This window comes from Cognatiluteimonas profundi (genome assembly GCF_009792795.1).
In the GTDB taxonomy this organism is placed as follows: Bacteria; Pseudomonadota; Gammaproteobacteria; order Xanthomonadales; family Xanthomonadaceae; genus Cognatiluteimonas; species Cognatiluteimonas profundi.
This window is the reverse complement of the sequence record NZ_VKHQ01000005.1, coordinates 1-55,202: the sequence shown is the minus strand read 5'-3', so window position 1 is coordinate 55,202 and position 55,202 is coordinate 1. Positions and strand designations below refer to the sequence as shown.

The window sequence follows — 55,202 nt, the reverse complement described above, 5'->3', positions numbered from 1 at the left end:
AGTCCGCCGCTGGCCGTCATTCAGTACACCGGGCCTTGCTGCGCTGCGTAGGCCTCGAGCACGGCGCAGGCCGCCTCGCGTTGCAGGTCGCGGACCACGGCAATACCGCGGCGCTCGAGTTCGCCGATCCAGTCCTGGGGCAACGGACCTTCGTCGAAGTCGGTCAGCGTCATCACGTCCTCGCTGCGTGCCCCGATCAGCAGGCGGTCGATGCCGGCCCAGAAAGTCGCGCCATAGCACTGGCAACACGGCTGCGCGGATGTCGCCAGCGTGATCCGGCCGCCGTCCTCGTTGAGGCGCGAGCGCTGCAGGCGCTGCTGCGCAAGCATGCAGGCCATGGTCTCGGCGTGCGCCAGCGAGCAGTTCTGCTGCAGCACGCGGTTGACGCCCACCGCGATCAGGCGCCCGTTGTCGTCGAACACGGCCGCGCCGAACGGCCCGCCGCTGCCCGCCTCGATGTTGTTGCGCGCCAGCAGGATCGCCAGCGCCATCTTGTCGTCGTCGCTGGCGTAGATGGCGCGATCGGCGATCTCGTGCACCCACACCGGCAGCGTCAGGTGCAGTTGTCCCAGCAGCATCAGCGCAGGCACCGGATGGACGAACGCCGCATTGCCGCTTATCCCGTCCAGGTGTCGCGCAGGGTCACGCTGCGATTGAACACCGGCGCATCGGCGCGATGGTCGTAGCGATCGGCGACGAAATAACCAGTCCGTTCGAACTGGTAGGACTGCTCGGGCGCGGCGCCGGCCGCCGCTGGTTCGACATAACCGCGTGCCGTGCGTCGCGATGCCGGATTGAGGTGGTCCTGGTAGGTCTTGCCATCTTCATCGTTGTCCGGATCGGGCACGAGGAAGAGACGGTCGTACAGGCGGATCTCGGCGGGCACCGCGTGCCGCGCACTGACCCAATGGATCGTGCCCTTGATCTTGCGATTGGCGCCTTCCATGCCCGGGCGCGATTCCGGATCGAGCGTGCAATGCAATGCGACCACCTCGCCATCGGCATCCTTCACGACCGTGTCGCAACGGATGATGCCGGCGCCACGCAGGCGGACTTCGCCGCCCGGGATCAGGCGCTTGAAACCCTTGGGCGGCACTTCGGCGAAATCCTCGCGATCGATCCACAACTCGCGTGAAAACGGGATCTGCCGCTTGCCGAGGCTCTCGTCCTTGGGATGGTTGGAGAACGCCAGCGATTCCTCGAAATCCGCCGGCAGGTTGTCCAGCACGACCTTCAACGGCTCGATCACCGCCATGCGTCGCGGTGCGGTGGCGTCGAGGTCATCGCGCAGGCAGCCTTCGAGCACCGAATAGTCGATCAGCGAATTCTGCTTGCTGATGCCGATGCGTTCGGCGAACAGGCGCAGCGATGCCGGCGTGTAGCCGCGGCGACGGATGCCCTGCAGCGTCGGCATGCGCGGATCGTTCCAGCCATCGACGAGGCCGGCCTGCACCAGCGCCATCAGCTTGCGCTTGCTCATCACGGTGTAGTTGAGGTTCGCGCGGGAGAACTCGATCTGTCGCGGCTTGCCGGCTTCGTTGGGGAACCCGCGGGCCAGCAGCGGCGCCAGCAGTTCCGGCGAGCCGGCGAGGTCGACCTTGTCCACGCACCAGTCGTACAGCGGGCGATGGTCCTCGAACTCCAGCGTGCACAGCGAATGGGTGATGCCTTCGACCGCATCGCTGAGCGAGTGGGCGAAGTCGTACATCGGATAGATCGGCCACGCGGCGCCGGTGTTCTGGTGCTCGACGTGCTTGATCCGGTATAGCGCCGGATCGCGCAGGTTGATGTTGCCGCTGGACATGTCGATCTTCGCGCGCACGGTGCGCTCGCCATCGGCGAACTCGCCCGCGCGCATGCGCCGGAAGAGTTCGAGGTTCTCGGCGGGCGTGCGGTCGCGGAACGGCGAGTTGCGACCGGGCTGGGTCAGGTTGCCGCGGTACTCGCGCACCTGCTCGGCGCTGAGGTCGCAGACGAACGCGTCGCCATTGCGGATGAGCTTCTCGGCCGCCAGGTAGAAGACGTCGAAGTAGTCCGACGCATGCCGCAACGCGTGCCACTCGAAGCCGAGCCAGCGCACGTCGTCCTGGATCGCGGTGACGTATTCGGGATCTTCCCTGGCCGGGTTGGTGTCGTCGAAACGCAGGTTGCAGCTGCCGCCGAATTCGCTGGCGATGCCGAAATCCAGGCAGATCGCCTTGGCGTGCCCGATGTGCAGGTAACCGTTGGGTTCCGGCGGGAACCGGGTGCGCGGCGCTTGGATCCGGCCACTCGCCAGGTCCTCGCGCACGATCTGCCGGATGAAATCCTGGCGATGTGGCGCCTCGGGCGTGCCGGCGGCGGCAGGGGTGGCGGGGGAGGGCGCGGAAGGATTGGACACAGGTCTGGATCACGCTGAAAACGGCCGCCAGTGTAGCGGAGCGCCTGCCGCCATCATCGCGTTGGCCCGCTGGTGCGGATGTCCGCGCGCACGATCCCCGCTAGCACGGGCCACTTGACGGGCGCGCCGCGAACCCCCATCCATCGGTATCGAACGGGGCAGGAGAGACAGGATGGCTGGATTCCCACGCTTGGGCATCGGTGCGCACAAGCAACGCATGCCGCGCCCGGAGGATGCGTTGCCGGGCCGCCACACGGCGATGCCCCTGCGCAACGCGCACCACGTCCATGGGCGGCCGCTGCGCGATGCCTTCGACGGCATGCAGCGGGTGCACTTCGGAATGGGCTGCTTCTGGGGCGCCGAGCGCAAGTTCTGGTCGATGCCCGGAGTGGTGACCACCGCGGTGGGCTATGCCGGTGGACATACGCCGAACCCGACCTATGGCGAAGTCTGCAGCGGGTTGACCGGACATTCTGAAGTCGTGCTCGTGGTGTACGACCCGGACGTCGTGTCATTCGAGCAGCTGCTGCGCGTGTTCTGGGAAAGCCACGACCCGACCCAGGGCATGCGCCAGGGCAACGACACCGGCACCCAATACCGCTCGGTGATCCATTGCCAGACGCCGGCGCAATACGCGATGGCGAGCGCCAGTCGCGATGCCTACCAGCAACGATTGCGCGCGGCAGGCCTTGGCGACATCACCACGGAGATCGTGTTTCCGGCTCCTGCGTTCTACTACGCCGAAGACGAGCACCAGCAATACCTGGCGAAGAACCCGATGGGGTATTGCGGGATCGGAGGGGCGGGGGTGAGTTGTGCTGTTGGGGTGGAGGCATAAGGTGCTGGTGACTGTTCTGCCTGCGGCGCTTTAAACGCTTTCGCCGTTGGCGAGTTACTTTTCTTTGTGGGGCCAAAGAAAAGTAACCAAAAGAAAGGCCCTTCCGCTCAAGAGCACAGCTGGTATTGGTGTGGGCAGTCGCGGATTTGCGGACTCGCCATCCATGGCTCGGCCGAAAACGGCGCGCGTCCTGCGCGCCGCCCTCCGGGTCTGCGGAATGCAGCAGTTTCCGCACATTTTTAGCGGCAGCGGCGGCAGCGGCGGCAACGGCGACAGCGACAGCGACAGCGACAGCGACAGCGACAGCAGACGCGACGTCGACCGTGTACCCGCTCTTCGTAGGAGCTGCGTGAGCTGCGACCGGGCGCTTCAATGTTGATGACGACCGCACCCGGGCGGGTCGCGGTCGCGAGTGCTTTGTCGATGCCAGCGACAAGGTGCGCCGCAGCATCGTTCCGTCTCTCGCTGCTAAAAATACCCGTCGCACCGTGCACTGCGCCCACCCGAAGGGCGGCGCCCATGGATGGGCGCCGTTTTCAGTCGAGCCATGGATGGCGAGTCTGAAAATGGTCGAGTGACTCGCTAACCAAAATTAGCTTTGATCGGGAAAGCGCCCTTTCTTTTGGTTACTTTTCTTTGGGCGCCTGCAAAGAAAAGTAACTCGCCAACGGCGAAAGCGTTTAAAGCGCCGCAGGCAAGCAGTTTGCAGTGCCGGCAACGGCGAAAGCGTTGGGAATATCTACAGCTGCGTGATCGCACACACATACACCACCTCGCACGCCCCCGCGCCCGTATCCTCCCGTGTTGTCGAGCTGCGCCAGTGATAGCCGTCCGGCGAGGTCGCTTCCACCAGCCAGCCATCGATGCGGATGTGCGATCCGTCGCGGACGCGGTGCAGCTCCGCTGCGCTTTCGGCGTCGGATGGGATCAGGTGCATGTTGGCGCTGGAACGAGCGATTTCTTCCGGCGGCAAGGGCGGGTCGCCGCTCCAGCCATAGCGGTACCAGCGCGATGACTGGCTGATCTGCAGCTGCGACAGCACGGCGTCGTCGCGCATCCGGCCCCAGCCCAGGGCCAGATCGGTTGGCGACAGCTGGGCTTCGCGGCCCAGGCTGTAGTCGCGCCGCGACAGGACGCGTGCGTCGACGCTGAATCCGGCCAGCGGCTGCAACTGCGCGGCAGCCAGTTGGAATGACGCCACGTTCGACGGAACGGCGGATTGCAGTGGTGGATCGCCGGCGGCCACGCGGGGCGGCATCGGGCACTGCGGTTGCGAGCCGTGCGCCGCCACGGCGAATGCCGGGACACGCGGCGATGCCGGCGAATACCACCAACCGACGATCGCCACGAGCAATGCCAGCGCTCCCCAGTTGCGGGGCCTCATGTCGCGGCTCCGCGCGACACCCGGCGTGCCTGGGGTGTCGCCGTCGCGGGCGCACTGCGCAGCAACTCCGGCGGCAACGCCTTGAACTCCCCGGCCAGCTGCTGCAAAAAACCACCCATGGCGGAACTGCGTCGCCAGGCCATCGCGATCTCGCGGCTCGGCGGCTTGCCCGCAAACGACAGCAACTGGATGTCGGCCGAAGGCGGCACGGGCGGCTGCACCGACAGCATCGGCAGCAGGGTCATGCCGATGCCGGCGGCGACCATCTGCCGCAGCGTCTCCAGGCTGGTCGCGCGGAAGTCGCGCTCCTCCGCGCCGGCGAGTCGGCAGACGTCAAGTGCCTGGTCGCGCAGGCAGTGGCCTTCCTCCAGCAGCAGCAGGCGCTCGTGGTCGAGGTCGTGCAGCGCGAGCGGCTGGCTGCGACGCGCGAAGTCGTGCGAGCGCGGCACCGCCAGCAGGAATGGCTCGGTGAACAGTGGCTCCACGTGCAACTGGTCGTCATGCAGCGGCAGCGCGAGGATCGCCGCATCCAGGCGGCCCTCGTGCAGGCGCGCCAGCAGCGCATCGGTCTTTTCCTCGACCAGCAGCAGTTCCAGTCGCGGGAATCGCGCGCGGATGCCGGGCAGGACATGTGGCAACAGGTAGGGCGCCAGCGTCGGGAAGAGGCCCAGCCGCACCGTGCCCGCTTCGGGATCCTGGCTGCGACGGGCCAGCTCACCCATCTGGGCCACCTCGGCGATCACCCTGCGCGCGCGTTCGGCGATCTCCCGCCCGATCGGGGTCAGCATCACCCGTCGCGGCGCCCGCTCCACCAGCGACACGCCCAGCTCCTCCTCCAGCTTGCGGATCTGGGTCGACAGCGTCGGCTGGCTGACGAAGCTGGCGCTCGCCGCGCGGCCGAAATGCTTGTGATCGGCCAGCGCGACCAGATATCGAAGGTCCCGGAGGTTCATCGGATGCTCGATTCGTCATAAGGACAGGCTATCGACATCATAGGAACAATTCATTTCACGAATCAATTCGCCGCAGGCAAGATTGGCGGCGTTCCAGGGCTGCCACGCGCCGTCCACCCACTTCCCCATCCTGACAAGGAGTTCCGCAGATGCTGACCGTCGGCCAGAAGTTTCCCGCCTTCAATCTCAAGGCCACCGTTTCCAACGACCTGAACACCGCGTTCGTCGACATCGACAACAACACCTACAAGAACAAGTGGCTCGTGGTGTTCTTCTACCCGAAGGACTTCACCTTCGTCTGCCCGACCGAGATCACCGGTTTCGCCAAGCTCAACCAGGCGTTCGCCGACCGCGACGCGCAGCTGCTGACCGGGTCGACCGACAGCGAGTTCGTCCACCACGCGTGGCGCACGCACCACAAGGACCTCAACAGCCTGCCGTTCCCGATGCTGGCCGACATCAAGCGTGAGCTGACGTCCGCGCTGGGCATCCTCGGCGACGACGGCGTTGCGCAGCGCGCGACGTTCATCGTCGATCCCGATGGCGTGATCCAGTTCGTGTACGTCACCGCCGGCAGCGTCGGTCGCAATCCGGATGAAGTCCTGCGCGTGCTCGACGCGTTGCAGACCGACGAGCTGTGCCCGTGCAACTGGCACAAGGGCGAGCAGACGCTGAAAGTCGCGTAACCAACCGTCCCCTCTCGTCGCGACATGCCGCTCCCCCGGCGGCAATCCCTCCCCCTGTCGCGCGGGTGCAAAGGCGGCTTCGGCCGCCTTTGTTTTAACTGGAGAAAGCAATGAACCTGTCCGAACTGCGCAATGCGCTTCCCGATTACGCCCGCGACCTCAAGCTCAACCTCGACTCGGTGCTGAGCCCGACCGGCGCCGTCGGCCTGGAGGAACACCAGGTGCACGCGATCGCTTTGGCATCGGCGATTGCCGCCCGCCATGCGCCGCTGGTCGCCGCCATCGAGGCAATCGCATCGGAGCAGCTGACGCCCGAGCAACTGCACGGCGCGAAGGCGGCCTCGGCCATGATGGCCATGAACAACATCTACTACCGCGCCACGCACCTGATCCACAACGACGAGTACGGCCAGCTGCGGACCGGCCTGCGCATGAACGTGATCGCCAACTCCGGCCTGGACAAGGTGGCGTTCGAGCTGGCGTGCCTGGCGGTGTCGGCGATCAACGGCTGCGGCTCCTGCCTGGACTCGCACGAACGCGCCGTCCGCCAACACGACGTCTCCGCGCAGGGCGTACAGAGCACCCTGAAGATCGCCGCCGTGGTGCATGCGGTCGCGGTGGTGCTCGAACAGGGTGTCGCGGCCGCCTGAGGGCGCGATGCCAGCCGCGCCGGTCTATTGCGCCGGCGTGGCCATGGAGTCGATCGGTGCTCGTTGCGGAAGCGGGTTCTGCACGACCAGGGTGCCGGCCTGGTTGGCGACGATCCGCATGGGCAGCTGCTGGGCCGACAAGGTCGTGAAGGTGCCCATGCGCATGAAGGCCAGCGCGCCCGGATGGCTGTTCCAGTCGCTGGTGAAGGACGCCAGGTCCGGCAGCGACAGGTCCGGATCCCACGCCATGCCGGCCCGCAGGTCGTAGGGGCGCTCGTCGACCAGGGTGATGCGTCGCTGCAGGTAGAACGGCATCCCGCGCTGGAACCTCTGCACCGCGTAGACCGGCGCGTCGTCTCGAAGATAGGGCCGCGCGAGCGCGGAGATCGACTGCGCCGACACCACCGGGGCCAGGCGCTGGTACGCAAACAACATCCCCTGCACGAACAACAGCCCTCCGAGCGCCGCGGCTGCGATGGCGGCGTCGACCTTCGCACGCCGGGCCAGGACGACCCCGGCACCGGTTCCGGCGCCCAGCAACAGCATCGACAGGGCGACGGGATTGCACATCGGCACATACGTCGCGTTCTTGCCGCCCAGCAGGTGCGTATGCGGCAACCAGGCGACGAAGGCAGCGCCGATGATGGCCAGGGCCGCGACCGGCAGCAGGCGCCGTGCGATCGCCCGTGGCGACAGTTGCGTGATGGCGCCGGCGATCAGCATCGCCAGCGCCGGGAGCACGGGCAGCACGTACAGCGGCAGCTTCGCGCCCGCCGCGGAAAAGAACAGCAGCACGATCGCGGCCCACAAGAGCAGCAATCGCGTCGGGGCGTCGCGTTCGCTCGTGGAGCGGCGCCACGCGCTGCGCAGCGACGTCACCAGGAATCCGGTCCATGGCAGCGTCCCGACGACAAGCACCGGCAGGTAATACCACCACGCGTGGTTGCGATCGGCCACCTGCGACAGGAAGCGGCCAAAGTGCTCGTGGATGAAGAAGAACGAGAGGAAATTCCCGTCGCGGCGCGCCAGCAGCACGAACCACGGCGAAGCGACCAGCAGCAGGATGAGCAGTCCCGGCAGGATGTGCAGGCGTCGCAGCAGGCTGCCGTCGCGCTGCCAGAGCATGTAGCCGACGAGCGTCGCGCCTGGCAGCACGATGCCGATCAAACCCTTGGACAGGATGGCCAGCGCCATGGCCGCCCAGGTGGCGAGAATCCAGCGGCGTCGTGCGACGGCATCGGTGCAGCCGTGCTCGGCGATCATGAACGTGGCGAGCGCGACGGTCAGGAAGGCCGTCACCCCCATGTCCAGCGTATTGAGGTGCCCTCCGGCGGCGACCAGCAACAGGCTGATGCAGACCAGTGCCGCCAGGCGTCCACGGCGCGCATCCCAGACGCGGCGGGTGGCATACCAGGCCGCTGCGACACAGATCAGTCCAGCCAGCGCGCTCCACAACCGCGCAGTCAATTGCGTGATGCCGAACGCGTGGTAGGACGCCGTCGTGATCCAGTAGTGCAGCGGCGGTTTGTCGTAGAAGCGCAGGCCGTTGAATCGCGGCATCACCCAGTCGCCGGAGACGAACATCTCGCGGGCGATCTCGGCGTAGCGACCTTCATCGGGTTCGTTCAGCGGGCGGCTGCCGATGCCGGCGAACCAGGCGAGCGCGACCAGGGCAATGAACGCGATGCCGATCCAGCTCCCCGCCGGTGGGAACCACCAGGCGCGCTGCGATGAGTCCTGCCGGGGCATTGCGGGCATGGTGGCAACCGGTCGATGGGCCGCGCCATTGGGCCCGGGTTGCCGCCGAATGGCAATGAAGCCGCGCCCCGAGCCGGTTTCAGCTGCTGTGGACCAAAGCGGATGCCCGCTGACGAACAGCCCCCCCTTGCAAAGGCAATGAGAACCATTATCATTGCCGCATCGGAAATGGAGACAACCATGCTGGCCATCTGGATCCTGGTGTTCCGGGAGGTACTCGAGGCAGCGATGATCGTCAGCATCGTCGCGGCCGCCACCCGTGGCGTGGAGAGCCGTTGGCGCTGGATCGGCACCGGCCTGGCGCTCGGCTGCGCTGGCGCGGCCCTGGTCGCGGCAGGCGCGGGACGGCTTGCCGATGCGATGAGCGGCATGGGCCAGGAGTGGTTCAACGCCGGCGTGCTGCTTGCCGCCACCGCCATGATCGGCTGGCACGTCGTCTGGATGGCACGCCACGGTCGCGTGCTCGCCGCGGATGCGGGGCGCTTCGGCAATGACGTCTCCGAAGGCCGCCGGCCGCTGACCGCATTGATGATCGTCGTCGCGCTGGCGGTGCTGCGCGAGGGATCGGAAGTCGTGCTGTTCGGTTACGGCCTGGTCTCCAGTGGCTCCGGCACGGGCGACCTGGTCACGGGCGGCATGCTCGGGCTGCTGAGCGGCGTGGCCGCCGGCGTCGCGATGTACGTCGGCCTGGTGCGCATCCCGATGCGGCATTTCTTCCGCGCCACCAATGGCCTGCTGATCCTGCTGGCGGCCGGCCTTGCCGCGGCGGCGGCTGGTTTCCTGGCGCAGGCGGATGTGTTGCCGACGCTGGCCAACCCGCTGTGGGACAGCAGCTGGTTGTTGTCGGACGAGTCATGGCTCGGCCGCACCCTGCATGCGCTGGTCGGCTACACCGCACAGCCCAGTGGCATGCAGGTGCTGCTGTATCTGTCCGTCGTGGCGGTACTGGCCGGCGGCGCGCGACTTGCCGCTCCGCGCCTGCCATCGATCCGCGCCGTCTCCAATCCTTCCACCTGAGGATCGAATCCCGTGTCGAATCATCGTCCCGTCCTGCTCGCCCTGCTGCTGTCGCTGGCCAGTTCCGTTGCCATCGCCGGCGAGCCGCCGGAAGTGAGGCTGGTGATCCGCGACCATCGCTTCGTTCCGGCGCAGGTGATCGTGCCGGCCAACACCAAGGTGAAGCTCATCGTGGTCAACGAGGACGCGACGCCGGAGGAATTCGAAAGCCACCAGCTCAACCGGGAGAAGGTCGTCCTGGGTGGCGGCACCATTCCCGTCTACGTCGGCCCGCTGAAACCTGGTCGCTATCCGTTCTTCGGCGATTTCCATCCAGACACCGCGCAGGGCGTTCTGCTCGCGCAATAGTCCGCGTCGTTCCGATTTTCCGTCCAACCCTTTCGGGCTGCATGCAGATGCAGCCTCCCGTTCCGTTCACCTTGAAGAAACCGATGACCTCGTCCAGCCTGTCCTTGCCCGCGCGCCGGATCCTGCGTGCCCTGTTGTTGTCCTCGCTCATCCCGGCCAGCAGCGCCGCGTTCGCCGGCGCCGCCGATGCCGTCTACACGCCGACCGTGGAGCAGGGTGAAACCGAATTCGAATTACGCGGTGGTTACCGCGATTTCGGCAACGGCCCCAACGAACATGCATTCGTGTTCGATGTCGGCTACGGCGTCACCAACCGCTGGCGCACCGAGGCGGTCCTGGAGTACGCGGCCGAAGGTGGCGAGCGGGGCAAGCTGGAAGCGCTGGAGTGGGAAAACGTGTTCGTGCTGACCGAGCCCGGTAAATACTGGATGGACCTTGGCCTGCTGGCCGAATACGAACACACCTTCGCCGACGGCCCGGACGAGGTGAAGATCGGACCCTTGCTGCAGAAGGAGATCGGTCCAGCCGTCGCCAACCTCAACTTCCGCTTCAAGCATGAAGTCGGCTCCGGTGCCAGCAACGACACCGGGCTCGATTACCGCTGGCAGCTACGCTGGCGTGGCAACGAGGCGCTGGAATGGGGCGCGCAGGGCTTTGGCGAGCTCGGCGTGATCGGCCATCTGGGAGAAGGCGACTGGCATTCGGCCGGGCCAGCCGTGTTCGGCATGCACCGTCTGCCGGGACGCGACAAGATCCGCTACAACGCGGCGCTGCTCGCGGGCCTGAGCAGTGGCGCTCCCGATGCGGCGCTTCGCTTCCAGGTCGAGTACGAGATGTATTGACCCGCTGTTCTGCGCCCCGAGCGCAGCCGGGATCGAACGTGGATCCGGGAAAGGCTGCTCAGGCAGTCGCGTGCAGGCCGGGCTCGAATTGCGAGGACGGCTCGCGCAGCAGCACCTTGCGAACATCGCGCTCGTCATCCGGCGCCAGCGGCACGAACAGTTCGACCTTGCCGGCGACCAGTGCGGCGAGCGCGACGCCATCGCGCAGGACGAAGCGTGCGCCCGGCTGGCGTGGCACCTTTGGCCCGGGCAGCAGGGTGCCGACCAGGTTCAACGGGTCCATCGCGGAAACGCCGACGAGCGCGCCATCGGGGGCCTGCCTGCGCACCTGCCGCAGCGCGGCGATGGCTTCGGGTAATGCGAACTGCTCGCCGCTCAGGCCGGCGACGAAGCGACCGCCACGGATGTCTCCGCGCGCCTCGAGCCGGTGGTACACGCGCAGCAGGTCGCGCCACGGCGGCAGCCATGGCGCTTCGCGCTCGAGCATCCGCCAGCACACCACGCCATAGCGGCGCAGCAGCGTGCGCGCGATGTGCTCCATTGCTTCGGGACCGGGCTTCGGTGATGACGCAGCCGACGCGGCACGGCGGGTGAGCGTCCAGCGCCCGGCGTCCTCGATCCCGAACAGTGCCGTGCGCCGACCGCGGCGCTGGTGCGCCGATGGCCGCCTGGACTGCGGCACGAGCAGGGCGCGCAACCCGGCGAAGCTGTCGCAGTGCACGCGTCCGCGTGCAACGAGCTCGGCGAGGGCGTCCTCCAGTTCGGTGCGCAGCAGATGCGCGCCATCCACGAGTTCGTCGAAGAACGATGCGCCATGTTCGGCCAGATGCGTGGCGACCTTCTGCGCGCGCGATGAGAGTTCGGGATCGTCCTCGCGCTGGCCCGCGGCCAGCCCCGTCCACAACGCCAGCTGACGACGCGGCAGCAGCACGATCGGGGTTGCCCGCACCGGAGCCGTGCGTCCCGCGCCGTCGGACGTGGTGGTGGCGCCGCGCAGGCGCGTCCATGCCACCCGCCCGGCGGTGCACAGGTCGTCGAGCCAGGAGATGGAATAGTCGCTGACCCGTGCCGGCAGCAGTTCGGTTTCCCACGCGCCCGCCGGCGCCTCGAAGCCTTCGAGCTGCGCGAGCACGTTGGCAAGCGCGTCCGGCCCGCTCACACGGCTGCCTGCCTTGACGCGTTGCCAGTCCAGCAGGAAGCGCATGAAGTCGCGCGGTTCGACCGGTTCGATCTCGCGACGCAGCCGGCCGATCGTGTAGCGATGGATGCGCGCGAGCAGGTGCCGCTCGCACCACTCGTCGACGGCCGCATCCGCCGTGAAGCGGCCGCGCATGACGTAGCCCTCGCTTTCCAGCCGCAGCAGGGCGCCGTCGATATCCGATTGCGGCAGGCCCAGCGATGCGCGGAGTGCCGCCACGGTGGTCGGCCCCAAACCGGACAGGCGCGAACGCACGAGTTCCAGTGCGGCATCCTCGCGCGACCAGGCCTGCGCGGCAAATTCCGCAGGCGCTTCGATCGCGGGAATGCACGCGGCATCCGGATGCAGCATGCGCAGGAGCGGAAGGCGCTCGGCCGCAACCCACAATCCCGTGCCGTCGCCGACCGACATCCGCGTCGCGCGGTGCGCGGTCGCCAGGGTATCGAGCCATGCCATCCAGTCGCAGGCCTGCGCCTCGTCCTGCGTGATGCAGCCCAGTCCCATCAGGGCCTCATGCATCTCGTCGGCGTTGCGCACCTGCGGCCACGCCTGCTCGCGCACGGCGTCGATCGCGGCCGGGTCCAGGCGGCCAAGGTCGCTCGCGCTGTCGGCGTCGCTGTAGCGACGGCTCATGACCGCCTGCGTGCGCCGCTCTTCCAGCGGTGCGTCGTCGAGGAAGGCGTAGGGGCGCGCGTTCAGGGCCTCGGCGGCGAAGGGCGAGGGAGCCGTGAGGTCGCGGGCCACGATCTGGACCGCGCCGGATTCGAGATCGCGCAATAACGCCAGCCAGCCCTCGGCGTCCATCGCCTCGTGCAGGCAGTCGTCGAGCGTCTGCGCAACCAGCGGGTGGTCGGGGATCTCGCGCTCGCCGACGAGGTTCTCCGCGCACGCGACCTGGTCGGGGAACACCGACGCGAGCAGGTCCTCCGATTTCATCCGCTGCAATTGCGGTGCGACTTTTTTGCCGCCGATGAAGCGCGGCAGTGCGAGCGCCGTGGTCGCGTTCCAGCGCCAGCGCGCGCCGAACAGCGGCGCATCGAGCAGGGCCTGGGTCAGCACGTCGCCGGCGGTGTTGGAATGCAGGTAATGCGCGACGTCGACCAGCGGGAAGCTGTGGCTGGTCGACAGCGACAGCACGATCGAATTCTCGGTCGCCGCCGCCTGCAGTTCGAAATTGAACTTGCGGCAGAAGCGCTTGCGCAGCGCCAGCCCCCAGGCGCGATTGATGCGGCTGCCGTAGGGCGAATGGATCACCAGCTGGGTACCGCCGGATTCGTCGAAGAAGCGCTCCATCGCGAGCGTCTCGCGCGTCGGCATGAGCCCGAGCGACGCCACCTGGCGGGCGAAGTAAGCGGCGATCTGCCGCGCTGCCTCCGCCACCATGCCGACCTCGTCGACCAGCCACGCGGCGACCGCGTCCTCGCCCAAGGGCAGGCGTTCGGCCACTTCCGCGCGCAGGCGCGACACGCCGATCGATAGTTCGTCGCTGCGTCCGGGCGCTTCGCCCAGCCAGAAGGGAATGCTCGGCGGCTGGCCTTGCGCATCCTCCACGCGCATGCGTCCGGCCTCGACCCGCAGCACGCGATAGCTGGCATTGCCCAGCTGGAAGATGTCGCCCGCCATGCTCTCGATGGCGAAATCCTCGTTGACCGTGCCGATCATCGTTGCCTGCGGTTCGAGGATGACCGTGTAGTCGCCGGTGTCGGGAATCGTCCCGCCCGACATCACCGCGGTCATGCGCCCGCCCTTGCGTCCGCGCAGGCGCCCGTGCACGGCGTCGCGATGCAGGTAACCCGCGCGCTGTCCGCGCCGCGTGCTGAAGCCCTCGGCCAGCATGCGCACGACCGCGTCGAAGTCCTTGCGCGCGAGTCGCGCATACGGCCAGGCGCGACGGCTCCAGTCGTAGAGCGCGTCCTCGTCCCATTCGGTGGCGGACACCTCGGCGACGATCTGCTGCGCAAGGACGTCCAGCGGCGCCACCGGCATGACCAGCGCGTCGAGTTCGCCACGGCGCACGCAGTCCAGCAGCGCCGCGCATTCGACCAGGTCGTCGAGCGACTGTGGGAACAGGCGGCCCTTCGGCACGCCGCCGACCTGATGGCCGGCGCGGCCGACGCGCTGCAGCAGCGCGGCGATCGAGCGTGGCGAACCGATCTGGCACACCAGGTCGACGTCGCCGATATCGATGCCCAGTTCGAGCGACGCCGTGGCGACCAGTACCTTGAGCTCGCCCCGCTTGAGCCGCTGCTCCGCGTCCAGGCGCAATTCCTTGGCCAGGCTGCCGTGATGCGCGGCGACCGCCTCCTTGCCGAGCTTCTCGGCCAGATGACGTGCGGCGCGCTCGGCCATGCGCCGCGTATTGACGAAGACCAGCGTGGTGCGATGCGCCTGGACGAGTTCGGCGATGCGCGCGTACACCAGGTCCCATTGTTCGTTGGACATCACCGGCTGCAGCGGCACCGGTGGCAGTTCCAGCGCGAGGTCGCGTCGGCGGGTGTAGCCGATATCGACGATGGCGCAATCCGGCGTGCCGTCGGTTGCAACGGCGGCCGACCCGACCAGGAATCGGGCGACGTCGATGATCGGCTTCTGGGTGGCGGACAGGCCGACCCGCGTCAGTCGTCGTCCGCACAGCGCTTCCAGCCGTTCCAGCGACAGCGACAGGTGGCTGCCGCGCTTGCTGGAGACCATCGCGTGGATCTCGTCGACGATGACGGTCCGCGTCCCGGCGAGCATCGCGCGCCCGGAGTCCGAGCCCAGCAGGACGTACAGCGATTCCGGCGTGGTGACGAGGATGTGTGGCGGCAGCCTGCGCAGGCGCGCACGCTCGGACTGCGGCGTGTCGCCGGTGCGCACGGCGGTCCTGATCTCGACGTCCGGCAGGCCCTGTCGTGCCAGCTCGGCGCGGATCCCCGCCAGTGGGGCTTCCAGGTTGATGTGGATGTCGTTGGACAGCGCCTTGAGTGGCGAGACGTAGACCACCTGGGTGACGTCGGGCAAGCCGCCCTGTGCCAGTCCATCGCGCACCAGCCCGTCGATGGCGGCCAGGAACGCGGTGAGCGTCTTGCCCGAACCGGTCGGCGCGGCGACCAGCGTATTGCGTCCCGACGCGATCGCGGGCCATGCCTGCGCCTGGGCGTCCGTCGGGCCGGGAAAGGCCGCGGTGAACCACGCGGCAACCGCGGGATGGAAACCCGCGAGGTGGGGGGACGGCGACATCGGGTGATTATCCGACGCGCGCCCACCACCCGGATGAACACGCGGTTTGCAGCGGGAGTCGCGATGAGCGTCCATGTTCGGATCGTCGATCACGTCTTCAACGCTGCTCTCTTTGCGCACTCGCCTGCAGGCACTGCGCGTTGATGGAACATCCATGCGTGGGTGGGGTGAAGGATCAGGCCACGGTTGCAGGACGGCTGTTCCTAGGGATGCTCGGGTGGGTTGGGCGGGTTGTCGCCTACCTGGCCCTTGTCCTCGCCAGTCGTGTTGCCGGTGGCGTTGGTTGGTTGGTTCGCATCGGTGGTGTTGGCATCGGTCGTCCCGCTTCCACTCGTCGTGGGAGCCGTTCCCATCGTGTCGCTCGGCGGAGCGGTCTCGTCGGTGGACGACAGGTCGCTCGTCGTGTCGGATCCCATTTCAGGATCGGCGTTGCCCATGGTCGTGGCGGGCGCCGAGGAAGGTGGCGTCGTCGCGGCGGTGGTGTCTGCTGCGCCGCTGGTGGCATCGGTGGCGGCAGGCGTGCTTGCCGGCGGGATGCTGCTGTCTGCCGTGCGTTCCGATGAGCGGTTGCAGCCCGACAGCAGGGCCAATCCCGTCAACAGTGCTGCCGCCAGGGTCGTGCTGGTGATCGTCGTGTTGGCTTTCATGTCGCGTCTCCGTGGTGTCGCTGGAGCGACCGGCCGTCATGCGGCCGGTCGCGATGCACCGCTGCCGATCAGTGCCCGGTCGGGGTGCTGCCGGAGCGCGTCGACGTGCTCGACGAACCCGAACCGGCGGACGTCGATGTGCTGGTGCCGGACCCCGTGGACGTCGAAGCGCTACCCGATCCGCCGCCTGCACCAAGGCCCGAGCTCAACGTCCGGCTGCCCAATGTCGTGCCGGCGGAGTCCTGCTGCTGCACGCGGATCTGGTTGTGGACGTCGCGCACGCCGCTGCAGGCTTCGGCGATGTCCTCGGCGCGATGCTTCATCCAGCGCTGCTCGACCGTTCCGGTGAGCGTCGCGACGCCATTGCTCACCTCCACCATGAGGCCGCGCGCGTCGATGTCGTCGGCGTCGGTCAGGCGCTCGTTGATGTCCTCGCGGATGCGTTCATCGGGGCGCGAGTAGTTCTTCGGGCCCAGTCCGCGATGACTGGAGCGCATTCCCGGTGTGTAGCCCTGCTGTCCATATTGCTGTCCCAAGCCTTGCTGGCCGTAGAGCTGCTGGCCGTATTGCTGCCCGTAGTGCTGTGCGACTGCCTGCTCGCCATGCCGCTCCTCGTTGGGCGCATGCCACTGCTGGGCGCTGTCCCATTGCTGCGCTGTCGGTTGGCGACCACCGAGCTGCGAGCGCTCGGGCGGTTCGCCGTACGGGTAGCGCCGCGCACCGAGGCTGCCCTGCGGGCCGTACTGCCGTTGCGGTCCGAATTGGCGCGAGACGCCCAGCTGGCCCGAACCCTGATAGCCGTACCCAGGTTGTTCCTGGCGCTGCCCGTAGCCTTGCGAGCCGACTTCCGTCGACTGGTAGCTGCCCTCGTCAGCCTGGCCTCCCCAACCCGGTCGCCCATAGCCGCCATGCATGCCATGGCCTTCCGGCCCGAACCCCTGTGCGCCCGCGCTGCCTTGCGCGCCATATCCCTGCGACAGGTAGGACTCGCTGTATCCATGGGCTTCGGGCTCGTATGCACGTTCGCCGAAGCTCGACCGCGATTGTTGACCATGGCCTGCACCGGGTCCCATCTGCTGCGGGCCGTAGCCCGGCGTGTAGTTGCGCGAACTCAAGCCGCCCTGCATGTCCCGGTCGCGGCTTTCGCGCTCGCGCATCTGTTGCTCGTAACCCTGGCTCTCCTGCCGGTGGCGTTGTGCGTACTGTTGCTCGTCAAAATCGCGCTCATTGCGATCGCTCATGTGGTTCCTCCTTTCGTCGACCCAATCCAGGGCGTTGTGTGCCCATTGCGTACCCATCCGCAGCACGTCGCGGGCGGCGGCCTTGAGTTCCCTTGCAGCTGAAGCAGCGGGTTGGTCCTGCACGGCGTAGTCCTCTCGGTGACAACCACCAGGCACGGCCGCAATTCCCGTGCCATCGACCGGTACCGCCGCCTGGTTGCCTGGCTGCATCGGCTGCGTGCATCGCCTCCGTCCGGCCGAATGCATTTTTCACGCCTGCCTAATTCGCGACGACGGATGAGCGCGGTGCACCGATGAAATGTTTTCCCCGACGGGAAAATTCGTCCGACTGGTTGGCTCGCAGCGGCCGCAACGACGCGGACTTGCGGTTGGCACGAAGGTTGCTGCTGCTTCCGCATGGAACCTTCGTGTTCCATGTCGACCAACAGCCAACCAAGGAGCACGACGTGCCCAATCGCAAGAACAACCAGGAACAGGGAGGCCGCGAGGGACAGCAACACGAGCAGGTCTCGCAGGCCGCCACGCGACAGGCCAAGGGTCGCGGATTCGCCGCCATGAATCCCGAACAGCAGCGCGAAATCGCCAGCGAGGGCGGGCGGGCGGCGCACGCCAGTGGCCACGCCCACGAGTTCACCTCGGAGGAAGCCCGCGCCGCCGGCCGCAAGGGCGGCGAGGCCCGCAGCCACAACACGCAAAGCCGGTCCTCCAATTCCTCCAGCACCGATCGCGACATCCAGGGCGACGCCAGCGAAGGCCAGCGCGGCGGTCGTGGCCGAACCGGGCACTGACGCAGCGATCCAGCCGAGTTGCATCCGACGGCACGCATTTGGAGGACGCAAATGGACGGAAGCGGCCTGACCGGCGCGGTCATGATCGACATCGATGCGGAATTGTCGTGCTGGCGCCAGCTGGAAGGCACGGCGACCAGCGAACTGGTGTTCCTGTTCCATGAGTGGGAGCCGGCGATCCGCGTCGGCATCCACGCCTACCTCGCGTATCCGAACTGCGAGTTCGACAGCATCGAGCCGGTGATCCTGGCTGCCTACCAGCGGATACGGGGTCGCTCGCGCATCCCGTGGTCGCGCGCCGAGCCCGCCGCGCGCCGGGTCTGGCAAAAACTGCATGACGACGACAGCGAGGCGCCGCGTTGGGATGACGGTGCGATCGCCAGGGCGCCACCTGCCATGGTTCGCGCGTAGCGCTAGAAACGATCCCTGGCGCCTGGCCGCTGGTCCAGCGTGGCGGGCGGTCGCGCGGCGCCATGTCGCATGCGTGCCAGCTGGTTGTGGATGGTGCGGGTGCTGACTCCCAGCGCAGCTGCCGCAGCGCGCTTGTCGCCATCGAAGTGTTCGAGCGTCTTCATCAGCATCGCCGTTTCCATCTCCGCGAAGCTCATGCCGACGCGGAAGACGAGTTGCGTGCTTTCATCCGTCACCGACGCCGCCCGTTGCGGGTAGAGGGTCACGCGCTCGCCGTCCGCCATCAGGTAGGCGCGGTTGATCGCACTGCGCAGTTCGCGCACGTTGCCCGGCCAGCGATGCTGGCGCAGGGCGGCGTGGCAACGCGGGTCGAGCTTGCGGCCGGTGCCGTTTCCGGCATTGAGTTCGTCGAGGAACGCCTGCGCCAGCAACAGGATGTCCTCGTCGCGATCGCGCAATGGCGGCAGCGAGATCTCGTATCCCGCCAGCCGGTAATACAGGTCATCGCGCAGCAGGCCATCACCGATGGCCGCATGCGGATAGCGGTTGGTCGCCGCGATCACGCGGGCGGCGACGGCGATCTCCGCGTTGCCTCCCACGCGCGTCACCGCGCCCGATTCGAGCACCCGCAGCAGGTACACCTGCAACTGCAGTGGCATCTCCGCGATTTCATCGAGGAACAGCGTTCCGTGCTGCGCCTGCTCGAACACGCCGATATGCCGCGCATTGGCGCCGGTGAAGCTGCCACGCTCGTGGCCGAACAGATGGCTGGCGAGCAGGTCGGGGGCAACCGCGCCGCAGTTGACGGCGACCAGCGGTCCGCGCCTGCCGCTGGCGCGATGCAGGGCGCGCGCCACGACTTCCTTGCCGGTACCGGTTTCCCCGGTCAGCAGCACCGGGACATCGCATGCGGCGACCTTGCCGATTTCGTGGCGCAGCCGCCGGATGGCGCGGCTCTCGCCGACCAGCCCCAGGTCGGCATCGCCGGTGGCGGCGCTGCGGCGCGAGACCCGCAGGGAGACTTCGCGCAGCAACTGGTCGAGCTTGCCCAGGCCCAGCGGCTTGGTCAGGTAGTCCGAGACCGGCATCGAGACCGCGCGCGCGGCCGACTCCACGGTGGGCTGCCCGGTGACGAAGACGATCTTGCCGTAGTCGTCGAGTTCGAATTTCTCCAGCACGTCGAAACCGGACCCGTCGGGAAGGTCGGTGTCGAGCAGGCTCAGGTCGCGCGGCATGCACGAAAATCGTTCCGACTCGGCAACCGAGTGGGCCACATGGGTGGCGAAGCCGCGGCTGCGGGCCAGGGTGGCGGCTTCCGCTGCGAAGGTGCGATCGTCATCGACGATCACCAGGACAGGCTCGTTCATGACGCGACTTATAGTCCAGCAACGCGTCGCTCGCGGTGAAGGAAACTCGCATAAACAGCCGGAAAATCGGCGTATTACGCATTCAGCATGCAAGCTGGCAGGCGGCTTGGAGCTGGCGCCGGTCACGCGGTGCCGACTGCCGCTTGCGCAAGGTGCCGCAGCCGTGAGGGCGCGAGGAGAGGGGAATGCCGAAGCGGGTCGGGTCCCGCCGGGTGGCGGCCGCAGGGCTCATTGTGTGTTGCGCGGCCTGCGCCAACGCATCGGCGCAGTCGCCTTCCACGCTCCCGGGCGTGGTGGTGGTCGGCCAGCGACAACCCGCTGGCACCCCGGGATCCATCGACAGCGTTCGGGCCGACGCAGTGCCGGCACGCGCCCGCCTGAGCGTTTCCGAATGGCTGGGCGCTGTTCCCGGCGTGGCTGCGCATGACCGCCAGAACCTGGCGCAGGACGTGCAGCTGACCGTTCGCGGTTTCGGTGCGCGCTCGACGTTTGGCGTGCGCGGGCTGCAGGTATTCGTCGACGGCATTCCCGCAACCATGCCGGACGGACAAGGGCAGGTGTCGCATGTGCCGCTGGCGGCGCTGGCGCGCGTGGAGATCCTGCGCGGACCGTTTTCGGCGCTGTATGGCAACGCGTCGGGTGGCGTCATCGAGTTCTCCAGCAGCGACCCACCGCCGCGGGCCGACGCCGGACTGCACGTCGCCATCGGCAGCGATGCCATGGTCGATGCCTCGTCATGGGTGGGCGGCCCGTGGACGGCCAACGGCGATGGTGGTTTCCGCATCGATGCCGATCGGCTGGAACTTGGCGGCTACCGCGAACACAGCCGCGCCCGCCGCGACATCGCGCAGGCGCGGTTGCTGGCGACGGCGCGCTCGGGCGCCCGCGTGGCACTGACGCTCAATGGTTTCGACCTGCGCGCCGACGATCCGCAGGGGCTGACGCGCGAGCAAGCCGAGCATTCCCCGCGCATGGCCAGCGCGGGCGCGATTGCGTTCGATACGCGCAAGCGCGCGCGGCAGGAGCAGGCCGGACTGCGCGTGGAGCAGGCATTTGGCGACCGCAACAGGGTCACGTTGAGCGCATGGAGTGGCACCCGGACGACATTCCAGATGCTGTCGGTGCCGGTCGCCGCGCAGGCAGCGCCGGGTAGTGGTGGCGGCGTCGTCGACCTGGCGCGCGACTACAACGGCGCCGACCTGCGATGGCGTGGCGACACGATGCTCGGCGGCCATCCCGCCAGCCTGACGCTGGGCGTGGAGTCGCAGCAATCCCGCGAGCACCGGCGCGGATTCGAGAACTTCGTGGGCGCGCAGCTGGGCGTGGTCGGTGCGCTGCGGCGTGACCAGCGCGACAGCGTCGCCAGCCATGACGCCTATGCCGAAGCGCGCTGGATGTTCCGCACGCATTGGACCGCGACCCTGGGCATGCGCCGCAGCCGCGTCGACTTCGACTCGCGCGATGCCTACATCGCTGCCGGCAATCCCGATGACAGCGGCGCACTGCGTTACCGGCAGACGACGCCGGTTGCCGGCCTGCTGTACCAGCCGATCGAAGGACTCGAGGTGTATGCCAATGCCGGTCGCGGATTCGAGACGCCGTCGCTCAGCGAGCTGGCCTATCGCACGGATGGTGGCAGCGGACTCAACACCGCGTTGCGGCCAGCGCGCAGCAACAGCGCGGAGGTCGGTGCGCGCCTGCACCGCGGCGGTCAGTCGCTGTCGCTGGCGGTCTTCGCAAGCCGCACCCGGGACGAACTCGTCGTCGCCAGCAACAACGGTGGCCGCAGTACCTATGCCAACGCCGCCACGAGCGATCGCAGTGGCTGGGAGCTGTCGGCCTCGGGACCGCTGGCGACGCGCTGGGACTATGCCATTGCCTACAGCCGGCTCGATGCGCGCTACGCAAATGCGTTCACCACCTGTCGTGCACCGCCCTGCGCGCGGCCGGACACCGTCGTCGCCAGCGGCAACCGCATCCCCGCGACCGCGCCACGATCGGCATGGGCCCAGCTCCGCTGGCATCCGCGCGCAGGCGTGGACTGGTTCGTGCAGGGCAGTGCCGTCGGCCGCATCCACGCCGACGATGCCAACACCTCCTGGGCGCCCGGTCATGCCACGCTGGATGTCGGCGTCGAACGACGCTGGACCGTGGGAGGCCTGTCCGTGCAGGGATTCGCGCGGGTGGACAACATCCTCGACCGACGCAGCGTTGGTTCGGTGATCGTCAACGACAGCAACGGCCGGTACTTCGAGCCGGCGCCGGGACGGGGCTGGACGTTGGCCGTCTCCCTGCAGCGCGCGCAGGCGGATCCGTGATCGACCGTTGTCCGGTTCCGGCGATGTCCGAAGAATCTGCCGCCATCCACCAGCCGTTAGGATGCGCGCATGGAAACCCCTGCTGAAGGACGCGTCGACGCCGTCCTGCGCGACGCGCGGGCACGCGTCGATGCCATCGATGCCGAGTACCTGCTCGCGCATGCGCTCGGCCGCTCGCGCACCTGGATCCACACGCACGGCGATGCCGTCGTCGATCCGGCGGCTCGCGCGCGGTACGCAGAGCTGATCCGGCGCCGGGCCGATGGGGAGCCGGTGGCGTACCTGACCGGCTCGCGTGGATTCTGGACGCTCGGGCTGCAGGTGACGCCGGACACCTTGATACCGCGTGCCGAAACCGAATTGCTGGTCGAACTGGCGCTGGCGCGACTGCCCGGCGATCGTGCGATTCGCATCGCCGACCTGGGAACCGGCAGTGGCGCCATCGCGCTTGCACTGGCAAGCGAACGCCCGCGCGCGACGGTGCTGGCCACCGACGCCAGCGATACCGCACTGGCGGTCGCGCGTCGCAATGCAGCGGCGTTGGGTATCGAGTCGATCACCTTTGCGCAGGGCGACTGGTGCCAAGCGCTCGGAGCGGCGACGTTCGACCTGATCGCGAGCAATCCGCCGTACCTCGCCGACGCCGATCCGCACCGCTGGGCGGGCGACCTGCGCTTCGAACCCGTGGCGGCGCTGGTCTCGGGCAGCGATGGCCTGGACGCGCTGAGGACCATCGTCCGCGACGCACCGGCGCACCTGGCCGCAGGCGGCTGGCTGTTGCTGGAGCACGGATGGGAGCAGGGCGAGTCGGTGCGCCGGTTGCTGATCGACGCCGGCTTCGTCGATGTCGCCACCGAGCAGGACCTCGAGCATCGGGACAGGGTCACGGTGGGGCGGGCGTGTCGCTCATCGGCGCCGGCGCTAACATGACGCCAGGCCCGACAAGGACGCCCGACATGCGAACGCTGTACCCGGAGATCGAACCGTACGACAGCGGCATGCTGGCCGTCGACGCCCGCCATACGCTGTATTACGAACAGTGCGGCAATCCGCATGGCAAGCCGGTGGTCCTGCTGCATGGCGGGCCTGGTGCCGGATGCAGCGCCAAGATGCGGCGATTCCACGATCCGCGCAGATACCGCATCGTGCTGTTCGACCAGCGCGGCAGCGGCCGATCCACGCCGCACGCGGACCTGGTGGACAACACCACCGGACACCTTGTCGCCGACATCGAACACCTGCGCGAAACGTTGAAGGTCGATCGGTGGCAGGTATTCGGCGGCAGCTGGGGGTCGACGCTGGCGCTGGCATACGCGCAGGTCCATCCGCAGCGCGTCACCGAGCTCGTCCTGCGCGGGATCTTCATGCTGCGTCGCTGGGAACTCGAGTGGTTCTACCAGGAAGGTGCGTCGCGGCTGTTCCCGGAGGCCTGGCAACAGTACGTCAGCGCAATCCCGGAAGCCGAGCGCGACGACATGATCAGCGCCTTCCATCGCAGGCTCACCTCCGATGATTCGGCGACCAGGCTGGCCGCGGCGCGCGCATGGAGCGTGTGGGAGGGCGCCACGAGTTTCCTGCAGGCGGATGCCGGTGTCGTCAGCGGACACGAGGACGCGGCCTTCGCGCTGGCATTCGCCCGCATCGAGAACCATTACTTCGTCAATCGCGGGTTCTTCGAGGTCGACGACCAGTTGTTGCGCGATGCGCCGCGCATCGCCGACATCCCCGGCGTCATCGTCCATGGCCGCTACGACGTGGTCTGCCCGGTGCAGAACGCGTGGGACCTGCACCGTGCATGGCCGCGCGCCGAATTGATGGTGTCGCCAACCTCGGGGCATTCGGCGTTCGAGGCCGAGAACGTCGCCTCGCTGGTACTGGCGACGGACCGGTTTGGCTGATCGGTGATGCAGGCCGCGCCGTCGTGGCGCGGTCGTTGCCTCTGTCGAACTACCGCCGCGGCGCAGGACTGCCGTCGGGATCGTGGTCGATCATCCACAGGCCGGCCCATAGCTTGAGATCGACTTCGAACCCCTCGCGCGATTTCCGCATCAGCCAGGCCGGTGCCGCATCGCGTTTCACCGCGTGCACGGTGATGTCCTCGCCGGCGACGCCGCCGCCCGCGCCGACACGGATGAGTCCCGTTGCGCGGACGAAGGCGATGCGCTCGCTGGTCAGGCCGGCGGATGTCGGTCCAGTCAGCAACACGTCGACGTCCGTCGCCTTCCAGCCGGTCTCCTCGATCAGTTCCCGCCGCGCGGCATCTTCCAGCGTGTCGCTGTCGTGGTCGTCGCCGACCAGTCCGGCTGGCATCTCGATGGTCCGGCACCCAAGCGGGATGCGGTATTGCTCGACGAACAGCACGTCGTCATCCGGCGTCACCGCGATGATGATGACGGCCATGCCCTGCGCGTGGACGCGCTCGACGTATTCCCAGTGTCCATCGACGACCATGCGCAGGTAGCGGCCTTCGTATACGACGTTGCGCTGGCTCATGCTCGTGGATCTCCATTGTTCAAACAGCTTACCCGGCCGACCGACATGCATCGTCGGTCACGGGCACGGGCCGCGAAGGCGTCAGCCCGGGACGAACTCGGTGCCGGCAGCGGCATGCAGGCGTCGACGCGTGAGGGGTCCAAAGCCCAGTGCCTGGGACAGCGCCGCCAGCGCGACGCCGTCGGGCTGGCCACGCGTGAAGTCGCGCGCGCCATCGAGCGGCGCGTCGAGTGCGATCGTGGACAGTTGCCGGCACAGCAGTGCCTGCTCACGGTGCAGGCGCAGCCTGGCCGCTGCCTGGGCGGCACCGCGAAAGCGCAGGTAGGGGACTTCCTCGATCCGCGAGAGCAGGACGTCGAGGCTGCCGAAGTGCGCCAGCAATACCACTGCGGTCTTTGCACCGATGCCAGGAACGCCGGGGATGTTGTCGACCGCGTCCCCGCACAACGCGAGGTAATCGGCGATCTGGTGCGCGTGCACGCCGTGGCGTGCCTTGACCCCGGTGGCGCCCCAGCGCTGGCCACGGGCGAAGTCCCATTGCTCGTCCAGCCCCTCGAGCAACTGCGACAGGTCCTTGTCGGCCGAGATGATCACCCCGTGGTGTCCGCGCTTGCGCGCGACGTGCAGGGCGCTGCCGATCAGGTCGTCGGCTTCGTATTCACGATGCGCCAGCACCACCAGGCCGAGTGCGACGCACAGTGCCTTGCACTGTCCGAACTGGCGCCTGAGCTCTTCCGGTGCCGGTTCGCGATTGGCCTTGTAGGCCGGGTACAGCGCGTTGCGGAAACAACTGTCGAGCGCCTCGTCGAAGGCGACCGCGATGTGGCTGGGCTGCTCGCGCTCGAGCAGTTCCAGCAGGAATCGCGCGAAGCCGTGCACGGCGTTGGTCGGCCAGCCGTCATCGTCGCGGAACGTGTCGGGCATCGAATGCCACGCACGGAAGACATAGAGGCTGGCATCGACCAGGTACAGGGCGGGTTGCGTGCTGACGTGATCGGCCACGTCGATGCGTTCGCGATTCATGCCGGCGCCCAGTCGTCGAGCAGCGCACGCGGATCGGGGCGATCGCGTTCGGGCGCCTGCTGCACGGGCGTGCCGATATGCACGAAGCCGGTGATGCGTTCGTCCGCGGTGAGCCCGAGCGCGTGCAGGACGACATCGTCGTAGGCGGGCCATCCGGTCAGCCATTGCGCACCGAAACCGGCGGCCTGTGCCGCCTGCAGCAGCGCGAAGCACACGCAGGAGGCCGTCGAGGCGCGTTCGGACGCCGGGATCTTGTCGTCCGGGCCCAGTCGGGCGATGACCGCGATGACGACCGGCGCATGGCTGAAACGGTTGCGGTCCTTGTCCAGCACCGCCGCGCTGGCGTTGGCGTCGCGAGCGAGCGCACGTTCGGCCAGCATCTCACCCAGCGCATGGCGTGCCTGGCCGCCGATCCGCAGGAAGCGGAATGGAACGCGCTTGCCGTGATCGGGCACCCGCACCGCGGACGCGAGCATCCGCAGCAGCGTCGCATCATCGGGGCCGGGATCGGACAATTGGCGCGACGGCGTCGAGCGGCGCGAATCCAGGCAGAAGAATGCAGCCGTCATGGATGACGCCGGCTGTCAGCCAACTGGGCGGGGAATGGAAGGGGCATCACAGAATCCAATCCGGGTTGTGGACGCTGCCCATGGTGCCACTATGCTCGGGCCCGTAGCGATCCGGTGCCCCCGCACTGGCGTGAGGGGGTCCCCGTGTCCATCCACTCTCTTGACAACGCTCGCGTGCACGGCGTCGAGCCCGCGCGTCTGGTCGACGAACTCAAGCGCATTGCGGTCGAGCAACTCGCGGCGGTTCCCGGTGGGTTGTGCCGGCCGATCGAGGAGCAACTGCAGGACAAGCTGCAACTCGGCTTCAGCAGCGCGCAACGCAGGGACCTGATGTCGGTGCTGGCGTTGCGGCAGCGCAATGCCACGCACGTAATGCGCTTCCGCGAGTTGATCGGCCGCAGTTTCGACGATTTCCTGGGGCGGGCGATGCCCGCGCGCAGCGACATTCCCCTTGGCCTTGTCAGCGAAGGCGAGCTCGAGTTCCACCTGGCGGGCCAGCGCCTGGCCGAGGAAATCGGCCGCCGCTACCAGCAACCGCTGGAGTTGCTTGGCCTGCGTTTCGAGGCTTTGTCGCGTGCACTGGGCGCGCCGGCATCGACCAATCCGGTCGGTGCGGTCCGGCTGGCGGGCGCATTCCTGCGCACCTATCACGATGCAGACCTGTCCGACACCCTGCAGCCAATGCTGTTCCGGCAGTACGAGCAGGAATTGTCGAAGGTCCTGGGCGATCTGTATGCGCGTCTCAACAGCCAGCTGGCGGCCAGCGGCTTCCACGCCGACCTGCGGCGCAATGCGGAGGATGCGCCGCCGCCGCCCGTGGTGCGACCTGTGCCGCCAGTGTCGCAGGCTGCGCTCCATGACAGCGTGCCGCACCTCCCGCCGCAGCCTGCCGCGAATGCGGGCATCAACGTGTTCCGGGTATCCGCAGAGGCTCGCGTCCACCACCAGCGACTGCGCGACCAGTTGCACTCCTGGCGCGAAGCCAGCCGCGCCCAGTCGGGACACCGCGCCAATCCGAACCCATCGGGACAGCAGTCATCGCAGGGGGCGGCGGCCGATGTGCGCCGATCGATCCGTCCGGAGGAACTGCTCAGCGTTGCCGCGCTGGTGCAGCGCGATGGCGCCAGGCGATTCGATGCCGCCTTGTCCGGCGACGGTGGGCTGTGCCTGGCCATCCGCGAACAATTGCTGGAGGGCGCGCGCAGCCTCGGACTCGACCCCGAGCAGGCCTGCCTGAGCGAACACGACGAGGACTCCGTCGACCTGGTCGGTCTGATGTTCGAATCCCTGCTCGACACCCATGCACTGATCGGCCAGGCCCGCAAGCTGTTCGCGCGGCTGGTGATGTCCTACGTGCGCGTCGCACTGACCGACGAAAACCTCTTCGTGCGCGCGGACCATCCGGCACGCCGGCTGCTGGACGCACTGACCTTGAGTTGCGAAAGCAACGAGGGCGCATCCCCGCAGGATCGCGAACTGCTGCAGCATGCGGCGGCGGCGGTGTCGCGGGTGGTCGCCGAGTACAACGAGGACCTGGCGATCTTCGACCTGGCTGCCAGCGAACTGCAGGACCTCCTGCAGCAGCAGCGTCGCCGCGCGGAAGTGGTCGAGCGTCGTTCCGCGGAAACCGTGCATGGTCGCGAACGCCTGCTGCAGGCCCGCCTGCAGGCTGCGGCGGCGCTGGCGCAGCGGGTTTCGGCTCGCCCGCTGAGCCCGGTGATCGCGCAATTCCTCGAGGACCATTGGCAACACCATTACGTGCAGATGCTGTTGCGCGATGGCCAGGGATCGGAACGCTGCAACCAGGTGCTGGCATTGGCCGACGAGCTCGTCGGCATCGACGAGGCCGCCGCACGTGCCGATGGCGGACGCGTCGCCGAGCGGGTGCTGCGGCTGCACGCCGGACTCGTCGAGTGCCTGTCCAGCTCCGGTCTAGACGACCAGGTCGCGAACGAATGGATGGCGAGCCTGGCCCGTGCACTGGGCTTCCCCGATGCCCGTCGCGTCGTGCGGCCGCTGTCGGCGATGCCGCAACTGGCGGACGACGGCGACGACACGCGCTTGCTCCAGGTTGTCGGTGGACACGCGGCGCTGGATTACGATCCTGCCGTTGCGGAGCGCCTGGCGGCCGTGGGTCCGGGCAGCTGGATGCGGCTGGCGGATGAAAACGGCGAAGAGGGCTCGGTCAAGGTCGCGTGGATCAGCCCGCTCACGTCGCGCCTGCTGCTGGTCAACCGTCGCGGCGTGCGCAAGCTGGTCGCCTCGCCCCAGCAACTGGCGGCGCTGGTCAAGGCCGGGAAGCTGATGGACGAAGCAGCCGATCTTCCCTTCGACCAGGCCATGCGCCATGTCCGGCACCGCCTGTCCGAGGTCGCTGCAGCCGCCTGAGCCCGCCGCGGCCATGCATTCGCTACGATGCGGGGATTCACGCGTCGGAGCAGGACATGGTCAACGGAATTGTCATCGGCGTGGCCAGCGAGACGGCAGTGGGCGAGCGCCGCGTGGCCGTCACGCCGGAGACCTGCAGGAAGCTGGTCGCCGCTGGAGGCCGGGTGCGACTGCAACGCGGATTGGGCGCCAAGGCGTATTTTCCCGATGCCGCCTATGTCGAGGCCGGCGCGCAACTCGTCGATGACGCCATGTCCGCGCTGGCCGACGCCGACCTCGTGCTCTGCGTGCAGTCGCCCGACGCGGATGTCATCACGCGCCTGAAGACCGGCACCGCCATCGTCGGCATCCTGCAGCCCGATGCCGATGCGCGCCGGGCGGAGGCACTTCGGGGCCACGCAATCCTCGCGTTCCCGCTCGAGCGGCTGCCGCGCACCACCCGTGCGCAGGCGATGGATGTGCTCAGTTCGCAGGCGGGAATGGCCGGTTACAAGGCCGTGCTGGCCGCAGCGCAACTGGCGCCGCGCTTCTTTCCGATGCTGACCACCGCCGCTGGCACGATCCGTCCGTCGAAAGTGTTCGTCGTCGGCGCGGGCGTCGCCGGGTTGCAGGCGATCGCGACCGCGCGCCGGCTGGGTGCGCAGGTGGAGGGCTTCGACGTGCGTCCGGAAACACGCGAGCAGATCGAGTCGCTTGGCGGGAAATTCGTCGACCTTGGCGTCACCGCCAGCGGCCAGGGCGGCTATGCCCGCGCACTGAGCGACGAGGAGCGCCTGGAGCAGCAACGCCGCCTGGGCGAACACCTCAAGGGTGTCGATGTCATCGTCTGCACGGCCGCCGTGCCGGGCAGGCCCGCGCCGCGGATCATCAATGCCGACATGGTCGCTGGCATGAAACCGGGCAGCGTCATCGTCGACCTGGCCGCCGAAACCGGTGGCAACTGCGAGTGCACCCGACCGGGTGAAACGGTCGAGGTGGGTGGCGTCATCGTCTCCGGCCCGCTCAACCTCGCCAGCCAGGGCGCACTCCATGCCAGCGAGATGTATGCCCGCAACGTCTTCAACTTCGTCGCGTTGCTGCTGAAGGACGGCGCGCTGGCCTTCGACTGGAGCGATGAACTGCTCGCCAGCACCGTATGGCCATCGCCACCGGCAAGTACGGCTCCAGCAGAGACCGCGTCAGTCGCCTGAGGGCGCGTGTGCCTGGACCCAGGCCTCGCGTTGCGCGGGCGTCATGGCCTGCCATTGTTGCCGCAGCGTTTGCCGCTGCGCGGGACTCATGCCGCGCATGGCATGGAACAAGGCGCGCATGGTCTGGCGTTTGGCCGGATCCATCGACTGCCAGCGATCGAATCCGTGATGGGCGCGCGCGCGTTGTTCCGGAGTCAACTGCTGCCAGCGCTGCGCGCGCTGCATCAAGCGCGGACGTGCCAGCGGATCGGCGTTCCAGTGTTCGCGCAGGGGCGCAACCAGCATGTCGCGCTGTGCTGGCGTCAGGCCATCCCACGGCGGCAGCGTGAGCGGCTGGCCGGCGAATGCGGGGCCAGCCAACAACGCGAGGAGCAGGGGAAACAAGCGAGAGGGGTGCATGGCTTACTCCGAAGCAAGGCGGTCCGCATCGTCCGATGCGAGCCAGAGGTAGAGATCGGGTGTTTCATCGATGACTGCGACCAGGCCGCCGCCGTCGGCCGGTTCGCTCGCCACGACAGGCGGGGGTGGGGTCGCGCTGGGCAGGATCGACGATTGCCAGTACAGGCCGCCGGCGAGGCCCACGACAAGCAGCGCAGCGGTGGCCAACCGCCACCCATGGCGCCTTGATGGCGGCGGTGCCATGGCCGCCCGCAAGCGCTGCCGCAGTTGCGCCTGTGTACGCGCCGACAGGTGCGACACCGCCTCGGCATGGCAGGCGCGCATCGCGCGATCAAAGTCGCCATCGGGGTCAGGTTGGAATCCGCCGCGCAGCTCGCTCATCGCTCGATCCTCGTCGACAGGGACTCAAGCTGCTGCCTGAGCGTGTTGCGTGCGCGCGACAGATGCGTCTTGACCGAGCCTTCGCTGCAACCCATCGCCAGTGCGGTGTCGCCCACGTCGAGTTCTTCCAGGACACGGAGCGTGAACGCCTCGCGTTGTCGTCGCGGCAACGCCGACACCGCGGCGGCGATGCGCAGACAGGTCTCGCGGTTCTCATGCGACCCCGCTGGTCCCGGGCCGTCATCGGCCCAGTCGATCGCGATATCGTCGTCGCGCGATGGCGTGGAGTCGGTCATGAAGCGCAAGCGGAAAATCCGCCGCCGCTGCAGGTCGATGATCCGGCGGCGCAGGATGCTCCAGAACAATGGCGTCCATTCCGCTGGCGGGCGCTGGCGATAGCCGAGCATGCGCATCATGGCGTCCTGCACGGCATCCAGCGCATCGTCGCGCTGTCGCAGTCCCGACTCGGCGAATCGATACGCGCGTGGCGCGATGCCTGCCAGGAATTGCTCCATGGAGGCCTGCTCCATGGAGGCACCGACGACGGCATCGACCGCCGTCGCGATGGCAGCTTGCCCGGGGACATCGTGGCCGTCATCGGCTTGCACGGACGCAGCTTACGCCGGGTCAGCGTGGTCGCGCCCGATGTCCTTCGCGCCGCTCGCCGCGTCGATCCAGTCGACGATCGATCCGGTCGCCACGCAAAGCCATGCGCTGCGCGATGTGCTCGCCGCGCCGATCCAGGCGCGCGTTCAAGCGATGACCACGCCGCTGCAGCGCGGCCGCACGGCGCGGGTGGCCGTGCCGCGCCTGGCGGGCGGCGCGTTGGTCCAGCCGGGACTCGATGCGGTTGCCACGATGGTCGAACCGACGCTGGACGATCGTGGCGCGACGGTCGAGGCGATGCTCGATGCGATCGCCCCGCCGGTCGAGGCGTTGCTCGACACGATCGGCGTGGGTGGTCGCCATAGCGGTACCGGCCGCCAGGAAGAACAGGGCGCCAGTCAGCGCCAGGGACAGGATCGGTCGCATGGAAAGATCTCCGTGTGCAGGATCGGTCCTGCCGGGAGGAGAACGTCCTGGGACGCGACGGGTTGACGGCCGGCGGATCCGATTCAGCCGCGGTTATGATGCCCGCGACGACCGGGAGCAGCACATGGGCGACAGCGCGGTGGCATTGGGCGTGATGGCGGTCTACATCTTCATGCTGGCCGCGATCGCAGGCCATGTGATCATTTCGCGCGTGCCGGTGATCCTGCACACGCCATTGATGTCGGGCAGCAACTTCATCCACGGCATCGTCCTGATCGGCGCGATGGTGGTGCTGGGACACGCGACCACGCCGCTGGAAACCGCGATCGGATTCTTCGCCGTGCTGCTGGGCGCCGGCAATGCCGCCGGTGGCTACGTCGTGACCGAACGCATGCTCGACATGTTCAAGTCCTCGCGCAAGCCGGCGACATCGGGCGATCGCGCATGACGCCCGCGATGCCGGAGATCTTCGGCTGGATCGCCGCGGCCAGTTATTTCATCGCGGCGACGTTGTTCCTGCTCGGGCTGCAGCGCATGGCGTCTCCGGTGACGGCGCGCAGCGGCATCCACTGGGCCGGCGCCGGCATGCTGCTGGCGACACTGGCGACGTTCCTGCTGCCGGGACTTGGCAACATCGCGCTGATCGTCGTCGCGCTGGTCATCGGCGTGGGGCTGGCGTGGGTGTCCGGCAAGCGTGTCGCGATCACCGACATGCCGCAGATGGTCGCGCTCTACAACGGCATGGGCGGCGGTTCGGCGGCGGCGATCGGTGCGGTGGAGTTGCTGCGTTTCTCGGCCGATGCCGCCGCGCCGCCGATGATCACGCTGGTCCTGGGCGTGGTGGGTGCGCTGATCGGCGCGGTGTCGCTGGCCGGGTCGATCATCGCCTGGGCCAAGCTCGACGGACGCATGGACAAGCGTTACACCTTCCCTGGCCAGCAGGTGGTGAACCTGGCGTTGTTCGCACTGGCCGTGGTCCTGGGCGGCATCGTCGTCAGTTCGCTCGGCGTGCCGATGATCCTGGCGTTCTTTGCCGTCGCACTGGTCCTTGGCGTCGCCATGACGCTGCCGATCGGCGGCGCCGACATGCCGGTCGTGATTTCGCTGTACAACGCGCTGACCGGACTGGCGGTGGCATTCGAAGGCTACGTGCTGGGCAACCAGGCGTTGATCGTCGCCGGCATGATGGTCGGCGCGGCCGGCATGCTGCTGACGCGCTTGATGGCCAAGGCGATGAACCGCTCGATCAAGAGCGTGCTGTTCTCCAACTTCGGCGGCACCGGTGGAGCGGCACAGGAGATCGCCGGTGCCCAGAAACCGATCGAAGCCGGCGATGTCGCGGCCATGATGGCCTACGCCGAGCGCGTGGTGATCGTGCCCGGCTACGGCATGGCCGTCGCGCAGGCACAACACAAGGTCTGGGAACTCGCACAGAAGCTGATCGAGCGCGGCGTGCGGGTGAAGTTCGCCATCCATCCGGTCGCCGGCCGCATGCCCGGACACATGAACGTGCTGCTCGCCGAAGCGGGGGTTCCCTACGACCTGATCGCGGACATGGACGACATCAATCCCGAATTCCCCAACACCGACGTCGCCCTGGTGATCGGCGCCAACGACGTCGTCAATCCGGTCGCACGGACCGATCCGTCCTCACCGATCTACGGCATGCCCATCCTCGACGTGGTCAACGCGCGGCACGTGGTGGTCATCAAGCGTGGCAAGGGCACCGGTTTCGCCGGTATCGAGAATGCGCTGTTCTACGCCGACAACACCCGCATGCTGTATGGCGACGGCGCCGAAATGGCCGGGGCGCTGGTCAGCGAACTGAAGGCGCTGGGCGGCGGCCACTGACGCGGCGCGAATCGCTCAGCGCGAGGCAACCGCGGCAACGACCAGGGCGAGGGCCAGCCACAGCAGGTCGACCGGCGGATTGGCCAGGTTTGCCAGGGTCCATGCGAAGGAAGGTCCCAGCCGGGTCATCGATTCCCACGGAAGCAGGCCCATGACGCGCCCCATCTGCGCCGCGGCGATGCCCCAGTTGGCCAGCACGATCGTGGCCACCGTCGACGCGACCGCCAAGGCGGCGCGGCGCCAGCCACGATCCATCCGCGACAGGCGCAACAGCACCGCGGCGTCGAGCGCCGCCAGGATGGCCATCCAGCTGCATTGCCGATCGCGCGCGAATGCCAGCAGGATCCAGGCGGCGGCGAAGCCCAGGCTGCCCACGAGCAGCAGGACGGGGGCCAGCCACCGGGCCGGCGGCGCTGCGGGAGTGTCCATGGCAACCTGGTGTCGACGAGCCGGTCAGCATAGCCGCCCGGAGTGCTGGTGGCTGCGGCGTTAGAATGGGCGGCCGGACTTGCCGTCGTTTCCTTTCGTGGACATGTACTCCCGCAGCAGCGAACCCGTGCGCTTCGAGCGCGACTGTGCCGCCGTCCTGGTGCCGCAGGGCGATGTGGTGAACCTGCCGGCTGGCAGCGTGGGCTACATCACCCAGGCGTTGGGGGGGAGCTACACCGTTTTTGTCGAAGGCAACCTGTTCCGAATCGCCGGGATCGATGCGGATGCGATCGGCAAGGAGCCGCAGGAGCCGCTGGAGCTGCCTGCCGGCGCCAGCGACGACGCCGTCGAACAACTGGTCTGGAAGCAGTTGCGCACCTGCTTCGATCCGGAAATCCCCATCAACGTGGTGGACCTGGGCCTCGTCTACGAGGCAGTCGTGTCCCATCGCGAGGACGGCGAGCGCCTGGTGGAGGTCCGCATGACCCTGACCGCACCGGGCTGCGGCATGGGCGACATCCTCGTCGACGACGTGCGCACCAAGCTGGAGCTCATTCCGACGGTGGCCGAGGCGGACGTCGAGCTCGTGTTCGATCCGCCATGGAACCGCAACATGATGTCCGAAGCGGCGCGGCTGGAAACCGGAATGCTCTGAGCCAGGCTTACCCTAGGGCGGAATGGACTGCCGGACAGCGTCTAGGCCGAAAGTCATGAAGCTGTAACCGGTTTCATATCGAAACTGTGATCCAGCCCACACATCTGGCGTGATTTTTGCTGCGCCTGCAGCGTGACTGCCATCAGGGTGTCGCATAGCGTCACATCCGTGGCCACAACACACCGTTGCCACCTCCTGGATCCGGATCCAACCCCGGATATCGTCCCGCGATCGCGGGCCATTCCATAGCTTCGGGAAGTGAGGTCGATACTGATGCCCGGCCAATGAGTGATTGGCCTGGTACCCGTGCGGAGTCGTCGGGGCTGCATGCCCCGCCGGCGCGAATGTCGGAGACACCCTCAATGGGTCGCCCTGCCGGGCGATTTCGTAGTCCAACCGCAACCAAGGAAACACGCATCGTGATGCATTCCAGCACCCGTAACCGTCATCTTGTCGCGCTCACGCCGCTGGCCCTCGCGCTCGTCGCAATGTCCGCACAGGCCGCCACCCGCGTCGACCTGCACAGGCTCGACGTGGCCCAGGTCAACCACCAGTACGCACTTGCCAGCGCCACCCTTGGTGTCGCCGCGCAGGCGCGCCAGAAGCATGCGGAAATGCTTGGCCTGGACGCGAATTCCGCGTTGCAGCAGCTTTCCGCATTGCGCGATGCCGATGGCACCGTGCATTACCGCTATCAGCAGACCTTCCGCGGCGTGCCGATCTTCGGCGAGCACGTGGTCGTCAGCGAAGACAAGGCCGGTACGGTCCGCAACATGTTCGGCCGCGCGGTCAACGGCCTGGCCGGCGAACTGCCGGCAACGACGAGCAAGGTCGCACGGGCGCAGGCCCTGTCGATCGCCAAGGCGGCGGCATTGGGCAGCCGCGCAGCCGCGAGCCGCACCGAGCGCGAAGATGCGCGAAAGATGATCTACATCGATGATGCCAACCACGCGCACATGAGCTACGTGGTGTCGTTCTTCGCCGACAGCGTCAAGGGCGGCAATCCGAGCCGACCGTTCGTCATCATCGATGCGAACAGCGGCAGGGTGCTCAAGCAGTGGGACGGCCTGACCACGGCGTTGGTCGGCACCGGCCCCGGCGGAAACACCAAGACCGGCCAGTATGAGTGGGGCTCGGGTGGCAAGTACGGCTACCTGGACGTCGCCCAGAGCGGCACCACCTGCACCATGAACAACACCAACGTGAAGTCGGTCAACCTCAACGGCGGCACGACCAGCACCACGGCGTACGCCTACACCTGCCCGCGCAACACCTACAAGACCATCAACGGCGGCTACGCGCCGATCAATGACGCCCACTACTTCGGCGGCGTGATCACCAACATGTACCCGGCGTACACCGGCTACAACGCGCTGACGTTCCAGCTGGTCATGCGCGTGCATTACAGCTCGGCTTACGAGAATGCGTTCTGGGACGGCAGCACCATGAGCTTCGGTGACGGTGCCAGCACGTTCTACCCGCTGGTCAGCGCCGACGTTGCCGGCCACGAGGTCTCGCATGGCTTCACCGAGCAGCATTCCAACCTGACCTACTCCGGCCAGTCGGGCGGCATGAACGAGGCCTTCTCGGACATGGGTGGCGAGGCGACCGAGTATTACTGGAAGGGCAGCAACGACTTCAACGTCGGCACCGAGATCTTCAAGTCCACCGGCGCGCTGCGGTACATGTGCAACCCGACCCAGGACGGCGGCTCGATCGACAACGCCGCGAACTACACCAGCAGCCTGGACGTCCATTACTCCTCCGGCGTCTATAACAAGGCGTTCTGCAACCTGGCCAAGACCGCTGGCTGGAGCACCCCGACGGCGTTCAAGGTGATGGCGCGCGCCAACGCCCTGTACTGGACACCGAGCAGCACCTTCATCACCGGTGCCTGCGGCGTGGTGACGGCGGCGACCGACCTGGGCCTGAGCACGGCGGATGTGACCGCGGCGTTCAACACGGTCGGCGTCAGCACGAGCAGCTGCAGCGGTGGCGGCGGTGGTGGTGGCAGCACGGGCGGTCCGCTCACCAAGGGCGTGACGGTGACCGGTATCGGCGCGAGCACGGGTGCCACGGTCAACTACACGCTGGTGGTTCCGGCCGGTGCGACCAACCTGGTGTTCACGCAGTCCGGCGGTACGGGTGATTCGGACATGTACGTGAAGTTCGGCAGCGCGCCGACCGACACGGTCTATGACTGCCGTCCGTATGTCTCGGGCAATGCGGAAACCTGCAGCTTCGCAGCTCCGTCGGCCGGTACGTACTATGTGCGGCTCAAGGCGTATTCGACCTTCTCCGGCGTCAGCCTGAAGGGCGACTACACCACCGGCGGCACGGGTGGCACGCAGACGTATACCAATTCGACGGCAACGTCGATCCCGGACGTCAGCACCATCACCAGCACGATCAACGTCTCGGGCCGTACGGGCAATGCGCCGACCACCAGCAAGGTGGCCGTCAACATCACCCACACCTACCGCGGCGACCTGAAGATCGACTTGCTGGCTCCAGATGGCAGCGTGTATGCACTCAAGGCCAGCAGCGGCAGCGACAGTGCCGACAACGTGGTCGCGACCTACACGGTCAACCTGTCGACCGAAGCGTTGAACGGTGCGTGGAAGCTGCGCGTGCAGGACGTTGCCGCCGGCGACGTCGGCACGCTCAACAGCTGGAGCATCACGTTCTGATCCTTGCCACCTGAGGATGCGACACCCGAAGACCCCGGCCTCGTGCCGGGGTCTTTTTTTGGTGGGCGTTTGATCACTGCCAGCCGGGCCTGGTGCCCCGCCGCAGACCCACGACGGCTTTGATGGCCTGTCGCCAAATGGCAGGGGTGACGCCCGGCACATCAGCCGCCAGTGCCTCTGGCAATAGACTGTCCAATCAGCCGTCCGCGCAGCGCTGCGTTGGATGGCGACGAACCCCGCCCCAACCGGGGTTCATTGCGCATCAACCGGAGACCCAATCGTGCCATCCACGCATTCCCGATCCATGCCCACGCGCGTCATCCTGTGTTCCCTGCTGGTCGCGGCCGCGGCTCCCGCCTGGGCGCAGGACGCCGTGGAGCTGGAAACCGTCGAGGTCACCAGTGCCAAGATCCCGGTCAACCTGCGGGATTCGACGGCCACCGTCACCGTGGTCAGCGGCGCCGACCTGCGCGCGCGCGGCGCGACCGACCTGCGCACGGCCCTGTCGCTGGTGGCGGGTGTCGATATCGCGCCCGGCGGCGACAGCGGTCCGGCCGGATCGGTGCCGGCGCTGTGGGGCCTGCGCGAATTCGACGCATTCCTGCTCGTCGTCGATGGCGTGCCGTGGGGCGGCGCATTCACTCCCGCACTGGCGACCCTCAACCTCAATAACGTGGAGCGGATCGAAGTCGTCAAGGGCGCCGCGCCGGTGAGCTACGGCGCCACCAGCTTCGTCGGCGTGATCCACGTGCTGCACCGGGCGGCGGGCCAGGGCAACGCGACCGTGGAACTCGGTGTTGGCAGCCGCGGCAGCGCGCGCGCCGCACTGGCGATGCCGCTGTCGTCCCCCGGCGACCGCTGGGAGCAATCGCTGTTCCTCGACGGCGAGCACCAGGGGCTTTCCGCCGACCGCTCCGGCTGGTCGCGATCGCACGCGCTGTATCGCGGTGCGACGACGCTCGGCGGCGGTGACTTCACCGTCGACCTCGATGCATCGCAGGTCAAGCAGCAGCCGGTCAGCCCGCATCCGCGCGAAGGCGCCGCATTGTCCGATCGCGTGCCGCTGGACGCCAATGACAATCCAGGCGGCGCGCGACAGGACGAGGATCGCGGACAACTCTCGCTCGGCTATGTCCTGCAGACCGGTCTTGGCCAATGGAGCACGAAACTCGCCTACGCCAGCAACCGGGGCCGCACGGTGCGGGGCTTCCTGCGCCCGGGCTTCGCGGACGATGGCACCACGGTCAATGCCGATGGCTACCAGCAGGATCGCCATACCCGCGAGGTGTACTTCGATACGCACGTGGCGAGCACGCTCGGCGACGCACTGACGTTGGTCTGGGGTGCCGACCACATGCATGGACAGGGCGAGCAGCGCAGCGCGAACTTCGAGTATGCCGTGCGTCCGGACGGCGCCAATGCGCCGGACTGGCGCGGCCTGCACATCGACGAGCGCACGCAACTCGAGGATCGCCGCGACTTCAGCGGAGTGTATGCGTCGCTGGATTACCGGATCACCGATGCCTGGCGGATCGACGCGGGCCTTCGATACAACAGCACGCGGGAGACCCGCAGTGGCCAGGAGACCGATCTCACCGGGCCGACACCGGTCGTGGGGGATCGGGAAACGCGGCACCGCACGGATCATCGCTGGTCCAATGCGCTTGGCACCAGCTACCGCCTGTGGCAGGACGGCTGCGATTACATCACCGCCTATGCGAACTATCGCGACAGCTTCAAGCCGGCGGCAATCGATTTCGGCCCGGAAGCCGAGTCCGACATCCTCCAGCCCGAGACCGCGCGCAGTCGCGAACTGGGCATGCGCGGCCAGCATCTCGATGGACGGCTGCAGTGGGATGTCTCGATGTTCGCGATGGACTTCCGCAACCTCGTCGTCACCCAGGACGTCGGCGGCTTGCCGGGACTGACCAACGCCGGCAACGAGCACTTCAAGGGTGCCGAGGCCGAAGTCCACCTGCAACTGGCGGATGGCTTCAGTGCGATCGGCACCTGGGCCTACCACGACGCGCGCTTTACAGATTACGTGCAGTTGTTCGACGGCACGCCGACGCAACTCGATGGCAAGCACCTGGAGCTGTCGCCGGCGCAGGTCGGCAGCCTCGGGTTGATGTTCGCGCCTGCGGAGGGATTCCTGGCGTATGCGACGGTCGGCCGGATCGGATCGCGCTATCTCACCAAGCGCAACACCGCGACTGCCCCGGCCTACACCACCGTGGACGCGGGCATCGGCTATCGCCGTGGACAATGGGAAGTGCGACTGGACGGCACCAATCTGAGTAATCGGCGCGATCCGATCGCGGAAAGCGAACTCGGCGAATCGCAGTACTACCGCCTGCCCGCGCGTGCGGTCTGGGCGAGCGTGCGTTACGACTTCGGATCCTGACCAGGCGGCGCGGGGCCGTCAGGACATGCTGCCGTCAGATCGCCTCGAAGCGGTTCGCGGCGACGTTCTTGCGGACCCGCGCCGGATCCCAGACCCGGCCGTTCATGGCGATGTAGACACCGGCCGGCAGTGACTGCACGGCACCCACCGCGGTGCCGATGTTGAATTCCGCGTCCGAGCCGCGGAACCGCGCCGGATTCAGCGCGCCGGTCAACACGATGACCTTGTCGGGAATGCTCGCGAGCACGTGCGCGGTGTCGACCATGGTGTCGGTGCCGTGCGTCACCAGCACGTGGCGTGCATCCTGGGATGCGATCGTCGCGCGCAGCAGCTCGCGGTCGGCGGCGTCGATGTGCAGCGAATCCTTGCGCAGGATCGGGATCACGCGAAAGCGGAACGCGACGCCCAGTTCCTCGAGGATGCGCCCGATCTGCGGCTCGCCGACCTGGTAGTCGGACTTGTCGTCGAAATACACCTTGTCGATGGTGCCGCCGGTGGTGACGACAAGAAGCTCGTCCATCGTGGTTGTCCGTGCAATCAAATGGGCTGGAAGTATACCGGCGGCGATCAGCGCTTCCTGGAGAAGCGCGCGCGCAAGCCCGGGATGCTCGCCGCGAACACGATCACCAGCGACAGCGCGATCGCCGCGAGCGCATGGGCGCGTTCCGGCGGCCGCGTCCACGCCACCATGACCCCGTGCGAGAACCACAGCAGCGCCAGCACGCCGGCCCAGAACGCGGTCCGCGCGCCGGCGTGGCGCAGCAACGCGATGCCGAACGCCAGCGGCGGCATGGCGAACACGACCACCGCGACCCACTGCGCCTGTTGCCCGAACCACAGCGCGTACAAGGCGGCCAGCGCGAGCAGCGCGACCGCGAGCACCTTGCGTGCGCGCGTCACGATGCCAGCCTCGCGGCGAGGGCAGCGATGCGGCGGCCCAGCACCCGTGCGAGCGCGGCTTCGTCGTCGGTGGGCTCGATGTCGTCGCGCGTCCCGGCGACGTGGCTCGCGCCGTAGGGTGTGCCGCCACCCCTGGTTGTGCTCAGCAACGGCTCGGTATAGGGAATTCCCGCCACCACGCAGCCGTGATGGAGCAGGGGAATCATCATCGACAGCAGCGTCGCTTCCTGGCCGCCATGCATGGTCGCCGTCGACGTGAAGACTCCCGCCGGCTTGCCCACCAGCGTGCCACTGGTCCACTCCGCGCCCAATCCATCGATGAAATGCTTGAGCGGGGCGGCCATGTTGCCGAAGCGGGTCGGGCTGCCAAGCAGCAGGCCGGCGCACTCGGCCAGGTCCGCGCGCTCCACGTAGGGCGCGCCCTCGTCGGGTACCGGCGGCGTCGCCACGAGCGTGGTGGCGGCAACCGGCGGCACGGTCCGCACGCGCGCGCGCATGCCGTCGACCTCGCCGACGCCGCGCGCGATGTGCCGCGCCAACCTCGCCACTGAACCACCGCGGCTGTAATACAACACCAGAATTTCGGCCATTGAGCGCTCCTGTCCCCGCGCAAGGATAGGGGATGTGGCGGCCGCAGGACGGCGGGTGCCGTGGGACGCGCCAGCAACCGCTGCCGCTCGCCGCTGACACGGCTTCGGTTACGCTTCGGCGATGGAGACCACCAACCCCTTCGCGCGCCTTCGCGACCACCTGTCGAACCGTCTGCGCGACCGGGCCCGCGCGCATTCGTTTTTTCGGTTCGTCGGGCGACGCTTCCTCGATGACCGCCTGTTCGAATCGGCTGGCGCGCTGTCCTTCACAACGGTCTTCGCGCTGGTGCCGCTGTCGATGGTGGTGTTCGGGGTGCTGTCCGCGTTCCCGGTCTTCAGTCAGTGGAGCAACCAGCTCAGCGACTACATCTTCTCCAACTTCGTGCCGAGCTCGGCACGCGCGGTGGAAACCTATCTCCGCCAGTTTTCCGCCAACACCGGCAAGCTGACCACGATCGGCGTCATCGCGCTGGTGATCTCGCTGCTGATCACCCTGACCAGCGTGGAGGCCACGTTCAACCGCATCTGGCGGGTCAAGACCGCGCGTCCGAAGTTCAGTCGCTTCCTGGTGTACTGGACCGTGCTGACCCTCGGTGCGCTGGTCGCGGCAGCCAGCCTGGCCCTGTCGGCGCGATTCTTCGCGCTGTCGGTGTTCTCCACCGGGGTCGGTCGCGCGCTGGAATCGGTGATGTTGTGGCTGGCGCCGATGTTGATCGAACTGGCGGCCTTCGCCGGCATCTTCCGTGTCGTCCCGCATCGGACCGTGAAGTGGCGCCATGCATTCGTGGGCGCGTTGCTGTCGGTGTTGATGTTCGAACTGGTGAAGTGGGGCCTGGGCCTGTACCTGGGCAACTTCGGTTCCTACCAGAAGATCTACGGCCCGCTGGCGTTCGTCCCGGTCTTCCTGCTGTGGGTGTTCTTTGGCTGGGTCTCGATCCTGTTCGGCGCGTCGTCGGCCGCATCGCTGGCTGCCTTCCGCTACCAGCCCGTTTCGGTGCGCTTGCCGGAGGGTTACGAGATCTACGGACTGCTGCGCATGCTTGGCCGTTTCGCCGAACGCCGGCAGACTGGCAGGGGGCTGCACAGCGTGGAGATCCAGCAACTCGAGCCGATGCTGACCGACGAGCTGGTGCAGCAGATGCTGGCGGAACTGTGTGCGATCGACGTCCTTAAGCGGGCGGAAACCGGCGAATGGCTGCTGGCGCGCGACCTCGACAGCCTGACGATGTCCGATCTCTATGAGGCATGCCGGTTGCGCATCCCGGTTGCCGAGGCCCGACTTCCCTGCCGCGACGACGCGCTGGGCGCCGCCGCGATTGCCGAGCTCGACCAGTTGCGCCTGCCGTTGCGCGACCTGCTGAAACGCCGCGTGGCCACCATCTACGACAACCTCCCGCCGGAACCTGCATGAAACGCTTCGCCCTGACCTGTGCCGCCCTGCTGCTCGCCGGCTGCAATCGCAATGCGCCCCAACCGGTGCAAGCCCCGCAACCGGCCATGGCACCGGCTGCGCCGGCAAGTTCCGCGCCGGCAACTGCACCCACCACGCCGCCGGGGCCCGCCCAGGCTGCCAGTCCGGCGATTCCGTCGCTGAAGGTCAAGACGCTGGACGGCGCGCAGTACGACCTGGCTGCGCATCGCGGCAAGTGGGTCGTGGTCAATTTCTGGGCGACCTGGTGTGGCCCGTGCCTGAAGGAAATGCCGGAACTCTCCGCGCTGGACGCGATGCGCGAGTACATCGAAGTCATCGGCCTTGCCTATGAGGACATCAAGCCGGCGGAGATGACCACCTTCCTGAAGACGCACCCGGTCGTCTACCCGATCGCCATCATCGATGTGTATGCGCCACCGCCCGACTTCGCGTCGCCACGCGGTTTGCCGATGACCTACCTCATCGCGCCCGACGGCAAGGTGGCAAAACAATTCCTGGGTCCGGTGACGGCCAGGGACATCGATGCCGCGATCGCCGCCGCCGGCGGGCCGAAGCCGGCCTGATCGCGACATGGACGCCGCGGCCCGCTTCATCGTCGTCGGCAAGGTGCAGGGCGTCTGCTTCCGTGCCAGCACGCAGCAGCAGGCGCGACGCCTGCACTTGAACGGTCATGCACGCAACCTGCCGGACGGCTGTGTCGAGGTGCTGGCCTGCGGCAGCGAGGACGCGCTGGACCAGCTTGAACACTGGCTGCGCCGCGGGCCGCCGATGGCGCGGGTCGATGCGGTGGAGCGACAGCCGGCCGCGATTCCTGCCGGATCGATCGACGCGGATGCATTCCACGTCCGCTGATCGCAGCGATGGCTAGTCGTCGAAATCCAGGATGGGCTTCAGCACGCTGAAATGTTCTGTCTTCGGTTCGCCTGCCAGCGGTGGGTAGTCGAGGGGCTGTTCCGGGACGCTGGTGTCGGGCAGGCGCTTCAGCAGGTCCTGGATCAGGGTCAGCCGCCCGCGTTTCTGGTCGTTGAAGTCGACCAGCGTCCATGGCGCGGCGTCCGTATGCGTCGCCTGCAGCATCTCGTCGCGCGCGCGGGTGTAGTCGGCGTAATGCATGCGCGCCGCGAGATCGATGGGCGAGAGCTTCCAGCGCTTGAGTGGATCGTCCAGCCGCTCGGCGAAGCGCTCTTCCTGCTGGGCCTGGTCGCAGCTCAGCCAGTACTTGAACAACAGGATGCCGTCGTCGACCAGTTGCTTCTCGAACAGCGGCGCATGGCGCAGGAACGCATCGACCTGCGCCTGGCTCGCGAATCCCATGATCCTCTCGACGCCGGCGCGGTTGTACCAGCTGCGATCGAACAGCGTGATTTCGCCCGCGGCCGGGAGATGGGCGACATAGCGCTGGAAATACCACTCGGTCTTTTCGCGCTCGGCCGGTGTCGGCAGCGCGGCGATGCGGCACTGGCGCGGATTGAGGTGTTCGCGGATGGCGTTGATCGCGCCGCCCTTGCCGGCGGTATCGCGACCCTCGAAGAGGATGACCACGCGCTGCCCGGTCACGCGGACCCATCGCGCCATCGCCGCCAGTTCGAGCTGCAGCGGCTCCAGCAGTTTGTCGTATTGCTTGCGCTTGAGTCGTTTCAACGTGGGTTCACTCGTGCAGGCGTGGGCGCAGCAGCGCCAGGTTGCACGGACGGGTCCGGGCATCGAGTTGCAGGCGCAGGATCGATTCCCACGCGGTGCGGCAGGCGGACGTCGAGCCCGGCAGGGCGAACAGGAACGTGCCATTCGCGAGCCCGGCGAAGGCGCGCGACTGCAGCGACGACGAGCCGATCTCGGCAAAGGAGATCGCGCGGAAGATTTCCCCGAAGCCCGGCATCTGCTTGTCGAGCAGCGGCAACAGCGCTTCGGGCGTGGAGTCGCGGCCGGTGAAGCCGGTGCCGCCGGTGACCAGGATGCCGTCGACACGGTCGTCGGCGATCCATTGCGATACCAATGCGCGCAGGCGATAGCGCTCGTCGGGGAGCAACGCGCGCTCGTGCAGCTGGTGTCCGGCATCGGTGAGCGCGGCGGCGAGGTAATCGCCGGACGTGTCGTCGGCCAGCGTGCGCGAGTCGGACACCGTCAGCACGCACAGGCGCAATGGCACGAAGTTGGCGTCGCTGGAAGACATCACGCTCCTGGATGGTTCGAGTATCGCCGTGGACGATGCCGCAATGGCCTAGGCGTCCGGCGGAGCCTGGCACAGCGGCAATGAATACCACTGGCTGTCGTCCTCGTGCCAGCCGGCCGCGCGATACAAGGCGCGCGCCGGGGCGTTGCCGCGCCCGGTCTCCAGCATGATCGCGGCGGCACCGTCGTCGCGCGCGAACTGCGCGGCTGCGTCCAGCAGCATCCGCGCCACGCCCTTGCGCCGCGCATCCGCCGCGACATAGAGATCGTTGAGGATCCACAGGCGAGCCGTGCGCACCGACGAAAACATCCGGTACAGCTGCACGAAGCCGCAAGGCGCACCGTCATTCAGCGCCACGAGGATCACGGACTCATCGCGCTGCAGGCGCTCACCGAGCCAATCGCGCGCGCGTTGCGCGTCGGATGGCTGGCCATAGAACTGCCGGTAGGCATCGAACAGCGGAACCACGTCGCCCACGTCGTCCAGCGCGACACGGCGGATGGCGATGCTCATGACGCCTCCGCCAGCCGCGCGAGTTCGTCGGCCTGGTGCTCGCGGGTGAGCCGCTCCACCAGCGGATCCAGGTTGCCTTCGAGCACGTTGGGAAGGTCGTACAGCGTCAGTCCCTCGACGCGGTGATCGGTGATGCGACCCTGCGGGAAGTTGTACGTGCGGATGCGCTGGCTGCGATCGCCGCTGCCGACCTGCAACTTGCGGTCCCGGGCCTGCGCGGCATCACGCCTGGCGATCTCGGCTTCGACCAGCATCGATTGCAGCCGCTTCATCGCCTTGTCGCGATTGGCGTGCTGGCTGCGCTCGGTCTGCGATTCGACGACCACGCCGCTTGGGACGTGCGTGATGCGGATCGCCGATTCGGTCTTGTTGACGTGCTGTCCGCCAGCGCCGGACGAGCGGAACGTGTCGATCTTCAGGTCGGCCGGATTGATCTCGATCGCCAGGGTGCCGGTGTCCTCGGCGAAGATGGCCACGGTCGCCGCGGAGGTGTGGATGCGGCCCTGCGATTCGGTTTCCGGCACGCGCTGCACGCGATGCGTGCCGGATTCGAATTTCAGGCGGGAGTACGCGCCGCGGCCTTCGATGCGCGCGACGATTTCCTTGTAGCCGCCGTGCTCGCCGGGGCTGGCCGATTCGACTTCGACCTTCCAGCCCTGGCGCTCGGCATAGCGCGTGTACATGCGGAACAGGTCGCCGGCGAAGATCGCGGCCTCGTCGCCGCCGGTGCCAGCGCGCACTTCGAGGTACACGTTGCCTTCGTCGCGCACGTCGCGCGGGACCAGGTGCGACATCAATTCCGAGTCGAGCTGCTCCAGCAGGGCCTTGCCGGCGCGGATGTCTTCCTCGGCCAGTGCATGCAGTTCCGGATCGTCGAGCATGGATTCGGCAGCGGCCAGGTCGCGGCGCACGCGATCTTCAGCGGCCAGTCCGTTGGCGACCGGCTGCAGCTGCGAGAACTCGCGCGACAGGTTGCGGAAGCGCTCGTTGTCGGCCACGACACCGGGATCGGCAAGCAGGCGCTCGAGTTCGTCGCGCCGCTCGAGCAGCGCTTCCAGTTTGCGACGCAGGCTGGGATTCATGCGTCGCTGTCGTCGGCCGGATCGTGCGGATCGCCCATGGCGGGGAACATCCGGGCGGTGGCGCGCGCCAGGTCCGTATCGCCGGTGAGCGCCGCCTCGCGCAGCGCGATGGTCGGCGCATGCAGCAGCCGGTTGGTCAGCGTATGGGCGAGGAACTCCAGCACGGCCTGCGGATCCTGCCCGTTGGCCAGTTGCTGCCGCGCCTTCGCCAGCACGTCGACGCGTGCGCAATCGGCGTGCGCGCGCAGCCGCCTGAGTGGCGCGGTCCGCGTGCTGGCGGCGAGTGTCTCGATGAATCGCGACACCTGCAGTTCGACGATCGCCTCGGCGGCATCGGCGGCCTCGCGTCGACTGCGACGGTTGTCTTCGACCGCGCGCTCGAGGTCGTCGACCGTGTACAGGAACACGTCCTTCAGCGTGGCGACGTCGGCGGCGATGTCGCGCGGCACTGCCAGGTCGAGCAGCAGCATCGGCCGGTGTCGACGCTGGGCGAGGGCGGCGGCGACCTGCGCGCGCTGCAGGATCGGTTCGCGACTGGCCGTGGCGCAGAACACGATGTCCACGTCGGCCAGGTGGCGATCGATGTCGGCAAGCGGCAATGCCATGCCGCCATGCCGGCTGGCGAGTTCCTGCGCGTGGGCGAGCGTGCGGTTGGCGACCAGCAGGCGCTTCACCTGCGCCTGGGCGAGGTGGCGGGCGACCAGTTCGATGGTTTCCCCCGCGCCGACCAGCAGCACGGAGGCGTCTTCCGGTCGCGCGAACGTGCGTTGCGCCAGCCGGACGGCCGCCGATGCAACGGATACAGGATTGGCGCCGATGCGGGTGTCGGTCCGGGCCCGCTTGGCGGTGACGAAGGACTGCTGGAACAGTCGATCCAGTTGCGTACCCATCGTGCCGGCGGCCCGCGCCGCGGCCCAGGCGTGTTTCACCTGGCCGAGGATCTGCGGCTCGCCCAGCACCAGCGAATCCAGTCCGGTCGCGACCCGGAACAGGTGGCGCACGGCATTGGCGTCGTAGTGCCAGTAGAAATAGGACTCCAGCCCGCTGGCATCGCCGGGATGGCTGGCCAGCCATTGGCCGAGCGCGCGACCCTCGTCGTCGGTCACCGCGTAGAGCTCGGTGCGGTTGCAGGTCGACAGCACCGCGACCTCGGACACGGAAGGCAGCGATCGCAGGGTCGACAAGGCCCACGGCAACCTGTCGTCGGCAAAGGCAACGCGTTCACGCAGGCTGACCGGCGCGGTCTGGTGGTTGATACCCAGCGCGAGCAGGGTCATCGGGATGGCGGCGTGCTCCATGGCGGTTGCATCGGGAAGCCTGTGGCGGCGCCGAACGGGACGGCCGCTTACAGCTCTTGCGCTAAGCTTCCAACGCAATGGGCCGCCATTTTACGGCCCGGTTGCGTCCGATGCCCGTCGTGTTGCGTTCATTTTTCGTCCCTTGGTTTCTCCCCGCCCTGTGCATCGCCGCCTTGTGTGCCGGCACGCCGGCCCATGCGGCGACCAGGCCTGCGCGCGGCCCCGATCCGGTGGCCGCCACGATGGCGGGCGAGTTCGCGCTGCAGGCCGGCAAGCTGGACGAGGCCACGCGCTGGTACCTGGACGCTGCGCGGGCATCGGCGGGCGATGCCGGGCTGGCCGAACGCGCGACCCGCCTGGCGTTGCTGACGGGTGACGACGTCCGCGCGGGCGAAGCGCTGGCCCTGTGGCGCCAGCGCGCGCCGGGGTCGCTGGCAATGCGCGCGGCGGAGGCGACCTTGTCCCTGAATCGGCGCGACGCCGCCGCGGCACGGACGCAACTGCAAGCGCTGTTGCGCGACAGGAATGCCGATGGCTGGCGATACGCCATCGCCGCGCTCGCCGGCGGGTCCAAGGATCCAGCGACGGCGGCGACGGTCCTCGAGCAACTCGTCGATGCCCGGGCGATACCCAACATCCTGCAGGCCTGGCTGGCCTTCGGCGGGCTGGCGCAGAAGCTGGAACAGCCACCGCTGGCCGCACGCATCATCGATCAGGTCGTCGCCCGGTTCCCCAATGAGCCGCGCGTGGCGCTGTTGCATGCGAGCCAGTTGCGCGAGGCAGGCAAGACCGACGAGGCGAAGCAGGTGCTCGCTGGCCTGGAGAAGGACACCCGCCAGGTCGCGGATCTGCGGCTTGCGGTTGCCGCCGAGTATGACGCGCTGGGCGACCCGACAATGGCGGCCAGCGTCCTGGCTCGCGGGCCGCAGGACAACCAGAGCTATGCGTTGCGGGCATCATTGCTGGCCAAGGCCGAAGACACCGCAGCCCTGCAGGCGCTGTATGCGCAGTTGAAGCAGGAGTCGAGCGATCCGGATCCCCAGCGTCGCCTGCTGCTCGGCCAGACCGCCGAATTCCTCAAGCGCATGGACGAGGCGCTGGGCTGGTATCGCAGCGTTCCCGGCGGACCACAGCGTGCGCAGGCCAGGTTGCGCGCGGCCGGCGTCCTGCGCGAACTCAAGCGCGGACCCGAGGCCTACGCCGACCTGCGCGCCATGCAGACCGACGCGGCCGAGGACGAAGACGCCAGGCGCGACGCCTACCTGATGGAGGCGGACCTGCGGCAGAAGGACAAGGACGATGCCGGTGAGCTGGACGCCTTCGCGCGTGGGCTTGCGGCCTTCCCCGACGACAGCGCGCTGCTGTACTCGCGCTCGCTGAGCTGGGAGCGGCGCGACGACATCGCCCACGCCGAGGCCGACCTGCGCAAGGTGCTGGCGACGGATCCGGACAATGTCGCGGCCTTGAACGCCCTCGGCTACACCCTTGCCGATCGCACCACGCGCTACACCGAGGCACTGGAGCTCATCGACCGTGCGCGCGTGGCCGAGCCCGACAACGCCGCGATCATCGACAGTTACGGATGGGTGCTGTTCCGCCTGGGGCGCGCCACCGAGGCCGTGGTCGAATTGCGGCGCGCATTCGCACTGCAGAAGGATCCGGAAATCGCAGCCCACCTGGGCGAGGTGCTGTGGGTGATGGGCAACAAGGACGAGGCGCGCAGGTATTTCGACGAGGCCCGCAAGCTGGAGCCGGACAATCGATCGTTGCTGCGCGCGCTGCAAAGGACCGGCGCATGACCCGCGTCCTTCGACTGGCCGCTGCAGCCGGACTGGTGCTGCTGGCCGCCTGCGTCGGGCAGCCGGTCCGGAAGGGTCCTGCCGTGCCGGCGGCGCTGGCCGAGCAGATGCAGCACGCCCGCGACGCGGTATTGCTCGCCCATCCGCAGTGGGCGCTGCAGGGTCGCGTGGCCCTGACCAACGGACAGAACGGCGGGAGCGGTCGGGTGGAATGGCGGCAGGACGGCCCGCAATACGTGGTGTCCCTGAGCGCCCCCATCACCCGCCAGAGCTGGCGGATGACCGGCGATGCCGCTTCCGCGAAGCTCGAAGGCCTCGCCGCGGGTCCGCGCGAGGGCAGCGATCCCGAAGCCTTGTTGCGCGACGCCACCGGCTGGGTCATTCCGGTCGGGGCGTTGGCGTCGTGGGTTCGCGGGTCAGTCGACCGCAGCCTGCCGCCGGGCGAGCTGCAATTCGGCGCCGACGGCCATCTGGCACGCCTGCAGCAAGGCGGCTGGACCATTGAATACAGTGGCTGGCAGTCGCAGCCCGCCCTCGGGATCGATCTGCCGGCACGGGTGGAGGCCAGCCAGGGCGACGCCCGCGTCCGCCTGGTGGTCGACCAGTGGCAGGACGGCAGCGGCGGATCGTGAGCGTCGAGCTGTCGGGCTGGAGCGAATGGCCGGCCCCCGCCAAGCTCAACCTGTTCCTGCGGATCACCGGGCGCAGGCCGGATGGCTACCACGACCTGCAGACCGTCTTCCGGCTGCTCGACTGGGGCGACCGGATTCGCCTGCGGCTGCGTGACGACGGCCGCATCATCCGCGTTGGGCAGTCCGTGGCTGGCGTCGCCCCCGCCGACGATCTCGCCGTTCGCGCTGCACTGTTGCTGCAAAGAGCGGCGAATGTGCAGCAAGGAGCGGACATCGTCGTCGAAAAGTGCATCCCGGCCGGCGCCGGGTTCGGTGGCGGCTCTTCCGATGCCGCAACCGTCCTGTCGGCACTGAACCTGCTCTGGGGCGCGGGTCTGGACGAGGATGCGCTGGCGACGCTGGGCCTGGCGCTGGGGGCCGATGTCCCGGTCTTCGTGCGCGGCCGCAACGCCTGGGCCGAGGGGGTCGGCGAGCAGTTGGTTCCGCTTCGCCTGCCGCCCGCCTGGTACGTGCTGGTGGACCCCGGCGTCCACGTCCCGACCGCCAGGATGTTCCAAGCCCCTGAATTGACGCGGGATGCCGTGCCCGCGACAATGGCGGACTTCGTTTCGGGCGCCACGCTGGGCAATGCATTCGAGCCGGTGCTGCGGGCTTGCGAGCCGGCCATCGACGCTGCATTCCGGGTGCTGGAAAGGATCGGTTCGCCCCGCCTGACCGGAAGCGGCAGCGGCTGTTTCGTCGAGTTCGACGAGCGGGCCGCCGCCCAGGCCGGACTCGCTGCGTTACCCCCGGACTTGCATGCATGGATGGCGGAAGGAGCGGCCAGGTCGCCGTTGCACGTGGCAATGGATGCATGGAGCGGGGCGGTGTCAGGCAGGAATGCGTAGATCCAATGCAGGGGCGTCGCCAAGTGGCCCAAGGCACCAGGTTTTGATCCTGGCATTCGCAGGTTCGAATCCTGCCGCCCCTGCCAGTTCGGGTTGTTGAGACAGCAGGATTCGCAGGCGATTCGCCCCAGAGTTCGGAGAAGACGGTGCAAGAGGATCGCAACCTGCTGGTGTTCACCGGCAATGCCAACCGGCCACTGGCCGAAGCGGTATGCAAGGAACTCGGCATCCGCCTGGGCAAGGCCCAGGTCGGCCGGTTTTCCGACGGCGAAGTCCAGGTCGAGATCGAGGAAAACGTCCGTCGCCAGGAAGTGTTCGTGATGCAGCCGACCTGCGCGCCGAGCGCGGAGAACCTGGTCGAGTTGCTGGTGCTGATCGACGCGCTCAAGCGCGCATCGGTGTCCAGCGTCACCGCGGTCGTGCCGTATTTCGGTTATGCGCGACAGGATCGGCGCCCGCGTTCGGCGCGCGTGCCGATCACGGCGAAAGTCGCCGCGCAGATGTTCTCCACCGTCGACACCGACCGGGTGCTGACGGTGGACCTGCACGCCGACCAGATCCAGGGCTTCTTCGACATCCCGGTCGACAACGTCTATGCCTCGCCGCTGCTGCTGGCCGACATCTGGCGCGCGTACGGCACCGACAACCTGATCGTGGTGTCGCCGGACGTGGGCGGCGTGGTGCGCGCGCGCGCGATCGCCAAGCGCCTGGACGACGCCGACCTCGCGATCATCGACAAACGCCGGCCGAAGGCCAACGTGGCCACGGTGATGAACATCATCGGCGACGTCAGCGGCCGGATCTGCGTCCTGGTCGACGACATCGTCGATACCGCCGGTACGTTGTGCGCGGCCTCCGCCGCGCTCAAGGAAGCCGGCGCCATCAAGGTCGTCGCCTACTGCACGCATCCCGTGCTGTCGGGCGCGGCGATCGAGAACATCAGCCGCTCCCAGCTCGACGAGCTGGTGGTGACCGACACGATTCCCCTGTCGGACGCCGCGCGCGGTTGCAGGAAGATCCGGCAGCTCAGCGTCGCCGAGCTGCTGGCCGAAACCATTCGCCGGATCGCATTCGGTGAATCCGTCAGTTCGCTCTATGTCGACTGAATCCAGTCGATCGGGCCACTGACGTCCAACGCTCACCTGGTCGCGGGTGAGTGAACCTGCCGCCGCGAGGCGGTTCATTGCAACACAGCGAGAAACACAACATGTCCGATCATTCCATCAAGGCCACTGGCCGCAAGGACGAGGGGAAAGGTGCGAGCCGCCGCCTGCGTCATGCCGGTCAGATCCCGGCCATCGTCTACGGCGGTCACGCCGAGCCGAAGAGCATCCAGCTGGCGCACGAGAAGACCTGGGTCATCAGCCAGAGCGAGTGGTTCTATTCGTCGATCCTGTCGCTGGACATCGACGGCACCACCGAGCGCGTGCTGCTGCGTGACATGCAGCGCCACCCGTACAAGCAGCAGATCATGCACCTGGATTTCCAGCGCGTGAGCGAGAACGAGGCGATCCGCGTCTCGGTGCCGCTGCACTTCATCAACGTCGACGTGTCGCCGGCCGGCAAGATGGCCGATGTCGTCGTCACCCACGAGCTCAACGAAGTCGCCGTCAGCTGCCTGCCCAGGGACCTGCCGGAGTTCATCGAGGTCGACCTGTCGCAGATGGTCGTTGGCGACATCATCCACCTGTCGCAGATCAAGCTGCCTGCCGGCATCGAGATCCCCGAGTTGAAGCTCGGCAAGGAACACGACGTCGCGGTGGTCGTGGCCAAGCATGGTCGCGTCGAGGCCGAGGAAACGGCTGAAGCCGAAGAGCCCGTCGAGGCGCCGGCAGCGGCCGCCAAGCCGGCGAAGAAGGACGAGAAGTAAGCGCCGGTCCGGGCGCGCCCGCTGGAGCGGGTGCGTCCGACCGCGCTGCATCGGCAGCAATGGCCGGATTGCGACTTCTCATCGGGCTCGGGAATCCCGGGCCTGAGCACGCACGGACCCGGCACAACGCCGGGTTCCGTTTTGTGGACGAACTGGCTGCGCAGGCCGGGGTCCGCTTCGGGCTGGAGTCCAAGCTGTTCGGCGAGACCGCGCGGGTCGAGATTGCGGGAAGGACCGTCTGGCTGTTGAAGCCGGCGACTTTCATGAACCTCAGTGGCAAGTCCGTCGTCGCCGCGCTGCGTTACTGGAAGATCGAGCCGGACGAGGCGCTGCTGGCGCATGACGACCTCGATCTGCCGCCAGGTACCGCGCGGCTGAAATTCGATGGCGGCCACGGCGGCCAGAACGGCCTTCGCGACACCATGCGCCTGCTCGGCCACGGGCAGTTCCATCGCCTGCGGATCGGCATCGGGCATCCGGGCCACAAGGACAAGGTGACGCCCTGGGTGCTGGGACGCCCCAGCGCCGCCGACGACATCCTGATCGGCCGCGCCATCGACGCGGCGATCGACGTGCTGCCGCTGGCTGTCTCGGGCGATTTCAACGAGGCGATGAAGCGGCTGCACACGCCGCAACCCTGACTTCCGAGGAAGCAGGCCTAATCACGCGCGGCTCCGGCTGGAGTCGCGCAAAGCTGGAGTCAAGGCCCCATGGGCATCAAATGCGGCATCGTCGGCCTGCCCAACGTCGGCAAGTCGACCCTCTTCAACGCGCTGACCAAGGCGGGCATCGCTGCCGCGAATTTCCCCTTCTGCACGATCGAGCCCAACGTGGGCGTGGTTCCGGTCCCGGACCCGCGCCTGAATGCACTGGCCGAGATCGTCAAGCCGCAGAAGCTCATTCCGACCGCGGTCGAGTTCGTCGATATCGCCGGCCTGGTCGCGGGTGCCGCGAGCGGGGAGGGGCTGGGCAACAAGTTCCTGGCCCATATCCGCGAGGTGGATGCCATCACCCATGTGGTGCGCTGCTTCGAGAATCCCGACGTCATCCACGTCAACAACAAGGTCGACCCGCTGGCCGACATCGACACGATCGATACCGAGCTGGCCCTGGCCGACCTGGACAGCGTCGATCGCGCCCTGCAGCGGGCCGAACGTTCCGCCAAGACCGGCGACAAGGAAGCGAAGATCCGCGCCGAAGTGCTGGGCCGGATCAGCGCGGCCCTGAATACCGGCACCGCGGCCCGGGCGATGGGCCTGTCGGAGGAGGACAAGGCGGCCGTGCGCGACCTCTTCCTGCTGACCCTCAAGCCGGTGATGTACGTGGCCAACGTGCTGGAGGACGGCTTCGAGAACAACCCGCACCTGGACGCCGTCCGCGCCCGGGCCGCGACCGAGGGCGCGGAAGTCGTGCCGGTCTCGGCGGCCATCGAGGAGGAGCTCAGCCAGCTCGATGACGAGGACCGGGATGCATTCCTGGCCGATCTGGGCCTGGCGGAGCCGGGGCTGAACCGGGTCATCCGGGCGGCCTACAAGCTGCTTGGCCTGCAGACCTATTTCACCGCCGGCGTGAAGGAAGTCCGGGCCTGGACGGTCAAGGGCGGCTCGACCGCGCCACAGGCGGCGGCGGTCATCCATACCGATTTCGAGAAGGGCTTCATCCGGGCCGAGACGATCGGTTACGAGGACTTCATCCGTTACCGCGGCGAATCGGGCGCCCGTGATGCGGGTCGGTTGCGACTGGAAGGCAAGGAGTACCGCGTTCAGGAAGGCGACGTCCTGCATTTCCGTTTCAACGTCTGACCCCGCGCCGGCGACAGGGCTCTCGGCCGCCGTCGGCGGGCTGCATCCGCCCACCCGGCGTTGACATCAATTCCCGCGCAAGTCAAAATCGCTGGCTGTTTCACGTTCCAAGGCATTGTCACCGGAGGGATACCCAAGCGGCCAACGGGGGCAGACTGTAAATCTGCTGGCTTACGCCTTCGGTGGTTCGAATCCACCTCCCTCCACCAGATAAGCCAGACAACAACGAGTGATCCCGGCGCGGGAGTAGTTCAATGGTAGAACATCAGTTTTCCAAACTGATTACGCGGGTTCGATTCCCGCCTTCCGCTCCATTGCTTCCCTGCCGGGGCCACTGCAACAAATCGCTCACGTAGCTCAGTCGGTAGAGCACCTCCTTGGTAAGGAGGAGGTCGATGGTTCGATTCCATTCGTGAGCACCAGTTCCAGGCCATCCAACGCTGCAGCAATCGCCAGTCCCACTTCCGCAACCTCACGCAAACCGAGACACCGCCATGGCAAAGGGTAAATTCGAGCGCACCAAGCCCCACGTGAACGTGGGCACGATCGGTCACGTGGATCACGGCAAGACGACGCTGACGGCGGCGCTGACGAAGATCGGAGCGGAGCGTTTTGGTGGTGAGTTCAAGGCGTACGACCAGATCGGAAGGGCGCCGTGTGGGGAGAGGCGGTACACCA

The 55,202-nt window shown here is 67.7% G+C and carries 55 protein-coding genes and 4 tRNA genes (1 of these 59 running past the window's edge); 34 read left to right on the top strand and 25 right to left on the bottom strand.

Features of this window, described 5'->3' with window-relative positions:
- The 3 genes in view from rlmM to GST15_RS10185 are tightly spaced (at most 38 nt apart) and all read right to left on the bottom strand, a layout consistent with a single transcriptional unit that may run on beyond the window.
- Positions 1-20, bottom strand: partial view of a 23S rRNA (cytidine(2498)-2'-O)-methyltransferase RlmM gene (rlmM, locus tag GST15_RS10195; protein WP_159017195.1) — the 5' portion only. The gene continues 1,030 nt to the left of window position 1, outside the view; 20 of the gene's 1,050 nt are visible here — the first part of the coding sequence; the start codon lies at positions 18-20; the stop codon falls past the left edge of the window.
- A complete protein-coding gene (locus GST15_RS10190) occupies positions 21-578 on the bottom strand; it encodes a nucleoside deaminase (RefSeq protein WP_159017509.1) in 558 nt (185 codons plus the stop codon).
- Between the two features lie 38 nt (positions 579-616).
- Entirely contained in the window at positions 617-2,380 is a 1,764-nt protein-coding gene (locus tag GST15_RS10185; protein WP_159017194.1) for a glutamine--tRNA ligase/YqeY domain fusion protein, read from the bottom strand.
- Between the two features lie 172 nt (positions 2,381-2,552).
- Here GST15_RS10185 and msrA point away from each other — a divergent pair, with 172 nt between their 5' ends.
- On the top strand, positions 2,553-3,218 hold the full coding sequence (msrA, locus tag GST15_RS10180; RefSeq protein ID WP_159017193.1) for a peptide-methionine (S)-S-oxide reductase MsrA: 666 nt from the start codon (positions 2,553-2,555) through the stop codon (positions 3,216-3,218).
- 739 nt (positions 3,219-3,957) lie between these two features.
- Here msrA and GST15_RS10175 read toward each other — a convergent pair.
- Both GST15_RS10175 and GST15_RS10170 read right to left on the bottom strand, forming a co-directional pair.
- Positions 3,958-4,602, bottom strand: coding sequence for a hypothetical protein (locus GST15_RS10175; protein ID WP_159017192.1), 645 nt, complete (start codon positions 4,600-4,602; stop codon positions 3,958-3,960).
- Positions 4,599-5,555 (bottom strand): LysR substrate-binding domain-containing protein, encoded by a 957-nt coding sequence (locus tag GST15_RS10170; RefSeq protein ID WP_159017191.1) that lies wholly within the window; start codon positions 5,553-5,555, stop codon positions 4,599-4,601. Before GST15_RS10170 ends, GST15_RS10175 begins: the two co-directional genes overlap by 4 nt.
- A gap of 149 nt (positions 5,556-5,704) precedes the next feature.
- Between GST15_RS10170 and GST15_RS10165 the strand changes: the two genes are divergently transcribed.
- Both GST15_RS10165 and ahpD read left to right on the top strand, forming a co-directional pair.
- Positions 5,705-6,241: a peroxiredoxin gene (locus GST15_RS10165; protein ID WP_159017190.1), complete on the top strand. Its 537-nt coding sequence runs from the start codon at positions 5,705-5,707 to the stop codon at positions 6,239-6,241.
- A gap of 110 nt (positions 6,242-6,351) precedes the next feature.
- Entirely contained in the window at positions 6,352-6,891 is a 540-nt protein-coding gene (ahpD, locus tag GST15_RS10160; protein WP_159017189.1) for an alkylhydroperoxidase, AhpD family, read from the top strand.
- 24 nt (positions 6,892-6,915) lie between these two features.
- Here ahpD and GST15_RS10155 read toward each other — a convergent pair whose 3' ends face one another.
- Complete coding sequence (locus tag GST15_RS10155; RefSeq protein ID WP_159017188.1) at positions 6,916-8,649, bottom strand: glycosyltransferase family 39 protein; 1,734 nt, start codon at positions 8,647-8,649, stop codon at positions 6,916-6,918.
- 138 nt (positions 8,650-8,787) lie between these two features.
- On the opposite strand from GST15_RS10155, the gene GST15_RS10150 reads away from it, so the two are divergent.
- From GST15_RS10150 to GST15_RS10140, 3 genes are all read left to right on the top strand, one after another.
- Positions 8,788-9,666, top strand: a complete 879-nt coding sequence (locus tag GST15_RS10150) for an FTR1 family iron permease (RefSeq protein ID WP_233263150.1) — start codon at positions 8,788-8,790, stop codon at positions 9,664-9,666.
- A 12-nt stretch (positions 9,667-9,678) separates the two neighbouring features.
- Positions 9,679-10,014, top strand: a complete 336-nt coding sequence (locus GST15_RS10145; RefSeq protein ID WP_233263149.1) for a cupredoxin domain-containing protein — start codon at positions 9,679-9,681, stop codon at positions 10,012-10,014.
- 83 nt (positions 10,015-10,097) lie between these two features.
- A complete protein-coding gene (locus tag GST15_RS10140; RefSeq protein WP_159017187.1) occupies positions 10,098-10,856 on the top strand; it encodes a hypothetical protein in 759 nt (252 codons plus the stop codon).
- Positions 10,857-10,914: 58 nt separating this feature from the next.
- On the opposite strand, the gene GST15_RS10135 is transcribed toward GST15_RS10140, so the two are convergent.
- From GST15_RS10135 to GST15_RS10125, 3 genes are all read right to left on the bottom strand, one after another.
- Complete coding sequence (locus GST15_RS10135) at positions 10,915-15,273, bottom strand: DEAD/DEAH box helicase (protein WP_159017186.1); 4,359 nt, start codon at positions 15,271-15,273, stop codon at positions 10,915-10,917.
- A 203-nt stretch (positions 15,274-15,476) separates the two neighbouring features.
- Positions 15,477-15,920 (bottom strand): hypothetical protein, encoded by a 444-nt coding sequence (locus GST15_RS10130; protein WP_159017185.1) that lies wholly within the window; start codon positions 15,918-15,920, stop codon positions 15,477-15,479.
- A 68-nt stretch (positions 15,921-15,988) separates the two neighbouring features.
- The gene (locus GST15_RS10125) at positions 15,989-17,161 is read right to left on the bottom strand and encodes a BON domain-containing protein (RefSeq protein ID WP_159017184.1); all 1,173 of its coding nucleotides are present in this window, start codon (positions 17,159-17,161) and stop codon (positions 15,989-15,991) included.
- 554 nt (positions 17,162-17,715) lie between these two features.
- Between GST15_RS10125 and GST15_RS10120 the strand changes: the two genes are divergently transcribed.
- Complete coding sequence (locus GST15_RS10120; protein ID WP_159017506.1) at positions 17,716-17,949, top strand: KGG domain-containing protein; 234 nt, start codon at positions 17,716-17,718, stop codon at positions 17,947-17,949.
- A gap of 51 nt (positions 17,950-18,000) precedes the next feature.
- Positions 18,001-18,360 carry a hypothetical protein gene (locus tag GST15_RS10115; RefSeq protein WP_159017183.1) on the top strand — a complete coding sequence of 120 codons (360 nt, stop codon included), beginning with the start codon at positions 18,001-18,003 and terminating at the stop codon, positions 18,358-18,360.
- Positions 18,361-18,362: 2 nt separating this feature from the next.
- On the opposite strand, the gene GST15_RS10110 is transcribed toward GST15_RS10115, so the two are convergent.
- The gene (locus GST15_RS10110; RefSeq protein WP_159017182.1) at positions 18,363-19,727 is read right to left on the bottom strand and encodes a sigma-54-dependent transcriptional regulator; all 1,365 of its coding nucleotides are present in this window, start codon (positions 19,725-19,727) and stop codon (positions 18,363-18,365) included.
- 185 nt (positions 19,728-19,912) lie between these two features.
- Between GST15_RS10110 and GST15_RS10105 the strand changes: the two genes are divergently transcribed.
- From GST15_RS10105 to pip, 3 genes are all read left to right on the top strand, one after another.
- Complete coding sequence (locus tag GST15_RS10105) at positions 19,913-22,045, top strand: TonB-dependent receptor family protein (RefSeq protein ID WP_159017181.1); 2,133 nt, start codon at positions 19,913-19,915, stop codon at positions 22,043-22,045.
- 69 nt (positions 22,046-22,114) lie between these two features.
- Positions 22,115-22,975: a peptide chain release factor N(5)-glutamine methyltransferase gene (gene prmC / locus GST15_RS10100; protein ID WP_159017180.1), complete on the top strand. Its 861-nt coding sequence runs from the start codon at positions 22,115-22,117 to the stop codon at positions 22,973-22,975.
- Positions 22,976-23,001: 26 nt separating this feature from the next.
- A complete protein-coding gene (pip, locus tag GST15_RS10095; RefSeq protein WP_159017179.1) occupies positions 23,002-23,943 on the top strand; it encodes a prolyl aminopeptidase in 942 nt (313 codons plus the stop codon).
- A gap of 49 nt (positions 23,944-23,992) precedes the next feature.
- Here the strand turns inward: pip and GST15_RS10090 are convergent, their stop codons facing one another.
- From GST15_RS10090 to GST15_RS10080, 3 genes are all read right to left on the bottom strand, one after another.
- On the bottom strand, positions 23,993-24,538 hold the full coding sequence (locus GST15_RS10090; RefSeq protein WP_159017178.1) for an NUDIX hydrolase: 546 nt from the start codon (positions 24,536-24,538) through the stop codon (positions 23,993-23,995).
- Between the two features lie 81 nt (positions 24,539-24,619).
- Complete coding sequence (locus tag GST15_RS10085; RefSeq protein ID WP_159017177.1) at positions 24,620-25,561, bottom strand: 5'-3' exonuclease; 942 nt, start codon at positions 25,559-25,561, stop codon at positions 24,620-24,622.
- Positions 25,558-26,130, bottom strand: coding sequence for a nitroreductase family protein (locus GST15_RS10080; protein ID WP_159017176.1), 573 nt, complete (start codon positions 26,128-26,130; stop codon positions 25,558-25,560). The genes GST15_RS10085 and GST15_RS10080 overlap by 4 nt, the downstream gene beginning before the upstream one ends.
- Before the next feature lie 144 nt (positions 26,131-26,274).
- Here GST15_RS10080 and GST15_RS10075 point away from each other — a divergent pair, with 144 nt between their 5' ends.
- Together GST15_RS10075 and GST15_RS10070 are read left to right on the top strand one after the other, a co-directional pair.
- Positions 26,275-28,518, top strand: a complete 2,244-nt coding sequence (locus GST15_RS10075; protein ID WP_159017175.1) for a DUF1631 family protein — start codon at positions 26,275-26,277, stop codon at positions 28,516-28,518.
- A gap of 56 nt (positions 28,519-28,574) precedes the next feature.
- Entirely contained in the window at positions 28,575-29,708 is a 1,134-nt protein-coding gene (locus GST15_RS10070; protein WP_159017174.1) for an NAD(P) transhydrogenase subunit alpha, read from the top strand.
- Here the strand turns inward: GST15_RS10070 and GST15_RS10065 are convergent.
- Genes GST15_RS10065 through GST15_RS10055 form a run of 3 tightly spaced genes read right to left on the bottom strand, consistent with a single transcriptional unit; the run spans position 29,697 to position 31,018 of the window.
- The gene (locus tag GST15_RS10065) at positions 29,697-30,107 is read right to left on the bottom strand and encodes a DUF3106 domain-containing protein (RefSeq protein WP_159017173.1); all 411 of its coding nucleotides are present in this window, start codon (positions 30,105-30,107) and stop codon (positions 29,697-29,699) included. The two genes, GST15_RS10070 and GST15_RS10065, sit on opposite strands and share 12 nt — an antisense overlap.
- Positions 30,108-30,110: 3 nt before the next feature.
- Entirely contained in the window at positions 30,111-30,488 is a 378-nt protein-coding gene (locus tag GST15_RS10060) for a VirB8 family type IV secretion system protein (protein ID WP_159017172.1), read from the bottom strand.
- Positions 30,485-31,018, bottom strand: coding sequence for an RNA polymerase sigma factor (locus GST15_RS10055; protein WP_159017505.1), 534 nt, complete (start codon positions 31,016-31,018; stop codon positions 30,485-30,487). Before GST15_RS10055 ends, GST15_RS10060 begins: the two co-directional genes overlap by 4 nt.
- A 115-nt stretch (positions 31,019-31,133) precedes the next feature.
- Here GST15_RS10055 and GST15_RS10050 point away from each other — a divergent pair, with 115 nt between their 5' ends.
- The 3 genes from GST15_RS10050 to GST15_RS10040 are packed head-to-tail and all read left to right on the top strand — an operon-like array spanning position 31,134 to position 33,371.
- Positions 31,134-31,586 (top strand): hypothetical protein, encoded by a 453-nt coding sequence (locus GST15_RS10050; RefSeq protein WP_159017171.1) that lies wholly within the window; start codon positions 31,134-31,136, stop codon positions 31,584-31,586.
- A 58-nt stretch (positions 31,587-31,644) separates the two neighbouring features.
- Positions 31,645-31,968 (top strand): NAD(P) transhydrogenase subunit alpha part 2, encoded by a 324-nt coding sequence (locus GST15_RS10045; protein WP_159017170.1) that lies wholly within the window; start codon positions 31,645-31,647, stop codon positions 31,966-31,968.
- Positions 31,965-33,371, top strand: coding sequence for an NAD(P)(+) transhydrogenase (Re/Si-specific) subunit beta (locus GST15_RS10040; protein ID WP_159017169.1), 1,407 nt, complete (start codon positions 31,965-31,967; stop codon positions 33,369-33,371). The genes GST15_RS10045 and GST15_RS10040 overlap by 4 nt, the downstream gene beginning before the upstream one ends.
- 15 nt (positions 33,372-33,386) lie before the next feature.
- Here GST15_RS10040 and GST15_RS10035 read toward each other — a convergent pair whose 3' ends face one another.
- On the bottom strand, positions 33,387-33,800 hold the full coding sequence (locus GST15_RS10035) for a hypothetical protein (protein ID WP_159017168.1): 414 nt from the start codon (positions 33,798-33,800) through the stop codon (positions 33,387-33,389).
- A gap of 103 nt (positions 33,801-33,903) precedes the next feature.
- Here GST15_RS10035 and sufT point away from each other — a divergent pair, with 103 nt between their 5' ends.
- The 3 genes from sufT to GST15_RS10020 all read left to right on the top strand — a co-directional run bounded on the left by sufT (position 33,904) and on the right by GST15_RS10020 (position 39,549).
- Complete coding sequence (gene sufT, locus GST15_RS10030) at positions 33,904-34,455, top strand: putative Fe-S cluster assembly protein SufT (RefSeq protein WP_159017504.1); 552 nt, start codon at positions 33,904-33,906, stop codon at positions 34,453-34,455.
- A gap of 488 nt (positions 34,456-34,943) precedes the next feature.
- Positions 34,944-37,145, top strand: coding sequence for a M4 family metallopeptidase (locus GST15_RS10025; RefSeq protein ID WP_233263148.1), 2,202 nt, complete (start codon positions 34,944-34,946; stop codon positions 37,143-37,145).
- A gap of 304 nt (positions 37,146-37,449) precedes the next feature.
- Positions 37,450-39,549 carry a TonB-dependent receptor gene (locus GST15_RS10020; RefSeq protein ID WP_159017166.1) on the top strand — a complete coding sequence of 700 codons (2,100 nt, stop codon included), beginning with the start codon at positions 37,450-37,452 and terminating at the stop codon, positions 39,547-39,549.
- Between the two features lie 34 nt (positions 39,550-39,583).
- On the opposite strand, the gene GST15_RS10015 is transcribed toward GST15_RS10020, so the two are convergent.
- From GST15_RS10015 to wrbA, 3 genes are read right to left on the bottom strand one after another with little or no spacing between them, the layout of a single operon-like run.
- Complete coding sequence (locus tag GST15_RS10015; RefSeq protein ID WP_159017165.1) at positions 39,584-40,069, bottom strand: asparaginase domain-containing protein; 486 nt, start codon at positions 40,067-40,069, stop codon at positions 39,584-39,586.
- Between the two features lie 47 nt (positions 40,070-40,116).
- Positions 40,117-40,452, bottom strand: coding sequence for a DUF2069 domain-containing protein (locus GST15_RS10010; protein ID WP_159017503.1), 336 nt, complete (start codon positions 40,450-40,452; stop codon positions 40,117-40,119).
- On the bottom strand, positions 40,446-41,039 hold the full coding sequence (wrbA, locus tag GST15_RS10005; protein WP_159017164.1) for an NAD(P)H:quinone oxidoreductase: 594 nt from the start codon (positions 41,037-41,039) through the stop codon (positions 40,446-40,448). Before wrbA ends, GST15_RS10010 begins: the two co-directional genes overlap by 7 nt.
- Positions 41,040-41,160: 121 nt before the next feature.
- Here wrbA and GST15_RS10000 point away from each other — a divergent pair, with 121 nt between their 5' ends.
- Genes GST15_RS10000 through GST15_RS09990 form a run of 3 tightly spaced genes read left to right on the top strand, consistent with a single transcriptional unit; the run spans position 41,161 to position 43,323 of the window.
- A complete protein-coding gene (locus tag GST15_RS10000; protein WP_159017163.1) occupies positions 41,161-42,450 on the top strand; it encodes a YihY family inner membrane protein in 1,290 nt (429 codons plus the stop codon).
- A complete protein-coding gene (locus GST15_RS09995; RefSeq protein ID WP_159017162.1) occupies positions 42,447-43,034 on the top strand; it encodes a TlpA family protein disulfide reductase in 588 nt (195 codons plus the stop codon). Before GST15_RS10000 ends, GST15_RS09995 begins: the two co-directional genes overlap by 4 nt.
- 7 nt (positions 43,035-43,041) lie before the next feature.
- Positions 43,042-43,323: an acylphosphatase gene (locus GST15_RS09990; RefSeq protein WP_159017161.1), complete on the top strand. Its 282-nt coding sequence runs from the start codon at positions 43,042-43,044 to the stop codon at positions 43,321-43,323.
- Positions 43,324-43,335: 12 nt separating this feature from the next.
- Here GST15_RS09990 and ppk2 read toward each other — a convergent pair whose 3' ends face one another.
- Genes ppk2 through hemA form a run of 5 tightly spaced genes read right to left on the bottom strand, consistent with a single transcriptional unit; the run spans position 43,336 to position 47,513 of the window.
- A complete protein-coding gene (ppk2, locus tag GST15_RS09985) occupies positions 43,336-44,112 on the bottom strand; it encodes a polyphosphate kinase 2 (protein WP_159017160.1) in 777 nt (258 codons plus the stop codon).
- Positions 44,113-44,119: 7 nt separating this feature from the next.
- A complete protein-coding gene (gene moaB / locus GST15_RS09980; protein ID WP_159017159.1) occupies positions 44,120-44,641 on the bottom strand; it encodes a molybdenum cofactor biosynthesis protein B in 522 nt (173 codons plus the stop codon).
- Positions 44,642-44,689: 48 nt separating this feature from the next.
- On the bottom strand, positions 44,690-45,154 hold the full coding sequence (locus GST15_RS09975; RefSeq protein WP_159017158.1) for a GNAT family N-acetyltransferase: 465 nt from the start codon (positions 45,152-45,154) through the stop codon (positions 44,690-44,692).
- A complete protein-coding gene (gene prfA / locus GST15_RS09970) occupies positions 45,151-46,236 on the bottom strand; it encodes a peptide chain release factor 1 (RefSeq protein ID WP_159017157.1) in 1,086 nt (361 codons plus the stop codon). Before prfA ends, GST15_RS09975 begins: the two co-directional genes overlap by 4 nt.
- Positions 46,233-47,513, bottom strand: a complete 1,281-nt coding sequence (gene hemA, locus GST15_RS09965) for a glutamyl-tRNA reductase (RefSeq protein WP_159017502.1) — start codon at positions 47,511-47,513, stop codon at positions 46,233-46,235. The genes prfA and hemA overlap by 4 nt, the downstream gene beginning before the upstream one ends.
- A 131-nt stretch (positions 47,514-47,644) precedes the next feature.
- On the opposite strand from hemA, the gene GST15_RS09960 reads away from it, so the two are divergent.
- The 12 genes from GST15_RS09960 to GST15_RS09905 all read left to right on the top strand — a co-directional run.
- Positions 47,645-49,333: a tetratricopeptide repeat protein gene (locus tag GST15_RS09960; RefSeq protein WP_159017156.1), complete on the top strand. Its 1,689-nt coding sequence runs from the start codon at positions 47,645-47,647 to the stop codon at positions 49,331-49,333.
- Positions 49,330-49,965 (top strand): lipoprotein insertase outer membrane protein LolB, encoded by a 636-nt coding sequence (gene lolB, locus GST15_RS09955; protein ID WP_159017155.1) that lies wholly within the window; start codon positions 49,330-49,332, stop codon positions 49,963-49,965. Before GST15_RS09960 ends, lolB begins: the two co-directional genes overlap by 4 nt.
- Positions 49,966-49,973: 8 nt before the next feature.
- Positions 49,974-50,852, top strand: a complete 879-nt coding sequence (ispE, locus tag GST15_RS09950; RefSeq protein ID WP_425482243.1) for a 4-(cytidine 5'-diphospho)-2-C-methyl-D-erythritol kinase — start codon at positions 49,974-49,976, stop codon at positions 50,850-50,852.
- A gap of 9 nt (positions 50,853-50,861) precedes the next feature.
- Positions 50,862-50,938: transfer RNA gene (locus GST15_RS09945), tRNA-Gln, on the top strand.
- Between the two features lie 60 nt (positions 50,939-50,998).
- Entirely contained in the window at positions 50,999-51,958 is a 960-nt protein-coding gene (locus tag GST15_RS09940; protein WP_159017154.1) for a ribose-phosphate diphosphokinase, read from the top strand.
- A 101-nt stretch (positions 51,959-52,059) separates the two neighbouring features.
- Complete coding sequence (locus GST15_RS09935; protein ID WP_159017153.1) at positions 52,060-52,722, top strand: 50S ribosomal protein L25/general stress protein Ctc; 663 nt, start codon at positions 52,060-52,062, stop codon at positions 52,720-52,722.
- Between the two features lie 59 nt (positions 52,723-52,781).
- Positions 52,782-53,363, top strand: a complete 582-nt coding sequence (pth, locus tag GST15_RS09930) for an aminoacyl-tRNA hydrolase (protein ID WP_159017152.1) — start codon at positions 52,782-52,784, stop codon at positions 53,361-53,363.
- A gap of 69 nt (positions 53,364-53,432) precedes the next feature.
- Entirely contained in the window at positions 53,433-54,524 is a 1,092-nt protein-coding gene (gene ychF / locus GST15_RS09925) for a redox-regulated ATPase YchF (RefSeq protein ID WP_159017151.1), read from the top strand.
- Positions 54,525-54,647: 123 nt separating this feature from the next.
- Positions 54,648-54,733, top strand: a tRNA-Tyr gene (locus tag GST15_RS09920).
- A 31-nt stretch (positions 54,734-54,764) separates the two neighbouring features.
- Positions 54,765-54,838: transfer RNA gene (locus GST15_RS09915), tRNA-Gly, on the top strand.
- Positions 54,839-54,870: 32 nt separating this feature from the next.
- Positions 54,871-54,946: transfer RNA gene (locus tag GST15_RS09910), tRNA-Thr, on the top strand.
- A gap of 72 nt (positions 54,947-55,018) precedes the next feature.
- A partial coding sequence (locus tag GST15_RS09905) for a GTP-binding protein (protein ID WP_233263147.1) occupies positions 55,019-55,202 on the top strand: 184 nt, incomplete at its 3' end.

What these genes read in the sequence shown, in the direction of transcription:
- GST15_RS10190 (WP_159017509.1), bottom strand. Translation starts at nt 578, where the DNA reads ATGCTGCTGGGACAACTGCACCTGACGCTGCCGGTGTGGGTGCACGAG.
- msrA (WP_159017193.1), top strand. Translation starts at nt 2,553, where the DNA reads ATGGCTGGATTCCCACGCTTGGGCATCGGTGCGCACAAGCAACGCATG.
- GST15_RS10175 (WP_159017192.1), bottom strand. Translation starts at nt 4,602, where the DNA reads ATGAGGCCCCGCAACTGGGGAGCGCTGGCATTGCTCGTGGCGATCGTC.
- GST15_RS10170 (WP_159017191.1), bottom strand. Translation starts at nt 5,555, where the DNA reads ATGAACCTCCGGGACCTTCGATATCTGGTCGCGCTGGCCGATCACAAG.
- GST15_RS10165 (WP_159017190.1), top strand. Translation starts at nt 5,705, where the DNA reads ATGCTGACCGTCGGCCAGAAGTTTCCCGCCTTCAATCTCAAGGCCACC.
- ahpD (WP_159017189.1), top strand. Translation starts at nt 6,352, where the DNA reads ATGAACCTGTCCGAACTGCGCAATGCGCTTCCCGATTACGCCCGCGAC.
- GST15_RS10155 (WP_159017188.1), bottom strand. Translation starts at nt 8,649, where the DNA reads ATGCCCGCAATGCCCCGGCAGGACTCATCGCAGCGCGCCTGGTGGTTC.
- GST15_RS10150 (WP_233263150.1), top strand. Translation starts at nt 8,788, where the DNA reads ATGAGAACCATTATCATTGCCGCATCGGAAATGGAGACAACCATGCTG.
- GST15_RS10140 (WP_159017187.1), top strand. Translation starts at nt 10,098, where the DNA reads ATGACCTCGTCCAGCCTGTCCTTGCCCGCGCGCCGGATCCTGCGTGCC.
- GST15_RS10135 (WP_159017186.1), bottom strand. Translation starts at nt 15,273, where the DNA reads ATGTCGCCGTCCCCCCACCTCGCGGGTTTCCATCCCGCGGTTGCCGCG.
- GST15_RS10130 (WP_159017185.1), bottom strand. Translation starts at nt 15,920, where the DNA reads ATGAAAGCCAACACGACGATCACCAGCACGACCCTGGCGGCAGCACTG.
- GST15_RS10125 (WP_159017184.1), bottom strand. Translation starts at nt 17,161, where the DNA reads ATGAGCGATCGCAATGAGCGCGATTTTGACGAGCAACAGTACGCACAA.
- GST15_RS10120 (WP_159017506.1), top strand. Translation starts at nt 17,716, where the DNA reads ATGAATCCCGAACAGCAGCGCGAAATCGCCAGCGAGGGCGGGCGGGCG.
- GST15_RS10115 (WP_159017183.1), top strand. Translation starts at nt 18,001, where the DNA reads ATGGACGGAAGCGGCCTGACCGGCGCGGTCATGATCGACATCGATGCG.
- GST15_RS10110 (WP_159017182.1), bottom strand. Translation starts at nt 19,727, where the DNA reads ATGAACGAGCCTGTCCTGGTGATCGTCGATGACGATCGCACCTTCGCA.
- GST15_RS10105 (WP_159017181.1), top strand. Translation starts at nt 19,913, where the DNA reads ATGCCGAAGCGGGTCGGGTCCCGCCGGGTGGCGGCCGCAGGGCTCATT.
- prmC (WP_159017180.1), top strand. Translation starts at nt 22,115, where the DNA reads ATGGAAACCCCTGCTGAAGGACGCGTCGACGCCGTCCTGCGCGACGCG.
- pip (WP_159017179.1), top strand. Translation starts at nt 23,002, where the DNA reads ATGCGAACGCTGTACCCGGAGATCGAACCGTACGACAGCGGCATGCTG.
- GST15_RS10090 (WP_159017178.1), bottom strand. Translation starts at nt 24,538, where the DNA reads ATGAGCCAGCGCAACGTCGTATACGAAGGCCGCTACCTGCGCATGGTC.
- GST15_RS10085 (WP_159017177.1), bottom strand. Translation starts at nt 25,561, where the DNA reads ATGAATCGCGAACGCATCGACGTGGCCGATCACGTCAGCACGCAACCC.
- GST15_RS10080 (WP_159017176.1), bottom strand. Translation starts at nt 26,130, where the DNA reads ATGACGGCTGCATTCTTCTGCCTGGATTCGCGCCGCTCGACGCCGTCG.
- GST15_RS10070 (WP_159017174.1), top strand. Translation starts at nt 28,575, where the DNA reads ATGGTCAACGGAATTGTCATCGGCGTGGCCAGCGAGACGGCAGTGGGC.
- GST15_RS10065 (WP_159017173.1), bottom strand. Translation starts at nt 30,107, where the DNA reads ATGCACCCCTCTCGCTTGTTTCCCCTGCTCCTCGCGTTGTTGGCTGGC.
- GST15_RS10060 (WP_159017172.1), bottom strand. Translation starts at nt 30,488, where the DNA reads ATGAGCGAGCTGCGCGGCGGATTCCAACCTGACCCCGATGGCGACTTT.
- GST15_RS10055 (WP_159017505.1), bottom strand. Translation starts at nt 31,018, where the DNA reads ATGGAGCAGGCCTCCATGGAGCAATTCCTGGCAGGCATCGCGCCACGC.
- GST15_RS10050 (WP_159017171.1), top strand. Translation starts at nt 31,134, where the DNA reads ATGTCCTTCGCGCCGCTCGCCGCGTCGATCCAGTCGACGATCGATCCG.
- GST15_RS10045 (WP_159017170.1), top strand. Translation starts at nt 31,645, where the DNA reads ATGGGCGACAGCGCGGTGGCATTGGGCGTGATGGCGGTCTACATCTTC.
- GST15_RS10040 (WP_159017169.1), top strand. Translation starts at nt 31,965, where the DNA reads ATGACGCCCGCGATGCCGGAGATCTTCGGCTGGATCGCCGCGGCCAGT.
- GST15_RS10035 (WP_159017168.1), bottom strand. Translation starts at nt 33,800, where the DNA reads ATGGACACTCCCGCAGCGCCGCCGGCCCGGTGGCTGGCCCCCGTCCTG.
- sufT (WP_159017504.1), top strand. Translation starts at nt 33,904, where the DNA reads ATGTACTCCCGCAGCAGCGAACCCGTGCGCTTCGAGCGCGACTGTGCC.
- GST15_RS10025 (WP_233263148.1), top strand. Translation starts at nt 34,944, where the DNA reads ATGTCCGCACAGGCCGCCACCCGCGTCGACCTGCACAGGCTCGACGTG.
- GST15_RS10020 (WP_159017166.1), top strand. Translation starts at nt 37,450, where the DNA reads ATGCCCACGCGCGTCATCCTGTGTTCCCTGCTGGTCGCGGCCGCGGCT.
- GST15_RS10015 (WP_159017165.1), bottom strand. Translation starts at nt 40,069, where the DNA reads ATGGACGAGCTTCTTGTCGTCACCACCGGCGGCACCATCGACAAGGTG.
- wrbA (WP_159017164.1), bottom strand. Translation starts at nt 41,039, where the DNA reads ATGGCCGAAATTCTGGTGTTGTATTACAGCCGCGGTGGTTCAGTGGCG.
- GST15_RS10000 (WP_159017163.1), top strand. Translation starts at nt 41,161, where the DNA reads ATGGAGACCACCAACCCCTTCGCGCGCCTTCGCGACCACCTGTCGAAC.
- GST15_RS09995 (WP_159017162.1), top strand. Translation starts at nt 42,447, where the DNA reads ATGAAACGCTTCGCCCTGACCTGTGCCGCCCTGCTGCTCGCCGGCTGC.
- GST15_RS09990 (WP_159017161.1), top strand. Translation starts at nt 43,042, where the DNA reads ATGGACGCCGCGGCCCGCTTCATCGTCGTCGGCAAGGTGCAGGGCGTC.
- moaB (WP_159017159.1), bottom strand. Translation starts at nt 44,641, where the DNA reads ATGTCTTCCAGCGACGCCAACTTCGTGCCATTGCGCCTGTGCGTGCTG.
- GST15_RS09975 (WP_159017158.1), bottom strand. Translation starts at nt 45,154, where the DNA reads ATGAGCATCGCCATCCGCCGTGTCGCGCTGGACGACGTGGGCGACGTG.
- prfA (WP_159017157.1), bottom strand. Translation starts at nt 46,236, where the DNA reads ATGAATCCCAGCCTGCGTCGCAAACTGGAAGCGCTGCTCGAGCGGCGC.
- hemA (WP_159017502.1), bottom strand. Translation starts at nt 47,513, where the DNA reads ATGACCCTGCTCGCGCTGGGTATCAACCACCAGACCGCGCCGGTCAGC.
- GST15_RS09960 (WP_159017156.1), top strand. Translation starts at nt 47,645, where the DNA reads ATGCCCGTCGTGTTGCGTTCATTTTTCGTCCCTTGGTTTCTCCCCGCC.
- lolB (WP_159017155.1), top strand. Translation starts at nt 49,330, where the DNA reads ATGACCCGCGTCCTTCGACTGGCCGCTGCAGCCGGACTGGTGCTGCTG.
- GST15_RS09935 (WP_159017153.1), top strand. Translation starts at nt 52,060, where the DNA reads ATGTCCGATCATTCCATCAAGGCCACTGGCCGCAAGGACGAGGGGAAA.
- pth (WP_159017152.1), top strand. Translation starts at nt 52,782, where the DNA reads ATGGCCGGATTGCGACTTCTCATCGGGCTCGGGAATCCCGGGCCTGAG.
- ychF (WP_159017151.1), top strand. Translation starts at nt 53,433, where the DNA reads ATGGGCATCAAATGCGGCATCGTCGGCCTGCCCAACGTCGGCAAGTCG.